The sequence below is a fragment of the Nocardia pneumoniae NBRC 100136 genome, from assembly GCF_000308755.1.
Taxonomy (GTDB): Bacteria; Actinomycetota; Actinomycetes; order Mycobacteriales; family Mycobacteriaceae; genus Nocardia; species Nocardia pneumoniae.
This window is the reverse complement of sequence record NZ_BAGF01000074.1, coordinates 1-44,725: the sequence shown is the minus strand read 5'-3', so window position 1 is coordinate 44,725 and position 44,725 is coordinate 1. Positions and strand designations below refer to the sequence as shown.

Annotated in this window: 11 protein-coding genes; 8 read left to right on the top strand and 3 right to left on the bottom strand. The window is 69.9% G+C overall.

Going from position 1 to position 44,725, the window contains the following annotated elements:
• Nucleotides 1-69 precede the first annotated feature (69 nt).
• Complete coding sequence (rpsQ, locus tag ON34_RS23495) at nt 70-342, top strand: 30S ribosomal protein S17 (RefSeq protein ID WP_040783096.1); 273 nt, start codon at nt 70-72, stop codon at nt 340-342.
• Nucleotides 343-579: 237 nt separating this feature from the next.
• Here the strand turns inward: rpsQ and ON34_RS23490 are convergent, their stop codons facing one another.
• On the bottom strand, nt 580-1,611 hold the full coding sequence (locus ON34_RS23490) for an NAD-dependent epimerase/dehydratase family protein (protein WP_083889692.1): 1,032 nt from the start codon (nt 1,609-1,611) through the stop codon (nt 580-582).
• Nucleotides 1,612-1,755: 144 nt separating this feature from the next.
• On the opposite strand from ON34_RS23490, the gene ON34_RS23485 reads away from it, so the two are divergent.
• Together ON34_RS23485 and ON34_RS23480 are read left to right on the top strand one after the other, a co-directional pair.
• The gene (locus ON34_RS23485) at nt 1,756-2,235 is read left to right on the top strand and encodes an EXLDI protein (protein ID WP_051023022.1); all 480 of its coding nucleotides are present in this window, start codon (nt 1,756-1,758) and stop codon (nt 2,233-2,235) included.
• A gap of 44 nt (nt 2,236-2,279) precedes the next feature.
• Nucleotides 2,280-4,502, top strand: a complete 2,223-nt coding sequence (locus ON34_RS23480; protein ID WP_083889688.1) for an MMPL family transporter — start codon at nt 2,280-2,282, stop codon at nt 4,500-4,502.
• 284 nt (nt 4,503-4,786) lie between these two features.
• On the opposite strand, the gene ON34_RS33775 is transcribed toward ON34_RS23480, so the two are convergent.
• Nucleotides 4,787-6,211 carry a helix-turn-helix domain-containing protein gene (locus tag ON34_RS33775; RefSeq protein ID WP_157172392.1) on the bottom strand — a complete coding sequence of 475 codons (1,425 nt, stop codon included), beginning with the start codon at nt 6,209-6,211 and terminating at the stop codon, nt 4,787-4,789.
• Nucleotides 6,212-6,469: 258 nt separating this feature from the next.
• Between ON34_RS33775 and ON34_RS36275 the strand changes: the two genes are divergently transcribed.
• Both ON34_RS36275 and ON34_RS23465 read left to right on the top strand, forming a co-directional pair.
• Nucleotides 6,470-6,787: a hypothetical protein gene (locus ON34_RS36275; RefSeq protein ID WP_040783090.1), complete on the top strand. Its 318-nt coding sequence runs from the start codon at nt 6,470-6,472 to the stop codon at nt 6,785-6,787.
• Between the two features lie 107 nt (nt 6,788-6,894).
• Complete coding sequence (locus tag ON34_RS23465) at nt 6,895-7,320, top strand: PPOX class F420-dependent oxidoreductase (RefSeq protein WP_040783087.1); 426 nt, start codon at nt 6,895-6,897, stop codon at nt 7,318-7,320.
• An 82-nt stretch (nt 7,321-7,402) separates the two neighbouring features.
• Here ON34_RS23465 and ON34_RS23460 read toward each other — a convergent pair whose 3' ends face one another.
• A complete protein-coding gene (locus tag ON34_RS23460; RefSeq protein ID WP_040783101.1) occupies nt 7,403-7,738 on the bottom strand; it encodes a cupin domain-containing protein in 336 nt (111 codons plus the stop codon).
• A gap of 71 nt (nt 7,739-7,809) precedes the next feature.
• Between ON34_RS23460 and ON34_RS23455 the strand changes: the two genes are divergently transcribed.
• From ON34_RS23455 to ON34_RS23445, 3 genes are all read left to right on the top strand, one after another.
• The gene (locus ON34_RS23455; protein WP_040783083.1) at nt 7,810-8,745 is read left to right on the top strand and encodes a GlxA family transcriptional regulator; all 936 of its coding nucleotides are present in this window, start codon (nt 7,810-7,812) and stop codon (nt 8,743-8,745) included.
• 463 nt (nt 8,746-9,208) lie between these two features.
• Complete coding sequence (gene cobM / locus ON34_RS23450; RefSeq protein ID WP_040783080.1) at nt 9,209-9,970, top strand: precorrin-4 C(11)-methyltransferase; 762 nt, start codon at nt 9,209-9,211, stop codon at nt 9,968-9,970.
• A gap of 391 nt (nt 9,971-10,361) precedes the next feature.
• A partial coding sequence (locus ON34_RS23445) for a non-ribosomal peptide synthase/polyketide synthase (protein ID WP_040783099.1) occupies nt 10,362-44,725 on the top strand: 34,364 nt, incomplete at its 3' end.

The following is a 44,725-nucleotide window of genomic DNA, read 5'->3' as shown; positions in this document are numbered from 1 at the left end:
CATCTACACGGTCATGCGTGAGCGTGAGCTCGGTCTGGCCACCGGACCCGCTGGCAAGGGAGATGCCGCATGAGCGATGCGAACAAGGAACAGCGTGGCCGCCGCAAGGTGCGGATCGGCTACGTCGTCTCGGACAAGATGAACAAGACGATCGTGGTCGAGCTGGAGGACCGGGTGAAGCACCCGCTCTACGGCAAGATCATCCGCACCACCTCCAAGGTGAAGGCGCACGACGAGAACGAGATCGCGGGTATCGGCGACCGCGTTCAGCTGATGGAGACCCGTCCGCTGTCGGCCACCAAGCGCTGGCGGCTGGTCGAGGTCCTGGAGAAGGCGAAGTAAGCCTGCTCCACGGCTGACAAGTCGGAACACGAAGGCCCGCTTCCTTTTTGGGAGGCGGGTCTTCGTCATTTCGCCATGTGGAGCATCGGCTCCTGGCATCATTCCGCTGTGCCTTGGACCATGCGATTGCCCAAGACCGAAGAGGCCGCGCTCGAGGCGCAAGCCCGTGCCGAGGGGCGCTCGAAGCGCGAAATCACTCGTGACGCCGTCCGGGCATATCTCGAGCGGAGTCGTAGGTCACGCCCGCTCAGTGCTCAGGAGACCGTGGACCCAGGTATCGCGAACGATGCCTTCGATATCGGAATGCATTGGGCGCCATGATAATTCGGCTATTGCCCTGAATGAGTCACTGATCAACGCGGCAGGCTCGGATACCGGCGGCCGGTGCACACGGTGAATGCGGCGGCCGGTCACCCGCTCGGCGGCGGCGGCGACGTCGAGAATGCTTGTGCCATGCCCGCTGCCGATGTTGTACCGGGTAGCCGCGCCCACGGGTGGCATGTTCTCGACACTTGCGACGAAAGCCGCGGCGGCGTCGGCGATGTGCAGGTAGTCCCGGACCGTACTGCCGTCGCCGTTGATTTCCAACGCGGATCCGTTTCTCGCGGCGGCCAGTACCCGAGGAACCAGACGTGTTGGATCAGGGTCTATGCCGCCCGCCAGGTTCATCAGGCGTAGCACGACAGCTGACAAGTTGCCAGCTTGCGCCTGGGCGTTGATCGCCAACTCGGCCGCCAGCTTGCTCGCCGCGTACGGATGAGGCGGCGCATCGGGCAGGTCCTCCGTCATCGGCTGACGCTCCGGCGTTCCGTAAATCGACCCGGTCGATGCGAAGAGGATCCGTGAAACTCCCATGGCGGCCATTGCGTCCAGTAGGGCGATGGTTCCAGCGGTATTCGTGCGAAAGTACGGGACGGGATCGACTGTCGACTCTCGTGCGCGAGTGAGTCCGGCGAGATGGCAGACCGCCTCGACTCCATCGAGCGCCGCTCGAAGCCTGACCTCATCGAGCAGGTCTGCCACCCGGGTCGCCACGTGGATGGATGAAGCGGCCTTCCGCACCATGGCGATCGGATCGTGCCCGGCTGCTTCCAGTGCCTCGATGACCGCTCGGCCGAGATAGCCGTTCGCCCCCGTGACGAGTACTCGCACGCTCTCATCTTCGCATCCGGGCGGCAGTCCGCGGCTTGGTCGATGTCGAACCGGAAGGACTGGCCAGCCGTCGCGCGCTGGGGGTGTCCGGCGCGCTCTTGCGTTATACGTATACATCTACTTATAGTGAGTCCGACGGGCGTTTCGAGTAGGGCGCCGCGGACAACATCAAATCGACACCGGCACAGCGGGATCCGAGATGGGGCCGCTGGCGGTAGACGCATGCTTACATGCGCACTAATCTATGAAATGGGGATGGTTATGACCACTGAGCCGAACGAGCTGACCAGCGCGGATGCTGTCGATGAGCCGACTGGCGGTGTGACCTTCGTGAAGGAGGATGCGAAGCGGGGCGGGGTGGAGGATCTCCACGAGATCGTGTTGAAAGTCGGGCCTGGTGGTGGGCGCAGGCAGCGGTTCTTCGGGAAGTTGCTCGGGGAATCCCGGGAGTACACCAAGGTTGGGGTGGAGGTGGTGCGGGTCTATCTGAGTCGCAAGGGGAAGTTCGTGGTGCATCGGCAGGAATCGAACTGGCGCGAGATGGCGGCGGCGACCGATTGGACCGATTGGAAGAGCTGGAGTGTCCTGCTCGGGTTCACCGGCCACGAGCGCGAGTGGGGTGATTACACGGTGGAGATCGTGGACACGCCCGCCGAACTGGCGGGCCGGATTCCGGAGCACATCTACCGGACGGTCGTCGACGTGGCGGAGAACCCGGCTACCCAAGACCTCGAGATCTGAAGTACTCCAGCCTCTTTACGAATCCGGAAAGGATTTCTTCGCAGATGTTCGCACGACTGGGGGCCTTGGTGGTCCACAATCCGTGGAAGGTGATCGGCCTGTGGGTGCTGCTCGCCATCGCGGTGGTGGCTTCGGCGCCGGAACTGAAATCGACGACCGATCAATCCGCCTTCCTGCCTTCGCATTACGAGTCCATCCAGGCGTTGGAGATGCAGCAGGAGGCATTTCCGCAGAGCTCGGCGCCCGCGGCGATCATCGTGTTCGCCCGGCAGGACGGGGCGCCGCTGACCAAGGGCGATTCGGCGTCGGTCGCGGCCATCGGCACGGAGCTGCTGGGCACGCGGGTCAAGGATGTCACCGCGATGCAGCCGGTGCCGCCGTCGGAGAACCGGTTGATCCAGATCATCGCGGTGCAGATGACCAAGGTGACCAATCCGAACGACACCACCCAGAGTGACGCGGTCAAGGCGTTGCGCGCGGAGCTGACCGAACGCGTGGCGGGTACCGACCTGAAGGCGGGCATCACCGGTCAGGCGGCTCAGGTGCTGGACCAGCAGCAATCCAGCGAAAAGGGGATGGCGATCATCGGTGTCGCCACCATCGTGCTGATTCTGGTGCTGCTGCTGGTCATCTTCCGCAGTCCGGTGATCGCCCTGCTGCCGATCGTGGTGATCGGCGCGATCTCCAGCATGGTGGGCGGGTTGATCGCCATGGTGGCCAAGGCATTCGACTTGCAGATCGATGCGTCGATCAACGCGATCCTGGTGGTCGTGCTGTTCGGCGTCGGCACCGACTACATCCTGTTCCTGATGTTCCGCTACCGGGAGCGGCTGCGTGCGGGCGAAGATCCGAAGACCGCCATGGTCAGTGCCGTCACCCGCGTGGGGGAGGCCATCACGTCCGCGGCGGGTGCGGTGATCATCGCGTTCATGGCGCTGGTGTTGTCGACGCTGGGCATGTTCCGTGCGCTCGGCCCGGCACTGGCGATCGCGGTGGCGGTGGCGCTGGCGGCCGGGCTGACGCTGGTGCCCGCGGTGGTTTCGCTGTTGGGCACCAAGGTGTTCTGGCCCTCCAAGGCGTGGAAGACCGAGCCGAAGGGCGCGCGGTTCGCCGCGGTCGGCAACGCGCTGGGTCGGCGGCCCGGTGCTTTCGCGGTGGCGTCCGGTGGTGTGCTGGTCGCGCTGGGGGTGTTCGCGTTCGGTTTCCACCCGACCTTCGACCTCAGTTCGGGCTCGACCTCGGAGGCGTCCGAATCCGTGGTCTACAGCAAGGAATTGGTGAAGGGCATGCCCGCTGGGACGACCCAGCCGTCGGATGTCCTGCTCCGCTCCGGCGGTGGCGAGTTGACCGACGAACAGCTCAGCGCTTATCGCGGCGCGCTGGCCGCGGTACCCGGCGTGGGAGCCGTGGCCGAACCGAAGCTCTCGGCGGACAAGACGATCGCCGATTTCGTGGTGACCCTCGCCGACGTGCCGGAGTCGGATGCCGCGCTGGACACCGTCGAGGGGCCGCTGAGGGATGTCGCGCACTCGGCCGCGCCCGCCGGTGCCACGGCGGCGGTCGGCGGGATGACCTCGGTGTTCGTCGACTTCCAGGACGCGATGGCGCGCGACTACGCGATCGTGTTCCCGGTGGCGGCGATCCTGATCATGATCGTGCTCGGGTTGCTGCTGCGCAGTCTGGTCGCGCCGTGGTACCTGATGGCGTCGGTGTTCCTCGGTTTCGCGGCCACTCTCGGTGCCGCGGTGCTGGTGTTCCAGCACGTCCAGGGCGAGTCCGGCCTGATCTTCACGCTGCCGGTGATCATGTATCTGTTCGTGGTCGCGCTCGGCACCGACTACAACATCCTCATGGTCGCCCGGCTGCGGGAGGAGGCACGCGAGGGCAACGAGCCGAAACAGGCTGCTGCCCTGGCGCTTCGGCACACTGGACCGACCATCGCCGCGGCCGGAGTCATCCTGGCGGGCACGTTCGCGTCGATGATGCTGGCAGGCAACAACGTGCTCGCACAGATGGGCTTCGCCATCTCGGTGGGTATCGCGATCGCCGCGTTCGTCATGGCGATGTTCTTCACCCCCGCGCTCACGGCCATGATCGGACACAAAGCATGGTGGCCCGGGCATGGTGATCGGACCACCACCGATGGTGCGGGAACAGACCAGCCGGGATCGGCCGACTACCTCGACCCCGGCTCCTACCAGGCTGCCGCGCAAACCGCAGCCGCCGAGAGTGCGCCCCGAGGGGTTTGGTCGAACACCAGCGACTGATACGGGCGAACACCAGGAGGGCTGTGCACTCGGGATTCATCGAGTGCACAGCCCTTTCCGGCAGTAAGCGGTGGCGTCGGCGGCTGGACGGACAGCATTCCAGCGAATGATGCCTCAGGAGGCTCCCCCTAGCCGAGCGAATCGTCTGGGATTGCGAGGTAGGCGTGTACGAACCGTACCGGTTTACGTATACCGGGTAGGCGCTGTTCCAGCGCCGATCTCGCGCATAGCCGGGTACCTGCGCGCGGATAACTCTGGCGATCCTGAATGGGTTGGCGTGATAGTCAGGCCGCGCGTGCCAAGGTGTCGAATCGGGTGCGGAAGTGTTCGGCGTCGTCGCCGCGGGTATGTGCGGCGGCGACGCGTACCGGGCGGAGTTCGGCGAGCAGGCGTGGGGAGTTGACCGGGCCTTCCAGGATCGATAAGGCGGCATGGGCTTCGGTGATGGCGGAGGTGATGTCACCGAGGCCCGCGAGGGCGGCGGCGAAGTATGCGCGGTAGGACGCCTCGTCGCGGGGCGGTTGGATACCGCGCTGTCCGATCGTTTCGCGGTAGATGCTGACCGCTCGGTCGTGTTGACCCAGGTAGACGTGGCCTCTGGCCTCGATCGACTTGATTTCGGTCGGTGTGACGTGGTGCAGCCAGACCGGTTCGTCGACGTCATCGAGTCCTCGGTCGACCTCGCGCCAGGCACGGGTGATCGCTTGCTCGAATTCCTGTCGTTCCCCGATCGCCGCGTGAGCCACCGCCTCGCGGGCGGAACGCACGGCATTCAGTCGGGCAGAGGGGATGCGGCGAGCAAGGTGGCTGGCGCGCTGCGCCAACCGGACCGGCTCCCGGCTGGTCGGCCGGTCGGTCGTGAGGAACGTCAGACTGGCAAGCGCATTGGCGAGCAGTTCGTCGTTTCCGGTCTGCTCTGCCAGTAGCATCGCGTCGACGTAGCACCGTCGCGCGACAACCGATCGTCCGCTGTCGAGGCAAAGCCAACCGGCGCAGCGGGCAAGCCGACTCGTCTCCGCCAACAGGCGGGCACCGGTTTGCCGTCCATAGAGGCCGTGATCGAGCAAGCGGCGAGCCAATCCATATTGGCGAAGAGCGAACTCGGCGATGTCTCCGCCACCGAAGTGATTGTCGTGACTCCACATGCGCTGCGTCAGCGTGTCGAAGTAACCGATATGGCCGGAGCCGACCTGGGTCGGCACCGAAGGTGCCGGTGCGCCAGCGGCCATCGTCGCGATCGTTGCTGCCAGGCCGAATTGTCTGCGGTCCATATCGTCGGCTCCTTTACCCCCATCTTCAATGGTCCTGGTATCAGAGTGCCCGAGCAAGATAGGAAGCAATGCCGTGCGGGGAACCCCCAATGCGTCGGCGGCGCGAATCAGTTCGCGAACGTCGAAGATGGTTCCCACTTCACCGCGTTCTACGCGGCCCGCGTGGGTGCGGTCCCAGTGCAGGAGCGCGCCGAAGTCGGCTTGGGATAAGCCCATTTCTTTGCGGACGAGGGCGAGCGCCTGCCCGGGCCGCCCGTCGGCGAGCAGCTTCCGGAATTGCGGCGACTTCCACGCACCGATGTCTTTGCCGATCACATTTTGTCCCCCTGCGCGAATGCGGCTGTTGTGCACGGACTTTAGGCGGAATCTCGCAGATTGCGGGGCGCTACGGCAGATATGGCACAACCGCTGTCGTGAGCTTGACAGCGCCGCTCCCATCGCACTGGCGGTGGGGATGCTCGAGGAGGGAGTGCGGCGAAGGTAATGGGCATGGCCGGACAGCGGTGTGGCGGATACCGCACACCCGATTGTGTGCTTTCGACAGCGTCGCCGCGCACCCGTTCGGTGCCAGAAGCTCTCGGTGCGCCCGGCGCCGGGGTGATGCCGTGTACCGCACGGCACGCCGACCGCGGCGGGGCCGCGAACCGGTGGCGAAAGCCCCCGTCGCCGGGCGCTTCCATCGAACGAGAGGTCACTGTGAAGCCGAAAGTGGTCGGGTATCTGCGCCGCGACATCTCCGGTCGCCGCGCGCGCCGACATGAACTCGAAATCCGCGCACTGGCAAGGTCATCCGGCTACGACCTGGCCCCGACGTTGGTCGTCGGCCCGACCGCACCCGCGTCCATCGCGGCGTTGTTGACGGTGGTCGCCCGCGTCGGCGCGGTGGCCGTGATCACCCCCGCACTGGACCATGTGGAATCCGGCGAAGACACGATCATGGCAGTGTGCGGACTGATCACCCTCCATTCCAGACATATCCCACCGCACGACCCCGGACGGCACCCAACCCCCTAGCCCCACAGCGCCGCGGCGTCCGCGAGTGGTACATGTCTGAGGCAAAGTGCGAGAACTGCCCTCGCTGGTGTGCCACTCGCGGGCATACGACCTATTAGGGTGAGCTGATGGCTTCGCTTTCCGATCCCGAAGTTCGCGAGTTCCTGTCCCATGGCACCCGGACGGGCAAGGTGGCGTTCGTGGCGGCCGACGGCAGGCCGATGGTCACGCCGGTCTGGTTCATCCTCGAGGGTGATGAACTGGTCTTCAACACCGGCAAGTCGAGCGTCAAGGGCAAGGCGTTGGCGCGGGACGGGCGCGTCGCGGTGTGCGTCGATCTGGAGGGGCCGCCGTACGCGTCGGTCCAGGTGCAGGGCATCGTGACCATGTCGGAGGACCCGGACGAACTGCTTCGCACCGCCACCGAGATCGGTGGCCGCTATATGGGGGCGGATCGGGCCGAGGAGTTCGGCCTGCGCAACGGGGTACCCGGCGAGCTGGTGGTCCGGGTGCGGCCCACCAAGGTCATCGCGCACTTCAACGTGACAGCCTGATTCTCGGCCGAGGAACGGTGACGAACCCGTGCCCGCGGCGGCCCGGCTCTCGGGTGATGGTGCTGGGCCGCCCGAAACGGCACTAGCCCGCCGGGTAGAAGACGAACAGCGTGCAGCCGGTGGTGGTCGCGGGCACGTGCCATGACCCGGCCGGGGCATGCAGGAACGTCCCGGCGGGGTAGTCGCGTGCGCCGTCGTTGAACGTGCCCGCGACCACGTAGACCTCCTCCGGGCCTGGCTCGTGGACGTCGCGGTGCGGCCATGCTGTGCCCGGGTCCATCTCCAGCACGTTCGCGTGCGCGCCGGTCGGTCCCGTCCACAGGTGACGTACCCGGATCCCGGGGAAGAGCTCGCGGACGGACGATTCCTCGACGGACACGGACGTGTAGCCCTCTTGGGCGAGGATCTCAGAATGCATGCCTCCCACGGTGCCGCGCGCGGCCGCGGCGGGACAGTGTCGACAAAGACACTGTGGGGTACTTTTCTGCCATGCATCGCGTGGTGGCCTTGGTGCGGCCGGTGCAGTCGACGTTCGAGCTCGGCTGCGCGGCCGAAGTTTTCGGTACCGAGCGGGGAGGGGTGCCGCAGTACTACGAGTTCGAGGTGTGCACGGAAACGCCCGGCCCGGTGCCCACGTCGGCCGGGTACACGATGTCTGTGTCACAGGGCCTTTCGGCGCTCGAGTCCGCGGACACCGTGATCATCCCGGGCTGGGCGCCGGTAGAGGCGCCGCTCTCCGCGCCCGTGCGCCGGTCGCTGCTGCGGGCGCACACCCGGGGGGCGCGGCTCGTCACGATCTGCTCCGGGGTGTTCGCGCTGGCCCGCACAGGACTGCTGGATGGTCGCACGGCCACCACCCACTGGGCGCGCGCCGACCAACTCCAGCGCGAGTTTCCTCAGGTGCGGGTGGAATCGGACGTGCTCTACGTGGACCACGGCGATGTCGCCACGAGCGCCGGGGCGGGCGCGGGTATCGACCTGTGCCTGCACCTGGTCCGACAGGACCACGGCGCCGCCCACGCCGCGCTCGTCGCGCGGCATATGGTGATGCCCCCGCACCGCGACGGCGGCCAAGCGCAGTACGCGCCACCCCCGCCGCCCGCCGACGCGCTGGACGGCCTGCTCGAGTGGGCCGGTGCGCGCCTGGGAACGCCGTTGTCGGTGGGCGACATGGCCGCGCACCTCAACGTCTCGCCCCGCACACTGGCCCGGCGCTTCGCCGAACAGCTCGGCACGAGCCCGGGCGCGTGGCTGCTGTCGCGCCGGGTGACCGAGGCGCGCACCCTGCTGGAGGAAACCGACCTGCCGGTGGAAGTGATCGCGGCCCGCGTCGGTCTCACCTCAGCGGTCAACCTGCGCCGCCGCTTCCGCGCCCAGGTGGGGACGACCCCGGGCGCCTACCGGCGGGCATTCCGCGTCGTTTGACGCACCCTCATCCCGGGGCGACAGGTCGCCCGCGCGGAAGTGCGTCCGGTGGGGTGCTCGGGTGGGAATGCGTCCGGTAGATGCTCGGGTCGGAGTGCGTCTGGTGGGGTGCTCGGGTGGGAGTGCGTCTGGTGGGGTGCTCGGGTGGGAGTGCGTCTGACGGGGTGCTCGCGCGGAAATCCGTCCGACAGGCTGTCCGCCCACACGCCCGCACGACAGCGGCTGGCCTCACTCTCCGTCCGCCATACTCGTCGGGCATGCGGCACCCAGTGTGAAGCGGCATGTCTCATCCGGCCCAAGATCCGCAGGCGGGATCCGCTATCCAACGTTGCGCGAGCTGCGCCAGCGCGTAGCAGAAACGTGCCTGCTTACCTACCAGGGGCGTCGGCGTAGGTTTGCCGAGCCGATCGCTTTTGTATTCGGTCGCCGAGGTGGTCGGCGCGGCGGTCAATACACTCGGCGCATGACCGTGCATTTCATCGGGGCCGGGCCGGGTGCGGCTGATCTGTTGACGGTGCGCGCGGTCGAACTCGTGCGGATGTCGCCGGTGTGCTTGTACGCGGGTACCTATCTGGATCCGGAGGTGCTGGCGTATTGCGCGCCGGATGCCGAGTTGATCGACACCCAGCATCTGGATCTCGACCAGATCACCGATCACCTGGTGCGGGCCGACCGCGCCGGTAAGGACGTGGCCCGGCTGTGTTCGGGTGACCCGTCGCTGTATTCCACGCTCACCGAGCAGACCCGCAGGCTGGACGCGCACGGTGTGCCGTGGGATGTCACGCCGGGCGTGCCCGCTTACGCCGCGGCCGCCGCGTTGCTCGGCGCCGAGTTGACGGTGCCGGAGCTGGTGCAGTCGATCGTGTTGACCCGCACCCACGCCCGCTCGACCACGATGCCCGAGTCGGAGGCGCTGGCGAACTTCGCGACCACCCGCGCCACCCTCGTGCTGCACTTGGCCATCACCCGCATCCGCACGCTGGCATCCGAGCTTGCCGCCGAGTACGGGCCGGACTGCCCGGTCGCCGTCGTCTATCGCGCCAGTCAACCCGAGCAGCTCGTCCTGCGCGGGACCCTGACCGACATCGCCGATCAGGTCGAGGCCGCTGGTCTCCGCCAGGCCGCGGTGATCTTGGTGGGCCGAGCGCTCGCACCTGCGGTCTCCTGCACGGAATCCCACCTCTACGACCCGGCGCGAGTGCGCGGGACCGCTGGGGACGCGTAGTGATCTTGGTCGCGCGGCACAGCTGCGCCGCGATGGCGCATCCGTGTCCGGTGTGACAACGGCAACAGCCCCCTTACGAACCCCTCACAATAGCGCTGCCTGTGGTGATGTTGTTCGGCTATGGAGGTTGGTTGGTCGGGTGCCGGAGGCGACGGTAGATTGATCCGGTGATTCGCAACGGCAGTCCCGGCGGAGCCGGTCGGTGGGCTTTGGGCACGGTCGCGCCCATGTAACAACGCCGGCCTGTTGGACAGATAGTTCAAATGAACATTTTTGCCTGATTGATATGAGAACTGAACCGGAGACTCGGGCGCCACGCTGGGACAGGTGAGCGCCTACTCCGGGTGTGGTCGGGGAGCGCTTGCGTGGTGTTCCGGAAGCGAGGTTACGGTTGGACCGGCTGGATTTCGGCGGAAACGGCGAAACTGGTGGCGAACGGGCACACGCGGGCTCTGGGGTAGCACCCGGGGAGTCCGGGGCCTTTCCGTTGTCGCCCGCCCAGCTGGGCATCTGGTACGCGCAGCATGTCGATCCGCAAGTGCCGATCACCATCGCGCAGTACGTCGACCTGCACGGTGAGCTGGACGTCGATGTGCTCGAGCAGGCCAGCATCGACGCCTCGCACGAGCTGGGCTCGGGGTTCCTGCGCATCATCGAGCGCGATGGCGAGCCGCTGCAGTTCGTCGACCACTCGATCGCCGACTACGACAAGGTCGTCTACGTCGATCTGCGCGGCGAGGCCGATCCGGAGGCTGCCGCCCACGCCTGGATGCGCGCCGAGTACAGCCGCCCGATGGACCTGGTCAACGACCGGCTGATCATGATCGCGGCGCTGCAACTGGCCGACGACCATTGGTACTGGTATTCCCGCGCCCACCACATCGCGCTCGACGGCTACGGCGCGATGACCAATCTCAACCGCATCGCGGAGCTCTACACCGCCTACGTCAACGGGGCCGAAGCCGCCCCGTCCAAGGCGACCGATCTGCACACGCTGTATGAGCAGGAGATCGCCTACCGCGGCAGCACCCGCTTCACCTCGGACAAGGAGTACTGGGCCGAGCGGGTGGCCGGGCTGGAGGAAGGCACCAGCCTGACCGGCCGTTCCGCGCCGCCCGCCGCGATCAACGGCGTCGTGAGCGCCGCGTTGTCCGACGAGCAGAACGCCCTGCTGGACGCGGCCGTCGCGCGGCACGACTCGTCGCCCGCCGGGCTGCTGCTGGCCGGTTTCGCGGCGTATCTGGCGCAGTGGAACGGCGTCGAGGACGTCATCCTGAGCCTGCCGGTGACCGCGCGCACCACCGCGGCGATGCGCCGCTCCGGTGGTGTGTCGTCGAACATCGTGCCGCTGCGGCTGCACGTGGGTCACGACACCACGGTGTCGGAGCTGCTGAAGCAGGTGCAGGTCGAGGTGTCCGGCGCGCTGCGCCACCAGCGCTACCGCCACGAGGACATCCGCCGCGACGCGGCCGGTGACGGCGTGGTGACCACCGAGTTCTTCGGGCCGTGGGTCAACATCATGCTGTTCCACGACGAGATCGTGTTCGGCTCGATGGTGGGTAATCTGCACGTGCTGTCCACCGGCAGCATCGAGGACCTGGGCGTCAACTTCTACCAGTCGGTGGCGGGCACCCGCTCGCACATCGACTTCGAGACCAACCCGAACCTCTACACCGAGGACGAGGCGCGCAGCCATCACGGCCGCTTCCTCGAGTTCTTCGATCGCTTCCTCGCCGCAGACGTCGACGAGACGGTGTGGGGCCTGGAGGTCACCACCGCCGACGAACGCGAGCGGACGCTGCTGGAGTGGAACGACTCCGAGCAGGAGGTCCCCGAGACCACGCTCGCGGCGCTGCTGGACGCGCAGATGCCGCTGACCCCGGACAACATCGCGCTCGATTTCGAGGGCGCGACCCTGACCTACGCGGAATTCGACGCCCAGGTCAACCGGCTGGCCCGCTTCCTGATCGCCGACGGCGTTGGCCCGGAATCGCTTGTCGCGCTGGGCATGCGCCGCTCGCTGGAGCTGGTCATCGGCATGCACGCGGTGCTGAAGGCCGGTGGCGCGTACGTGCCGATCGATCCGGATCATCCGGCCGAGCGCACCGCCTACATCCTCGACAGCGCCGCGCCGGTGTGCGTGCTCACGCTGTCGGCCGACGAGCTGGAGCTACCCGAGTCGGTGCGGCGGGTCGAGATCGACACCCTGGATGTGTCGGCGTACTCCGCGGACCCGGTCACCGACGCCGACCGGGTGGCGCCGCTGCGCCCGGACAACACCGCCTACGTCATCTACACCTCGGGTTCGACCGGTCGCCCGAAGGGCGTGGCGGTCACCCACCACGCGATCGTCAACCAGCAGCTGTGGATGCTGGACGAGTACCGGCTGACCGCCGATGACGTGTACCTGCAGAAGACCGCGACCACGTTCGACGTGTCGCTGTGGGGCTACTTCCTTCCGCTGCTGGTGGGCGCGAAGCTGGTCATCGCGTCGCCGGACGGGCATCGCGACCCGCTGTACGTGGCGGACATGATCGCCCGGCACGGGGTCACCGTGACCGACTTCGTCCCGTCCATGCTGACGGTGTTCGTCGCGCACGCCACCGCGGCGCAATGCGCCACGCTGCGCGCGGTGTTCGTGATCGGCGAGGCGCTGCCGCCGGAGACCGCCGCGAGTTTCCGCGCGCTCACCGACGCGGGACTGCACAACCTGTACGGCCCCACCGAGGCCGCGGTCTCGGTGACCTACTGGGAGGCGACGGCGGCCGACACGGTGACCGTGCCGATCGGTATCCCGGAGTGGAACGTCCAGGTGTACGTGCTGGATTCGCGGCTGCGTCCGGCCCCGATCGGCGCGCCGGGCGAGCTGTATCTGGGCGGGCGTCAGCTCGCCCGCGGCTACCGCGGTCGTCCCGACCTGACCTCGGACCGTTTCGTCGCCAATCCGCTGTCGACCACCGGCGAGCGGATGTACCGCACCGGCGACCTGGTGCGCTGGAACTCCGCGGGCACGCTGGAATACATCGGCCGCACCGACTTCCAGGTGAAGTTCCGCGGTCAGCGCATCGAGCTGGGGGAGATCGAAACCGATCTGCTCGCGCACCCCGCGGTCAGCCAGGCCGTGGTGCTGGTCGTGGACACGGCCACCGGTCAGCAACTCGTCGCCTACGTGGTGGCCGCGCCGGGCCAGAGCGTGGATCCGGCCGCGCTGACCAGGTTCGTCGCGGAGAAGCTGCCGAGCTACATGGTGCCCGCGTCGATCATGGTGCTGGACGCCTTCCCGCTCAACACCAGCGGCAAGCTGGATCGCAAAGCGCTGCCGGAGCCGGTGTTCAGCGCCGACGCGGGCGATTTCCGCGCCCCGCGCACCCAGGCCGAGCAGATCGTGGCGGGCATCTTCGCCGATGTGCTCAGCCAGGACCGGATCGGCATCGACGACAACTTCTTCGACCTGGGCGGCAACTCGCTGGTCGCCACGCAGGTGGTGGCGCGCATCGGCGCGGCCTTCGGCACCCAGATCGGGGTGCGCGCGCTGTTCGAGACCCCGACCGTCGCCGGAATCGCCGCCCGCGCGGAGAACGCCGCCCCCGCCGACGCGTCGCGTCCGCCCTTGGTGGCCCAGCAGCTGCCGGAACGGGTGCCGCTGTCGCTGGCGCAGCAGCGCATGTGGTTCATCAACCAGTTCGACCCGACCGTGCCGACCTACAACCTGCCGTTCGTGGTGCGGATGCGCGGCCAGGTGGATCTGGACGCGCTGGCCGCGGCGCTGCTGGATGTGATCGAACGCCAGCAGTCGCTGCGCACGATCTTCCCCGAGTCCGGCGACGGCGGCTACCAGCAGGTGCTTCCGGTCGACCAGGTCGATCTCGGCATCGCGGTGCAGCCGATCGACGAGGCCGAATTGCACGGCGCGCTGGCCGAATTCGCCGCGCGCGGCTTCGACGTGACCTCCGAACTGCCGATCCGGGTGCGGGTGTTCGCGGTCACCGGCGGGCGCGGCAACGGCACCGCCGACTACGCGCTGGCGTTCGTCGTGCATCACATCGCGGCCGACGGCTTCTCGTTCGGCCCCCTCGCCCGCGACGTGGCCGCCGCCTATCTGGCCCGCACCGCGGGCGAGGCGCCGGACTGGGCGCCGTTGCCGGTGCAGTACCAGGACTTCAGCGTGTGGCAGCGCGAGCTGCTCGGCGCCGAATCCGATCCCGGCTCGATGGCGGCGCGCGAAATCGCTTACTGGCGTAGGGCTTTGGCGGGTCTGCCGGATCAGCTCGACCTGCCCGCGGACCGTCCGCGTCCGCCGGTGCAGAGCTTCCGCGGCAGCCGGGTGACCTTCGAGATCGACGTCGAGTTGCATCAGCGCCTCGTCGCGCTGGCCCGCGCGCAGGGCGTCAGCCTGTTCATGGTGATGCACGCCTCGCTGGCCGTGCTGCTGGCCCGGCTGTCGGGCACCAGCGACATCGCCATCGGCACCCCGGTGGCCGGGCGCGGCGAGCAGGCGCTCGACGACCTGATCGGCATGTTCGTCAACACCCTCGTGCTGCGCTCGGAGGTGGACGGCGACGAGCCGTTCGCCGAATTCCTCGGCCGCACAAGGGAAACCGACCTCGCCGCGTTCGCGTTCGCGGACGTGCCGTTCGAGCGGCTGGTCGAGGTGCTCAACCCGACCCGCTCGCAGGCCAGGCACCCGCTGTTCCAGGTGATGCTGTCGTTCCAGGAGATGTCGCACGCGACGCTGGAACTGCCCGGCCTGTCGGTCACCGCCGACGAGCTCGAGGTCGACATCGCCAAGTTCGACCTGCAGTGGACGGTCACCGAGGAGCGCGGCGCGCACGGCGAGCCCGCGGGCATGGCCGCGGTGATCTCCTTCGCCACCGACCTGTTCGACGCCCCGACCGTCGCCGAGTTCGGCCGCCGCTACCTGCGCGTGCTCGAAGCCGCCGTCGCCGCGCCGGAGACGGCCGTGCGCGACATCGAGATTCTCGATGACGCCGAGCGCGCCCGGGTGCTCACCGAGTGGAACCGCACGCGGCACGATCTGCCCGCGGCCACCGTGCTCGAGCTGTTCGAGGAGCAGGTGCGGGCCAGGCCCGACGCCCCCGCCGTGGTGTTCGACGGCGGCGTCCGCGGCGAGGGCGAGTTCGGCCCGCCGGTCGAGCTGACGTATGCCCAGTTCGCCTCGCGCGTGAATCGCCTGGCGCGCAAGCTGATCGACGCGGGCGTGGGCCCGGAGTCGCTGGTCGCGGTCGGCATTCGCCGGTCGGTGGACATGCTGGTGGCGATCTACGCCACCATGACCGCGGGCGGCGGCTACGTGCCGATCGACCCCGACCACCCGGCCGAACGCACCGAATACGTGCTGGACAGCTCGGCGCCGGTGTGCGTGCTGACCACCACCGCCGACAACGTCACCGCCGCCGACCTCCCGGTGCTCACGCTGGACACCCTGGATCTGAGCGGGTTCGGGGACGGACCGATCACCGACGCCGAGCGGCGCGCGCCGCTGCGCGCGAGCAATACGGCCTACGTGCTGTACACCTCCGGTTCCACCGGCCGCCCCAAGGGCGTCGCGGTCAGCCACGCGTCGGTGGTCAACCAGATCGCCTGGATCACCGCCGAATACCGGATCGGCCCCGCCGATGTGATCCTGCAGAAGACGCCGGTCACCTTCGACGTGTCGGTGTGGGAGCTGTTCGGCACGCTGGCCGTCGGCGCCCGCATGCTGATCGCCGCGCCCGACGGCCACCGCGACCCGATGTACCTGTCGGAGATCATCGGACGGCACCGGGTCACCATGACCTCGTTCGTGCCGTCGATGCTGTCGGTGTTCGCCGGCGCCGCGTCCACCGCCGAATGCGCTTCGCTGCGTGCGGTTCTCGTCGCCGGTGAGGCGCTGCCGCCCGCGACCGTCACCGCGTTCCGGCAGTTCTCCACCGCCGCGGTGCACAACCTGTACGGCCCCACCGAGTTCACCGTGCACGCCACCGCGTGGCACCTCAACGAGGTCGCGCCCACGACGGTGCCGATCGGCCGCCCGGTGTGGAACGCGCAGACCTACGTGCTGGACGAGGGCCTGAACCCGGTTCCGGTCGGCGTGCCCGGCGAGCTGTACCTCGGCGGCGCGCAGACCGCCCGCGGCTACCACGGCCGCCCCGACCTGTCCGCCGAGCGCTTCGTCGCCGACCCGTTCGGCGCGCCCGGCTCCCGCCTGTACCGCACCGGCGACCTGGTGCGCTGGGTACAGCCGCGCGATCCGGAAGTCGGCAGTGCGGGCGTGCTGGAGTACATCGGCCGTACCGACTTCCAGGTGAAGTTCCGCGGCCAGCGCATCGAGCTCGGCGAGATCGAGAGCGCCCTGCTGGAGCATCCGGCCGTCACCCAGGCCGTGGTGCTGGTGCTGGACACCGTCGCGGGCGATCAACTGGTCGCCTACGTGGTCACCACCGGCGGCCCGGTCGACCTGGACAACATCAAGAACGCGCTGCACCGCACGCTGCCCGCGTACATGGTGCCCTCGGCGATCGTGGTGCTTGAGGCGTTCCCGCTCAACGCATCCGGCAAGCTGGACCGCAAGGCGCTGCCCGCCCCGGTGTTCGAGGTGCGCGAATTCCGTGCCCCGACCACGCCGATCGAGGAGATCGTCGCGCAGATCTTCGGCGAGGTGCTGGGCATCTCCCGCGTCGGCGTGGACGACGACTTCTTCGAACTGGGCGGCAACTCCCTGATCGCCACCCAGGTCGCCTCCCGCCTCGGCATCGCGCTGGACACCCGGGTGCCGGTGCGCATGCTGTTCGAGGCGTCCACGGTCGCGGCGCTGGCCGCGCGGGTGGAGTCGCACGCCGGTGACGGCGCGCGCAAGGCGCTGGTCGCCAGGCAGCGCCCGGAGCAGGTGCCGCTGTCGCTCGCGCAGCAGCGCATGTGGTTCCTCAACCGGTTCGACACCTCCTCGGCGGTGAACAACATCCCGGTCGCGATCCGGCTGTCCGGTGACCTGGACATCGCCGCGTTGCAGGTCGCGGTCATCGACGTGATCGACCGGCACGAGTCGCTGCGCACCGTCTTCCCGGAGACCAAGAGCGGCCCGGTGCAGGTGGTGCTGGACGCCGCGCAGATCGTGCCGGACCTGACGCCGGTGCCGGTGACCGAGCACAACCTCATCGATCACCTGGTCGAGCTGGCCTCGATGGCGTTCGACGTGACCAGCGAAGTGCCGCTGCACGCACGGCTGTTCGAGATCAGCGAGACCGAGTACGTGCTCGGCATGGTGGTGCACCACATCTCGGCCGACGGCTGGTCGATGGGTCCGCTGGCCCGCGACGTCATGGTGGCCTACGCCGCCCGCACGTCGTGGGAGGCCCCGGCCTGGTCGGCGCTGCCGGTGCAGTACGCCGACTACGCGCTGTGGCAGCGCGAGGTGCTCGGTTCCGAGGACGACCCGAGTTCGCTGATCTCCACCCAGATCCGCTACTGGACGCGCGAACTGGCCGATCTGCCGGACGAATTGGTGCTGCCGTCGGATCGGCCGCGCCCCGCCGTCGCCTCCTACCGCGGCGGCACCTACCCGTTCGTGATCTCCGGCGAGACCCAGCGCGCCCTGGTCGAGCTGGGCCGCAGGCACAACGCCTCGCTGTTCATGGTGCTGCACAGCGCGCTCGCGGTGCTGCTGGCCAGGGCCAGCGGCACCAGCGACATCGCCATCGGCACACCGGTCGCCGGTCGCGGTGAGGCCGCGCTCGACGACCTGATCGGCATGTTCGTCAACACCTTGGTGCTGCGAACCGAGGTGGACGGCGCGGCGAGCTTCGCCGACCTGCTGGCCCAGGCCCGCGAGACCGACCTGCACGCGTTCGCGCACGCGGACGTGCCGTTCGAGCGGTTGGTCGAGGTGCTCAACCCGGCCCGCTCGCAGGCGCGCCACCCGCTGTTCCAGGTGATGCTGACCTTCCAGAACACCAGGCAGGCCAGTCTGGAGCTGCCCGGCCTGTCGGTCAACGGCATCGACTACGACGCCCGCCTGGCCAAGTTCGACCTCCAGCTGACCCTCTCGGAGACCCAGGACGAACTGGGCGACTCGGCGGGCATGTCGGCCGAGTTCTCCTACGCCCTTGACCTGTTCGACGAGCCGACCATCGCCGCGTACGCCCAGCGCCTGGACCGCGTCCTCGCGGCCGTGACCGCCGACCCGGACGTGCCGATCGGCGACATCGATCTGCTCGCGTCCGAGGAACGCACGCGGGTACTCATCGATTGGAACGACACCGGGCACCCGGTGGATCAGCACGAGACGCTGGCCTCGCTGTTCGACGCGCAGGTGGCGGCGACGCCCGACGCGATCGCGCTGGAGTTCGAGGACGAGCGGCTGACCTACCGCGAGCTGTCCGAGCGCGCCAACCGCATCGCCCGGCAGCTGATCGGCGCGGGCGTCGGCCCGGAATCGCTGGTGGCGCTGGCGCTGCGGCGCTCGACCGAACTCGTCGTCGCGATGTACGCGGTGGTGCAGACCGGTGCGGCCTATGTCCCGCTGGACCCGGACCAGCCCGCCGAGCGCGTCAACTACATCATCGAGACCGCGCGGCCGCGGATGATCCTGTACCGCTCGGCGGACGGATTCGACTTCGACCCGCAGCCGCAGGTGACGGTGCTGTCGGTCGAGGGCGTCGAAGGGTTGCCCGGCTTCGCCGCGACCAGCGGCGCGCCGATCACCGACGCCGAGCGCACGCGGCCGTTGCGGCCGGAGAACACCGCGTACGTGATCTTCACCTCCGGCTCCACCGGACGCCCGAAGGGTGTGGCGGTCAGCCACGCCGCGATCGTCAACCGGCTGCTGTGGATGCAGCACGAGTACCCGATCGGCCCCGAGGACGCGGTGCTGCAGAAGACTCCCGCCACGTTCGACGTGTCGGTGTGGGAGTTCTTCTGGCCGTTGCAGACCGGCGCCAGGCTGGTCGTCGCGCGCCCGGACGGGCACCGCGACCCGGTGTACCTGTCCCAGGTCATCGCCGAGAAGCACATCACCACAGCGCATTTCGTGCCGTCGATGCTCTCGGTCTTCGTCGCGACGCTGGGCAACGAGAACGGCGACGGCTTCCCCGCGCCGCGGCTGCGGCAGGTCTTCGCCTCCGGTGAGGCGCTGCCCGCGCAAACGGCGCAACGTTTGCGTGAGCTGACCGGCGCGCGGTTGCACAACCTGTACGGACCCACCGAGGCCGCCGTCGACGTGACGTATCACGAAGCGACGCAAGCGGATACGGTGTCGGTGCCGATCGGACGCCCGGTGTGGAACACCCGCGTCTTCGTGCTGGACAGCCGCCTGCACCCGGTCGCACCGGGTGTCGCGGGCGAGCTGTATCTCGCGGGCGATCAGCTGGCCCTGGGCTACCTGAGCCGTCCGGACCTGACCGCGGACCGGTTCGTGGCCAACCCGTATGGCGCGCCGGGTGAGCGGATGTACCGCACCGGTGACCTGGTGGCCTGGACCGCCAAGGGTGAGCTGGAATACCTGGGCCGCACCGACTTCCAGGTGAAGCTGCGTGGTCTGCGCATCGAGCTGGGCGAGATCGAGTCCGCGCTGCTGGCGCAGCCGGGTATCGCCCAGTCGGTGGTCGTGCTGCGCTCCGACGCCCACGCGGGCGACCAGCTGGTGGGCTACCTGGTCACCGAGCCGTTCGCGACCGTCGACACCGACGAGGTGAAGGCGGCGCTGGCCACCGCGCTGCCGGGGTACATGATCCCGGCCGCGCTGGTCGTGCTGGACGCGTTCCCGGTCAACGCCTCCGGCAAGCTCGATCGCAAGGCGCTGCCCGCGCCGGTGTTCGAAGCCAAGGTGTTCCGCGCGCCGTCCACCCCGATCGAGGAGATCGTGGCGGAGGTCTTCGCCGATCTGCTCGGCGTGCCGCGTGTCGGCGTGGACGACGACTTCTTCGAGCTGGGCGGCAACTCGCTGGTCGCCACCCAGGTGACCGCCCGGCTGAGCGCGGCGCTGGACACCGAGATCGGCGTGCGCGTGCTGTTCGAGGCGCCGACCGTCGCCGCGCTGGCCGCGCGGGTCGAGTCGCACGCGGGAACCGGTGGGCGCCAAGCGCTGACGGCACAGGTCCGTCCCGAGTACCCGCCGCTGTCGCTGGCGCAGCAGCGGATGTGGTTCCTCAACCGCTTCGACGCCGATTCCGCCGCGAACAACATCCCCGCCGCGGTGCGGCTGGACGGCGCGCTGGATCTGGACGCGCTGCGCGGCGCGATCGCCGACGTGATCGCGCGGCACGAATCGCTGCGCACGGTCTACCCGTCGCGCGACGGCGTCGCCTACCAGCGGGTGCTGCCCGCGACCAGGGCGATCCCGGAGCTGGACGTGGTCGAGGTGGCCGAGGGGCAATTGCTCGGCGCCCTGTACGCCTTCGTCGAGCGCGGCTTCGACGTGACCACCGAACCGCCGGTGCGCCTGCGCGCCTACCGGCTCGCGCCGGACGACTACGTGCTGGTCGTGGTGGTGCACCACATCGCCGCCGACGGTTTCTCGATGCGTCCGCTGGTGCGCGACCTGATGACCGCCTACGTGGCGCGGACCTCCGCGGCGCAGCCGGGTTGGCCGCCGCTGGCGGTGCAGTACGTGGACTTCGCGCTGTGGCAGCGCGACACGCTCGGTTCCGAGGACGACCCGACCTCGCTGATCTCCGAGCAGCTCGACTACTGGCGCGGCGCGCTCGCCGGTCTGCCCGACGAGCTGCGCCTGCCCGGTCGGCCGCGTCCCGCCGTCGCGTCCTACCAGGCGGGCACCCATCGCTTCCGTGTGCCCGGTGAGCTGATGGACGAGCTGAACCGGGTCGCGCACGCGCACGGCACCACGCTGTTCATGGTGGTGCACAGCGCCTTCGCCGCGTTGCTGGCGCGGTTGAGCGGCTCCGACGACATCGCCATCGGCATCCCGGTCGCCGGTCGAGGCGAGCAGGCGCTCGACGATCTGGTCGGCATGTTCGTCAACACCCTGGTGCTGCGCTCGCAGGTGGACGCCGCCGAGTCGTTCACCGACCTGCTCGGCCAGGTCCGCGAGCGGGACCTGCAGGCGTTCGCGCACGCGGACGTGCCGTTCGAGCGGCTGGTCGAGGTGCTCAACCCGGCCCGCTCGCAGGCGCGGCACCCGCTGTTCCAGGTGATGCTGTCGTTCCAGAACCTCGGCCGCACCGCGCTGGAGCTGCCCGGCCTGACCGTCTCCGAGCTGGGCATCGACCAGCCGACGGCGAAGTTCGACTTGCAGCTGACGCTGAGCGAGGTGCCGGGCGCCGAGACGGCGATGGACGCCGAACTCGTCTACGCCACCGATCTTTTCGACGGCGTGTTCGCGGGCACGTTCGCGGAGCGTTTCGTGCGCGTGCTGCGGGCCGTGGCCGCCCAGCCGTCGGTGCCGGTCGGCGACATCGACCTGCTGGACGACGCCGAACGGTCGCTGGTGATCGAGCGGTGGAACGACACCGAGTTCCCGGTCGACGCCGCGCTCACCTCGCCGGTGGGCGATGCCGCCGCGACGCTGGTGTCGCTGTTCGAGGCGCAGGTCGCGCGCACGCCGGACAGTCCAGCCGTGACGTTCGAGGGGACGAGTCTGTCCTACGCCGAGTTCGCCCGGCGGGTGCATCAGCTGGCGCGTTGGCTCAAGGTCAATGGCGTGGGCCCGGAATCGTATGTGGCCCTCGGCATGCGCCGCTCCATCGACCTGGTGGTCGGCATGTACGCGGTGAACGCCGCGGGCGGCGCGTACGTGCCGCTGGACCCGGACCACCCGGCCGAGCGGATCGACTACATCCTCGAGACCGCGCGCCCGGTGTGCGTGCTGACCTCCGGCTCGGATCTGGAGACCACCGTCTCCCGGCAGGTGCGCATCGATCAGCTGGACCTGTCGGAGTTCTCCGACGAGCCGCTGACCGACGCCGATCGGCACAAGCCGCTGCGTCCGGCCAACACCGCGTACGTGATCTTCACCTCCGGTTCGACCGGCCGCCCGAAGGGTGTGGCGGTCTCGCACGCGGCGATCGTCAACCGTCTGGTGTGGATGCACGCCGAGTACGGCTTGGCCGCCTACGACGTGGTGTTGCAGAAGACCCCGGCGACGTTCGACGTGTCGGTGTGGGAGTTCTTCTGGCCGTTGCAGGTGGGTGCGCGGCTGGTGGTCGCGAAGCCGGACGGTCATCGCGATCCCGCGTACCTGGCCGGGCTGATCGTCGACGAGCAGGTCACCACGGTGCACTTCGTGCCGTCGATGCTGTCGGTGTTCGTCGCGGAGGAGCGCGCGGCCGAATGCACGAGTCTGCGTAATGTCTTCGCCTCCGGTGAGGCGCTGCCCGCGGTGACCGCGCAGAAGTTGCGCGAGCTGACCGGCGCGCGGTTGCACAACCTGTACGGCCCGACCGAGGCCGCGGTCGACGTCACTTTCCACGAGGTGACCGAGGACGACGTGGTGTCGGTGCCGATCGGCGCTCCGGTGTTCAACACGCAGGTGTACGTGCTGGATTCGCGGCTGCGGCCGGTGCCGGTCGGCGTGCCGGGCGAGCTGTATCTCGCGGGCGCGCAGCTGGCGCACGGCTATGTGGGTCGTCCCGACCTGACCACCGAGCGCTTCGTGGCCAACCCGTTCGGCGACGCCGAGCGCATGTACCGCACCGGTGACCTGGTCGCCTGGACCGAAGACGGTGAGCTGGAATACCTGGGCCGCACCGACTTCCAGGTGAAGGTGCGCGGTCTGCGCATCGAGCTGGGTGAGATCGAGTCGGCGCTCACGGCGCTGGAATCGGTGGCGCAGGCGGTCGTCGTGGTGCGCACCGATGAGCGGACCGGCGACCAGTTGGTGGCCTACCTGGTGGCGGACCCGGATCGGGTGGTGGACGTCGAGTCGGTCAAGGCCGAGCTCGGCGCCCGGCTGCCCGGGTACATGGTGCCCGCGGCCTATGTGGTGCTCGACGAATTCCCCCTGAACGCCTCGGGCAAGCTGGACCGCAGGGCGCTGCCGGAACCGGTTTTCGAGGCCAAGGTGTTCCGCGCGCCGGGGACGCCGGTGCAGGAGATCGTGGCCGACACCTTCGCCGAGGTGCTCGGCGTGGAGCGGGTCGGCCTGGACGACGACTTCTTCGAACTGGGCGGCAACTCGCTGGTCGCCACCCAGGTGGCCGCGCGGCTGGGCGAGGCGCTGGACACGCAGGTTCCGGTGCGCGTGCTGTTCGAGGCGTCCACGGTCGTGGCGTTGGCCACGAAGGTGGAATCGGCTGCCGGACAGGGCGGCCGGGCGCCGCTGGTGGCGCGGGAGCGGCCCGAACTGGTGCCGCTGTCGTTGGCGCAGCAGCGGATGTGGTTCCTCAACCGGTTCGACAACGCCACCGCGGTGAACAACATCCCGGTCGCGCTGCGGTTGACCGGTGAGCTCGACGTCGCCGCGCTCGGCGCGGCCATCCGCGACGTGCTCGCGCGGCACGAGGCGCTGCGCACCGTCTACCCCGAGGTGGAGGGCACCGGCTACCAGCGCGTGCTGCCGGTCGGCGAGGTCGCCTTCGACCTGGTCGCCGAACCGGTCGCCGCGCAGGAGCTGCCCGCGCGGATCGTGGAGCTGGCCAGCGTCGGGTTCGACGTGACCGCCGAGATCGGGTTCCGGGCGAGCCTGCTGGCGCTGTCGGAAACCGATCACGTCGCGGTGCTGGTCATGCACCACATCACCGCGGACGGTTTCTCGCTGCGTCCGCTGCTGCGTGACGTGGTGCTCGCCTACACCGAGCGCGCCCGCGGCGAGGTCCCGTCCTGGGCTCCGCTGGAGGCGCAGTACGCCGATTACGCGCTGTGGCAGCGCGAGGTGCTCGGCGCCGAGGACGACGCGGACTCCGTCGCCGCGCGCCAGATCGCCTACTGGACCGAGCAGCTGCGTGACCTGCCCGATCAGATCGAGCTGCCCGCCGATCGGCCGCGGCCCGAGATCGCTTCCAATGCCGGTGGCACGCACAACTTCTCGGTCGACGCCGAGGTGCACGAGGCGCTGGCCGAGCTGGCCCGCGCCCGCGGAGTGACGCTGTTCATGGTCGTGCACGCCGCGCTCGCCGCCTGGGCGGGCAGGCTGTCGAACAGCACCGACATCGCGATCGGCACGCCGATCGCCGGTCGCGGGGAACGCGCGCTCGACGACGTGGTCGGCATGTTCGTCAACACGCTGGTGCTGCGCAGCCAGGTCGATCCCGGCGCCCGCTTCGGTGAGCTGCTGGACCAGGTGCGCCGCACCGACCTGGCCGCCTTCGCCAACGCCGACGTGCCGTTCGAGCGGCTGGTGGACGTGATCAGCCCGGTGCGCTCGCAGGCGCACCACCCGCTGTTCCAGGTCGCGCTGACCTTCGAGGCCGCCTCGGCCGCCGACCTGGGCGCGGTCGCGCTGCCCGGGCTGGATGTCGCGGTGGTCGACTTCGACCCGGGCACGGCGAAATTCGACGTGCAGCTGACCGTCGGCGAGGCCGCCGACGGCGGGCTGACGCTGTCCTGGAACTACGCCACCGACCTGTTCGATCCGGAGACGGTGGCCGCCTTCGCCGATCGTTTCGTGCGCATCCTGCGCGGTGTCGCCGAGGACCCGGAGATCGCGGTCGGCGATATCGATCTGCTCGGTGAGAGCGAGCGTCTGGATGTGTCGCAGCGCTGGGTGTCCTCCGGCGCCGACGCCGCCGGTACGGGCGCGTTCGCGGCGGCTGAGGCGACCTTGGTCAGCCTGTTCGACGCCGCTGTGGCCGCGCACCCGAACCGCGTCGCGGCCCGCTTCGGCGTGGAGACGCTGACCTATGCCGAGCTGGACCGGCGCGCGAATGTGCTGGCGCGCAGGCTGATCGCCGATGGCGCGGGACCGGAGACGCTGGTCGCGGTGATCCTGCCGCGGTCGCTGGACCTGGTCGTCGCGCTGCTTGCCGTGGTGAAGACCGGCGCGGGCTACGTTCCGGTGGACCCGACCTACCCGGCCGACCGCATCGCCTTCGTGCTCGCCGATTCCCGGCCCACCAGCGTGGTGCTCGATTCCACGGTGCAGGTGGCGGTTCCGGACGGGCTGCCCGCCGTGGTGCTGGACGGCTTCGCGGTGGAGACCGGCAACATCGAGGACGCCGACGACGCGCCGATCACCAACGGCGACCGCAACGCCGCCCTCACGCCGGACAACGTCGCGTACGTGATCTACACCTCCGGCTCGACCGGCCGCCCGAAGGGCGTCGCGGTCGCGCACCGCAACGTGGTGCGCCTGTTCGCGAACACCGACCGCGACTTCGGTTTCGGCCCCGACGACGTGTGGACGCTGTTCCACAGCTACGCCTTCGACTTCTCGGTGTGGGAGCTGTGGGGTCCGCTGCTGTTCGGCGGCACCCTCGTGGTGGTCGACTACTACACCTCGCGCTCGCCGGAACAGTTCCTGGAACTGCTGCGCGCCGAACGCGTCACGGTGCTCAACCAGACCCCGTCCGCGTTCTACCAGCTGGCCGAGGCCGACCGGAACGCCGCGCCCGACGCCGCGCCGCTGGCGCTGCGTTACGTGGTGTTCGGCGGTGAGGCGCTGGAGCTGCGCAGGCTGGCGGATTGGGTGGCGCGCCACGGCGATGCGGCTCCGCTGCTGGTCAACATGTACGGCATCACCGAGACCACGGTGCACGTGTCCTACCGCGCGCTGGACGCCGCGACCATCGCCGCCGCCTCCGGCAGCGTGGTCGGCCGCGCCATCGCCGGACTGCGGGTGTACGTGCTCGACAACCGGTTGCGTCCGGTGCCGGTCGGCGTCGCGGGCGAAATGTATGTGGCGGGCCCGCAATTGGCTCGCGGCTACCTGGGCCGTCCCGACCTGTCGGCCACGCGTTTCGTCGCCAACCCGATGGGCGACGTGCCGGGCGAGCGGCTGTACCGCTCCGGTGACCTCGCGCGCTGGAACCGGCACGGCGAGCTGGAGTACCTGGGCCGCGCCGACGACCAGGTGAAGGTGCGCGGTTTCCGCATCGAGCTCGGCGAAATCGAATCGGCGATCCTGGCCCAGCCCGGCATCGCCCAGGCCGCGGTGATCGTGCGCGAGGACCAGCCCGGCGATCAGCGGATCGTCGCCTACGTGGTCGCCGAACCCGGCGTCGAGCCGGTGCTCGACGCGGTCCGCGACGGCGCCGCCGAGCAGCTGCCGTCCTACATGGTGCCCTCGGCCGTGGTGCGGCTGGAATGGATTCCGCTGACCGTCAACGGGAAGCTGGACCGTCGCGCGCTGCCCGCCCCGACGGCGCGGGCGCGTGCCTTCCGCGCGCCGGTCACCCCGGTGCAGGAGACCGTGGCGGCGGTGTTCGCCGACGTGCTCGGCGTGGAGCGCGTCGGCGTGGACGACGACTTCTTCGACCTCGGCGGCAACTCACTGGTCGCGACCAGGGTGGTCGCCCGCATCGGCGCCGCGCTCGGCACGACCGTCGCGGTGCGCACCCTGTTCGAGGCCTCCACCGTGGAAGCCCTTGCCGCACGGGTGGAATCGCACGCCGACGGCGCCGCCCGGGCGCGTTTGGTCGCCCGCGAGCGGTCCGCCGACGAACTGGTGCCGCTGTCGTTCGCGCAGCAGCGCATGTGGTTCCTGAACAAGTACGACACCGCGTCGGCGGCCTACAACCTGCCGATCGCCATCAGGCTCACCGGCGCCTTGGACGTCGAGGCGTTGCGGCTGGCGGTCGCCGACGTGGTGCGCAGACACGAGTCGCTGCGCACCCGCTACCCCGAGCACGGCGGCACCCCGGTCCAGGTGATCGTGCCCGCCGAGGACATCGCCCTGGACCTGCATCCGGTTCCGGTGGACCCGGCTGGGCTCACCGCGGCGGTGACCGAGTTCGTCACCACCGGATTCGATGTGGCCGAAGAGGTTCCGCTGCGCACCCGGCTGTACGCGGCGGGCCCGGACGAGCACGTGCTCGTCGTCGTGGTGCACCACATCGCGGCCGACGGTTTCTCCATGGGGCCGCTGACCCGCGACGTGATGACCGCCTACACCGCGCGCAGCACCGGCGCCGCTCCCGGTTGGTCGCCGCTGGCGGTGCAGTACGCCGACTTCGCGGTGTGGCAGCGCGAGATCCTGGGCTCCGAAGACGACCCCGACTCGCTGCTGTCCGAGCAGGTCGCGCACTGGCGGCGCACGCTCGACGGCATCCCCGACGAGCTGGCGCTGCCCACGGACCGCCCGCGTCCGGCCGTTGCCTCGCACCGCGGGGCGACGCTGCATCGCGAGCTGTCCGGCGAGCTGATCGCGGCGCTGGATGAGGTCGCGCGGCAGCGCGGGGCCTCGCTGTTCATGGTCATGCACGGCGCGCTGGCCGTCCTGCTGTCGCGTTTGTCGGGTGGGGACGACATCGCGGTCGGCACCCCGATCGCGGGCCGAGGCGAGGCCGCGCTCGACGACCTGGTCGGCATGTTCGTCAACACCCTGGTGCTGCGTACTGCGATCGTGCCGGGTGAATCGTTCGCCGATCTGCTCGACCGGGTGCGCCGCACCGACCTGGACGCGTACGGCAACGCCGACGTGCCGTTCGAGCGGCTGGTGGAACTGCTCGCGCCGGAGCGCTCGCAGGCGCGCAATCCGCTGTTCCAGGTGATGCTGGCGTTCCAGAACCTGGACCGCACCACCCTGGAGCTGCCGGGTCTTTCGGTGTCCGCGTTGGACCTGGAAGAGAACGTCGCACGCTTCGACCTGCAGTTCACCCTCGCCGAGCACGGCGAAACCGGTTCCGCCGGCATGGCTTTGGCGCTCACCTACGCCACCGAACTGTTCGACGAGGCGACCGCGGCGGGCATCGTGGACCGCTGGCAGCGGGTGTTGGAGGCCGTCGCGGCCGATCCGGCGATCACCGTCGGCGCCATCGATGTGCTCGACGCCGCCGAACGGTCCGATCTCGTCGCCCGCACGGGTGCGGCGGCGACCCCGGCGCGGACGCTGCCGGACCTGATCGCCGAAGCCGTGAGCATCGACCCGCAAGCGCCCGCGGTGGTGTTCCAGGGAAGGAGTCTGTCTTACGGCGAGCTGGACACGCGGTCGAACCGCTTGGCCCGCCTGCTGATTCAGCGTGGCATCGGCACCGAGGATCTGGTGGCCGTCGCCGTGCCGCGGTCGGACCTGTCGTACTTCGCCGAATGGGCGGTGGCCAAGTCCGGTGGCGCGTTCGTGCCGATCGACCCGACCTACCCGGCCGACCGCATCGCGCACATGGTCACCGACTCCGGTTCGCCGATCGGCCTGACCGTCGCGTCGGTGCGCGCCGACCTGCCCGATTCGGTCGAGTGGCTGGTGCTGGACGAGCTGGAGCTCACCGAGTTCGACGATGCCGCGGTCACCGACGCCGATCGGGTGCGTCCGGTGCGGCCGGAGCATCCGGCCTACGTCATCTACACCTCCGGTTCCACCGGTGTGCCCAAGGGCGTCGTGGTCACCCACGCGGGCCTGGCCAACTTCCGGGACGAGCAGAACGCCCGCTACGACGTCGACTCCGACACTCGCGCCCTGCATTTCGCCTCGCCCAGCTTCGACGCCTCGATCCTCGAGTTCCTGCTCGCGATCGGCCGCGGCGGCGCCTTGGTGGTCTGCCCGCCCGGCGTGTACGGCGGCGAGGAGCTGTCCGAGCTGATCCGCACCGAGCGGGTCACGCACGCCTTCATCACCCCGTCGGTGCTCGCGTCGCTGGATTCGGCCGCGCTGGCCGGTATGCGGGTGATCGTGGCGGGCGGTGAAGCCGTGCCCGCCGATCTGGTCAGCAAGTGGGGTGGCTCGCCGGACGGTTCGGGCCGCCGCTTCCACAACGGCTACGGCCCCACCGAGACCACGATCATGACCAACATCTCCGACGCGCTCGCGCCCGGTGATCTGGTCACCATCGGCGGCCCGATCCGCGGCATGCAGTCGCTGATCCTGGATGCCCAGCTGCGGCCCGTTCCGGTGGGTGTCGCGGGTGAGCTGTATCTGTCGGGCGTCCAGCTGGCGCGCGGCTACCACGCGCGGCCGGGTCTGTCGGCCGAGCGGTTCGTCGCCAATCCGTACGTCCCCGGTGCGCGGATGTACCGCACCGGCGACGTGGTGCGCTGGACGCGCACCGGTGAGGTGGAATACGTCGGCCGCTCCGACTTCCAGGTGAAGGTGCGCGGTTTCCGCATCGAGCTGGGCGAGATCGACGCCGCGCTCGCTTCGCACGAGACCGTCGACTTCGCGGTCACCCTCGGGCTCGAGAACGCCGCGGGCGCGGTGTCGCTGGTGTCGTATGTCGTTGCGGCGCAGGGGAATTCGATCGACGTCTCGGCGCTGACCGGGCACGTCGAGGAGCGCCTGCCCGCCTACATGGTGCCCTCGTCGATCATGGTGATCGACCACGTCCCGCTCACCCCGGTGGGCAAGCTGGACCGCAAGGCGCTGCCGGAGCCGGTGTTCGCGACCGAGGTCGTGTTCCGCGCGCCGCGCACCCCGGTCGAGCAGACCATCGCCGAGGTATTCGCCGAAGTGCTCGGCGTGGAGCGGGTCGGCGTGGACGACTCGTTCTTCGCGCTCGGCGGCGACAGCATCGTCTCCATCCAGCTGGTGTCGCGGGCCAAGGCGCGCGGTGTGGTGTTCACGCCGCGGCACGTCTTCGAGCAGCGCACCGTGGCCGGACTGGCCGCGGTGGCGGAAACCGCCGAGGCGGCCGAGGCGTCGGCCGTGACGCTCGCCGAGCCGCCGGGCGGCGGCATCGGCACCATGCCGTTGACGCCGGTGGTCCGGTTCATGGCCGAGCGGCGCGGCTCGTTCGGCCGGTTCAACCAGACGCTGGCGTTGGAACTGCCGGTCGGCATCGATCACGCGGGCATCGCCGCGACGGTCGGCGCTGTCATCGATCGGCACGACATGCTGCGGGCGAGCCTGCGCCGCGAGGGCGACGACTGGGTCGTCGAGACCGCCGCGCCGGGCACGGTCGAGGTGGACGCGCTGATCGACCACGCCGAGTTCGACGCCGACGCCAGCGATGCCGAACTGGTCGAGATCGCCTCGGCCGCGCTGGACGAGTCGCTGGACCGGCTCGATCCCGCGGCTGGCGTGGTCATCCGGTTCGTGTGGCTGGAACCCTCGTCCGCCGATCGCGCCGGACGACTGATCGTCGTCGCGCATCACCTGGTGGTGGACGGTGTTTCGTGGCGCATCCTGGTGCCGGACTTCGTCACCGCGTGGGGTCAGCGCACCGCGGGGCGGACGCCCGAGCTGGTCGCGCCCGCGACCTCGATGCGCGCTTGGGCGCACGCCTTGGAGCGCGAGGCCGCCAGCCCGGAGCGGGTGGCCGAACTGGACTACTGGCGTTCGGTGGTCGGCACGCCCGATCCGCTGCTGACCGAGCGTCCGATGGACCCGGAAGTGGACACCTCGGGCGTCATCGAGAAGCTGCCGGTCGAGGTGTCCGCTGAGGTCACCAAGGCCCTGCTGACCACGGTTCCGGCGCTGTTCCACGGCGGCGTGAACGATGGCCTGCTCACCGCGCTGGCGCTGGCCACCGCGAAGTGGCGGGCGCGCCGGGTGGCCGCTCGGGGCGAGGACTCGCTGCTGATCCGCCTGGAGGGTCACGGCCGCGAAGAAGACGTGGTGGCGGGTGCGGACCTGTCGCGCACCGTCGGCTGGTTCACCGCGATCTACCCGGTCGCCTTCGACCTGTCCGGCATCGACGTCGACGCGGCGTTCACCGGTGGGCCCGCGCTGGGAGCGGCCGTCAAGGCGGTCAAGGAGCAGCTGCTCGCCGTGCCGGACAAGGGCATCGGCTACGGCCTGCTGCGCTACCTGAACGCGGAAACCGCCTCCGAGCTGCCGCACGAACTGCCCGGCCAGGTGAGCTTCAACTACCTGGGCCGCGTCTCCGCGGGTGACGTGCCCGAGTCGCTGCGCGGCTTCGGCTGGGTCCCTGCGCCGGAACTCGGTTCACTGGGCGGCGCGTACGACGCGGACATGCCCGCGATGGCGCCGCTGGACGTGAACGCGATCGTGGTCGGCGACAAGCTGACCGCCACCATCGGCTACCCGTCCACCCTGTTGACCGCCGCCGACGTGCGCGAGTTCGGCGAGTTGTGGACCGCCGCGCTGGAAGCCGTGGCGCGCCATGCCAATTCGACCGGCGCGGGTGGGCACACCCCGTCCGACTTCGCGCTGGTGCGCAGTACCCAGCGGGATATCGACGGCTGGGAGCAGCGCTTCGGAGCGCTGGCCGACGTCTGGCCGCTGTCGGCGCTGCAAGCCGGTCTGCTGTTCCACGCCCGCCTGGCCGCGAGCTCGGTGGACGTCTACACCGCGCAGGCGGTGCTGACCCTCACCGGGCGGGTGGACGCCGCCCGGTTGCGTTCGGCCGCACAGGCTTTGGTGGACCGGTACGAGAACCTGCGCACCGCGTTCGTCACCGACCGCGACGGCAACCCGGTGCAGATCGTGCTGGAGGGCGTCCGGGTGGCGTGGGCCGAGCACGACCGCACCGAATCCGGTTCGGCGACCGACCTCATCGAGACCGACCGCATGCGGCGGTTCGACCTCACCGCGCCGCCGCTGATCCGCTTCACGCTGATCCAGGTCGCGTCCGACCGTTGGCAGTTCGTGGTGTCCAACCACCACATCCTGCTCGACGGCTGGTCCATGCCGCTGCTCATGCGCGACCTGCTGGTGCTCTACGCCGCGCACGCGGACAGCTCCGCGCTGCCCGCCGCCCGGTCCTACCGCCACTTCCTGGAATGGACCCGGCAGCAGGATCACGCGGCATCGCTGGCCGCGTGGGCGCAAGCCCTGCGCGGCGTCGGCGAGCCGACCCTGCTGGCCCGCCCCGACGCCGGTCGCGAGATCACCTCGCTGTCCGGTGAGTACTTCTTCGACCTGGACGAGGCGGCCACCGCGCGGCTGACCGCGCTGGCCGGTTCGCTCGGCGTCACGCCGAACACCGTCCTGCAGACCGCGTGGGGCATCGTGATCGGCCGGATGACCAGCCGCGACGATGTGCTGTTCGGCACCACCGTCTCCGGGCGTCCCCCGCAGCTGACCGGCGTGGAATCGATGGTCGGCCTGTTCATCAACACCGTTCCGGTGCGGGTGCGGTTCGATCCGTCGGAGTCCGCGCGCGAGTTGCTGACCCGGACGCAGGGCGAGCAGGCCGACCTGCTCGACCACCACTACGTCGGATTGGCCGACATCCAGTCCGCCGCGGGCGTCGGCGGCCTGTTCGACACCCTCGTGGTGTTCGAGTCCTACCCGGTGGACGCGGCCGGTCTGCAAGCCCAAGCCGCGGACATCGACGGCATGGCGGTGGTCGGCCTGGACGCGGCCGACGCCACGCACTACCCGCTGACCCTGATCGCGCAGCTGGATTCGCGGCTGCGGGTGCGCGCGGGCTACCTGCGCGACCTGTTCGACGAGCAGACGGTGCGCCGCATCGCCGACCGCCTGATCCGGGTGCTCACCGCGATCACCGCCGAGCCCGACGTCTCGGTGGGCGACATCGAGCTGCTCGACGCCGCCGAGCGCGACCTGGTGGTGTCGGGCTGGAACGACACGGAATACGACGTGGACTCGGCTGTGTTGTCGGGCCGTTCCGCAAGCTCCACGGCCTTGACGCTGGTCTCGATGTTCTACGACCAGGTCGAACGCACCCCCGAGGCGACCGCGATCACGTTCGAGGGGACGAGTCTGTCCTACGCCGAGTTCTCCTGGCGGGTGAACCAGCTGGCGCGCTGGCTGATCGCCCGCGGGGTCGGCGCGGAATCGTATGTGGCGCTGGGCATGCGCCGCTCGATCGATCTGGTTGTCGGCATGTACGCCGTCGCCGTGGCCGGTGGCGCGTACGTGCCGCTGGACCCGGATCACCCGGCCGAGCGCACGGAATACATTCTCGCCACCGCTGATCCGGTGTGCGTGCTGACCTCCGGCAGCGATCTGGACATCGACACCGCGCAGGTGCGCATCGACCTGCTCGACCTGAAGGGGCTGTCGGAGGCGCCGATCACCGACGCCGACCGTCGCGCCCCGTTGCGTCCGTCGAACACCGCGTACGTGATCTTCACCTCCGGTTCGACCGGCCGCCCGAAGGGTGTGGCGGTGTCGCACGCCGCGATCGTCAACCGCCTGGTGTGGATGCAGACCGCCTACCAGCTGCGTGCGGACGACGTGGTGTTGCAGAAGACGCCCGCGACATTCGACGTGTCGGTGTGGGAGTTCTTCTGGCCCTTGCAGATCGGCGCTCGCCTTGTGGTCGCGAAGCCGGACGGGCATCGCGATCCGGCCTACCTCGCCGAGGTGATCAGCGCCGAGCGGGTGAGCGTCACCCACTTCGTGCCGTCCATGCTCGCGGTGTTCGTCGCCGATGCCGCCGCCGCGCGGTGCACATCGCTGCGGTTGGTGTTCGCCTCCGGTGAGGCGCTGCCGCCCAAGCCCGCGCACCGGTTGCGTGAGCTGACCGGCGCCGCGCTGCACAACCTGTACGGTCCGACCGAGGCCGCGGTCGACGTCACCTTCCACGAGGTCGTCGACGCCGACACCGAGACGGTGCCGATCGGCGCCCCGGTGTTCAACACCCAGGTCTACGTTTTGGACGCGCGCCTGCGTCCGGTTCCGGTGGGTGTCGCGGGTGAGCTGTATCTCGCGGGCGCCCAGCTCGCGCGCGGTTACGTCGCGCGTCCGGACCTGACCGGCGACCGGTTCGTCGCCAACCCGTACGGACAGCCCGGCGCGCGGATGTACCGCACCGGCGACCTGGTGGCCTGGACCGAGCACGGTGAGCTGGAGTACCTGGGCCGCACCGACTTCCAGGTGAAGCTGCGCGGTCTGCGCATCGAGCTCGGCGAGATCGAGTCCGCGCTGACCGCGCTGGACGAGGTCGCCCAGGCGGTCGTGGTGGTGCGCTCGGACGCGCACGCCGGCGATCAGCTCGTCGCCTACGTCATCGCGGCGGCGGACGGTGTGCTCGACACGGATCTGGTCCGCGAGGACCTGGCCCGCCAGCTGCCCGCGTACATGGTGCCGTCGGTGGTGATCGTGCTCGACGAGTTCCCGCTCAACGCGTCCGGCAAGCTGGACCGCAAGGCGCTGCCCGCGCCGGTGTTCGAGGCCGCGGTGTTCCGCGCCCCGACCACGCCGGTGGAGGAGATCGTCGCCGCCACCTTCGCCGAGGTGCTCGGCCTGGAGCGGGTCGGCCTGGACGACGACTTCTTCGCCCTCGGCGGCAACTCGCTGTCCGCCACCCAGGTCGCGGCGCGGCTGTCCGCCGCGCTGGACACCGACCTCGGTGTGCGCGAACTGTTCGAAGCCTCCACGGTGGTCGCGCTCGCGGCCCGCGCGGAGACCAAGGCCGGTGCGGGCGCACGCGCGGCGCTGGCGCCGCAGCAGCGGCCCGAGCTGGTCCCGCTGTCGCTGGCGCAGCAGCGCATGTGGTTCCTCAACCGCTTCGACCCCGACTCGGCGGTGGACAACATCCCCGCCGCCGTGCGGCTGTCGGGTCTGCTCGACCGGCAGGCGTTGCAGATCGCGGTCGCCGACGTGCTGGCCCGCCACGAGTCGCTGCGCACGTTCTACCCCGAGGTGGACGGCGCCGCGCACCAGCAGACCGTGCCGACCGCCAAGGTCATCCCGGATCTCACCCCGATCGACGTCACCGAAGCCGAACTCCCCGAGGCGCTGTCGCGGCTGATCGGCACCGCCTTCGACGTCACCGCCGAGGTGCCGTTCCGCGCCAGGCTGTTCGAGATCAGCCCGACCGAACACGTGCTCGCCCTCGTCGTGCACCACATCTCGGCCGACGGCTTCTCCATGGGGCCGCTGACCCGCGACGTGATGACCGCCTACGGCGCCCGCGTCGACGGCGGCGAACCCGCCTGGCGTCCGCTGGAGGTGCAGTACGCGGACTTCGCGCTGTGGCAGCGCCAGGTGCTCGGCGCCGAGGACGATCCGAATTCGGTGATCTCCGAACAGATCTCGTTCTGGTCGGACACCCTGCGCGGGCTGCCCGAGCAGCTGGATCTGCCCGCCGACCGGCCGCGCCCCGCGGTCGCCTCCGGCCGCGGCGCCACCCACACCTTCGAGATCGACGCCGACACCCACGCCCACCTCGCCGAACTGGCCCGCACCAAGGGCGCGACGCTGTTCATGGTCGCGCACACCGCGCTCGCGGTACTGCTGTCGCGGCTGTCGGGCGAGGACGACATCGCCATCGGCACCCCGGTCGCCGGTCGCGGTGAGCGCGCGCTCGACGACCTGATCGGCATGTTCGTCAACACCCTGGTGCTGCGGACCCCGATCGAGCCCGGCGCGACGTTCACCGAGCTGCTGCGCTCGGTGCGCGCCACCGACATCGCGGCCTTCGGGCACGCGGACCTGCCGTTCGAGCGGCTGGTGGAGATCCTGAACCCGGCGCGCTCGCAAGCGCGGCACCCGCTGTTCCAGGTGATGCTGTCGTTCCAGAACACCGGCCAGACCTCCCTGGAGCTGCCCGGTCTGACGGTGAGCGGTGTCGATCTGCCCATCGACGTCGCCAAGTTCGACCTGCAACTGGTGCTCTCCGAGCGCGCGGCCGCGCCCGCCGGAACGACCAACGGCACCGGTCCGGCCCCGGCGGGCATCACCGCCGAGCTGATCTACGCCACCGACCTGTTCGACCCGGACACCATGACGGAGTTCGGGCGGCGCTTCGACCGGCTGCTGAAAACCATTGCGGCCGAACCGGATCTGCCGATCGGTGATATCGCGCTGCTGGACGAGCAGGAGACCGAGCAGGCGCTGCGCGGCTGGAACGACACCGCACGCGACCTCGGCCCGGCGAGCACGCTCGTCGAGGAATTCGCCGCGCAGGCAGCGGCCACACCGGACGCCATCGCCGTTGTCGACCCGGCCACCGGAACGTCGCTGGCCCACCCGTCGCCCGACCACCACCCTTCATCGAGTCGCTCCGCGACGCTGACGTATGCCGAATTCGCCGCCCGCGTGCGGCGGTTGGCGCGCCGTCTCATCGAGGCGGGCGTCGGCCCGGAGACGCTGGTCGCGCTGGGTATGCGCCGGTCGGTGGATCTGGTCGTCGCGGCTTACGCGGTGCACGCCGCCGGTGGCGGCTACGTGCCGCTGGATCTGGACCAGCCCGCCGAGCGCGTGCACTACGTGCTGGATTCGGCCGACCCGGTCTGCGTGCTCACCACCGCGCGGGACGCGTTCGACGGCGCGGGCCGCGCCACGCTGCGCGTCGACGAACTGGAGCTGTCCGGGTACTCCGACGCGCCGATCACCGACGCCGAGCGCATCGCGCCGCTGCGTCCGCAGCACCCGGCGTACGTGATCTTCACCTCCGGCTCCACCGGCCGCCCGAAGGGCGTCGCGGTGCCGCACGCCGCCGTGGTCAACCAGATCCGCTGGATCACCGGCGAATACGGCATCGGCGCGGACGACGTCGTGCTGTTCAAGACGCCCGCCACCTTCGACGTGTCGGTCTGGGAGCTGTTCGGCCCGTTGAGCACCGGCGGCCGCATCGTCGTGGCGAGCCCCGACGGGCACCGCGACCCGCAGTACCTCGCCGAGGTGATCGCGGCCGAGCGGGTCACCATGACTTCGTTCGTGCCGTCCATGCTGACCGTCTTCGCCGGTGGCATCGACCCGGCCGAGTCGGAAGCGCTCGCCTCGCTGCGGACGCTGTTCGTCGCCGGTGAGGCGTTCACAGCCGAAGCGGTCGTGGCGATTCGCCGCGTGAGCGACGCCGCGCTGTACAACCTGTACGGCCCCACCGAGTTCACCGTGCACGCCACGCACGGCCAGGTCGCCGACCAGGTGGACGGCGCCGTGCCGATCGGCCTGCCGGTGTGGAACGCGCAGGCATACGTGCTGGACGCGCGCCTGCACCCGGTGCCGCCGAACGTCGCGGGCGAGCTGTACCTCGCCGGTGACCAGCTGGCCCGCGGCTACGTCGGCCGCGCCGACCTGACCGCGGACCGCTTCGTGGCCAACCCGTTCGGCGCGCCGGGCGCACGGATGTACCGCACCGGTGACCTGGTCACCCGGGACGCCACCGGGGCCATCGAGTACCTGGGCCGCACCGACTTCCAGGTGAAGCTGCGCGGTCTGCGCATCGAGCTCGGCGAGATCGAGACCGCCCTGACGGCACACGAATCGGTCGCGCAGTCGGTCGCGCTGGTGCGATCGGACGCCCGCACCGGCGATCAGCTGGTGGGCTACGTGGTGCCCGCGAACGGCGCGACCGTGGACGTCGAGCAGTTGCGTGCGCACCTGTCCGCGCAGCTGCCGTCCTACATGGTGCCCGCCGCGATCGTCGTGCTCGACGCCATGCCGCTGAACCCCAACGGCAAACTGGACCGGCGCGCGCTGCCGGAACCGGCCTTCGAGGCACGGGAATTCCGCGCGCCGTCCACCCCGGTCGAGGAGATCGTGGCCGACACCTTCGCCGAGGTGCTCGGACTGGCGGAGGCGGAACGCGCCGTCGGCGTGGACGACGACTTCTTCGACCTGGGCGGCAACTCGCTGATCGCCACCCAGGTGGTCGCCAGGCTCGGCGCGGCGCTGGACACCAGGATCCCGGTGCGGGTGCTGTTCGAGGCGCCCACCGTGGCCGCGCTGGCCGCGCGGGTGGAGGCGCATCAGGGCAGCGGGCGTCGCCGCGAACTCGTCGCGGGTCCGCGTCCGCCCCGGATTCCGCTGTCGCTGGCGCAGCAGCGGATGTGGTTCCTGAACCGGTTCGACAACCAGACCGCGGTGAACAACATCCCGCTCGCGGTCCGGCTCACCGGAACCCTGGACGCCGACGCCCTGCGTCAGGCCGTCGCCGACGTGGTCGACCGGCACGAGGTGCTGCGCACCGTCTACCCGGAGACCGCCGACGGTCAAGGCGTGCAGGTCGTGCTGCCCGCCGGGCAGAGCACGCTCGATCTCACCCCGATCGAGGTCGCCGAGGACGAGATCCAGGAGCGGATCAGCGAACTGGTGCTGACCGGCTTCGACGTCACCACCGAGGTGCCGGTGCGGGCGCGGTTGTTCCGCATCGCGGGCTCGATGGACGGCTCGCAGCCCGACACGCACGTGCTGGTGTTCGTGGTGCACCACATCTCCGGTGACGGTTGGTCGGTGCGGCCGCTGGCCCGCGACGTGATGGTGGCCTACTCGGCGCGCTCGCGCGGCGAGGCGCCCGCCTGGGCTCCGCTGCCGGTGCAGTACGCCGACTACGCGCTGTGGCAGCGTGAGACGCTCGGCTCGGAGAGCGATCCCGGCTCGCTGATCGCCCAGCAGGTCGCGTTCTGGTCGCAGCATCTGGCCGGTCTGCCCGAGCAGCTGGATCTGCCGTCGGACCGCTCGCGTCCGGCCGTGGCGTCCAACCGCGGTGGCGTGTACGAGTTCTCCCTCGACGCGTGGCTGTTGCGCGAGTTGAACGCGCTGGCCCGCGCGAACGGCGCCAGCCTGTTCATGGTGGTGCACGCGACGTTCGCCGCCCTGCTGTCGCGGTTGTCCGGCAGCGACGACATCGCCATCGGCACCGCGGTCGCAGGCCGTGGCGAGGCGGTGCTCGACGACGCCATCGGCATGTTCGTCAACACGCTGGTGCTGCGCAGCGCGGTCGACCCGGCGATTCCGTTCACCGAGCTGCTCGCGCGCACCAAGGACACCGATCTCGCGGCGTTCGCGCACGCCGACCTGCCGTTCGAGCGGTTGGTGGAGATCCTGAACCCGGCCCGCTCGCAGGCGCGGCATCCGCTGTTCCAGGTGATGCTGTCGTTCCAGAACACCGGCGAGGCCGCGTTCGAGCTGCCCGGGCTGGACGTGGCCGGTGTGCCGCTGGACGTGGTGACCGCCAAGTTCGATCTGCACCTCAACCTCGCCGACCGGTTCGCCGCCGACGGGGGCGTGGACGGCATGACCGCCGAATTCGCTTACGCCACCGACATGTTCGACGTCGACACGATCGCGAGCATCGCGCAGCGCTTCGTGCGCATGCTGACCGCGGTCGCCGCGGATTCGTCCGTGGTGATCGGGGACGTGGAGCTGCTCGACAGCGTCGAGCGCGCCGACGTCGTCGAGCGGTGGAACGCCACCGCGCACGCGGTCGACCCGGACGCCACGCTGGTCTCGATGTTCGCCGTGCAGGTCGAACGGACTCCCGACGCGCCCGCGGTGACGTTCGAGGGGACAACTCTGTCCTACGCCGAGTTCTCTGCCCGAGTGAACCGCCTGGCCCGCCATCTGATCTCGCTGGGCGTCGGACCGGACGCGATGGTCGCGCTCGGCATGCGCCGCTCGATCGATCTGGTGGTCGGCATGTACGCGGTGAGCGTCGCCGGTGGCGCGTATGTGCCGCTGGATCCGGATCATCCGGCCGATCGCACCCGGTACGTGCTCGACACCGCCCGCCCGGTGTGTGTCCTGACCACCTCGCGCGACGAGTTCGACGCAGGCGTGACGCACGCGATCGAGATCGACGTCGTGCCGCTGGCGGACTACTCGGACGCGCCGGTCACCGACGCGGACCGCCGTGCGCCGCTGCGTCCGTCGAACACCGCGTACGTGATCTTCACTTCCGGTTCGACCGGCCGCCCGAAGGGTGTGGCGGTCTCGCACGTGGCGATCGTCAACCGTCTGGTGTGGATGCAGGACGAATACAGCCTGGACGGCACCGACGTGGTTTTGCAGAAGACCCCGGCCACGTTCGACGTGTCGGTGTGGGAGTTCTTCTGGCCCTTGCAGATCGGGGCGCGACTGGTCGTCGCCAAGCCCGACGGTCATCGCGACCCGGCCTACCTCGTGCAGGTCATCACCGACGAGCAGGTCACCACCGCGCACTTCGTGCCGTCGATGCTGTCGGTGTTCGTCGCTGTGCTGGATGCGGCGGCCGCGGGGCCCTCCGTGGTCACGCGAGCTACCGCCTCCAGGCCTGACGCGGCCGCCGAGGAGCGCGCCGACGAGTGCACCAGCCTGCGCAACGTCTTCGCCTCCGGTGAGGCGCTGCCCGCCGCCACCGCGCAGAAGTTGCGCGAGCTGACCGGCGCCCGGCTGCACAACCTGTACGGCCCGACCGAGGCCGCGGTCGACGTCACCTTCCACGAGGTGACCGAGGACGACGTGGTGTCGGTGCCGATCGGCGCCCCGGTGTTCAACACGCAGGTGTACGTGCTGGATTCGCGGTTGCATCCGGTGCCGGTCGGTGTCGCGGGAGAGCTGTATCTCGCAGGCGTGCAGTTGGCGCGTGGTTACGTCGCGCGTCCGGATCTGACCGCGGATCGTTTCGTTGCCAACCCCTTCGGCGCGCCGGGCGAGCGGATGTACCGCACCGGTGACCTGGTGACCTGGACGGCCAAGGGTGAGCTGGAATACCTGGGCCGCACCGACTTCCAGGTGAAGCTGCGCGGTCTGCGCATCGAGCTGGGCGAGATCGAGTCGGCGCTCACGGCGCTGGAATCGATCGCGCAAGCGGTGGTCGTGGTGCGCTCGGACGAGCGGCTCGGCGACCAGCTGGTGGCCTACGTCATCGCGACCGCGGGCCGTTCGGTGGACATCGATGCCGTGCGCGCGGAACTCGGCGGCGAGCTGCCCCCCTACATGGTTCCCTCGGCGTTCGTGGTGCTGGAGGCGTTCCCGCTGAACGCTTCCGGCAAGCTCGATCGCAAGGCGCTGCCCGCGCCGGTGTTCGAGACCAAGGTGTTCCGCGCACCGGGCACTCCGATCGAGGAGATCGTCGCTGGCACCTTCGGCGACGTGCTCGGCGTGACCCGGGTCGGCCTGGACGACGACTTCTTCGAGCTCGGCGGCAACTCGCTGCTGGCCACCCAGGTGACCGCGCGGCTGGGCGCCGCGCTGGACACCCGCCTGGCGGTGCGTGACCTGTTCGAGGCGTCCACCGTGGTGGCGCTGGCCGCCCGGGTCGAGCGCAACGCCGGGTCCGGCCGCAACCGGCCGCGGCTGGAGGCGACGCAGCGTCCGGCGCGTATCCCGCTCTCGCCCGCGCAGCAGCGGTACTGGTTCCTCAACCAGTTCGACACGGCCGCCTCGGCGGTGGACAACATTCCGCTGGCCGTCCGGCTGTCGGGCACGCTGGATGTGACCGCGCTGGAGCAGGCGATCAGCGACGTGTTCGCCCGCCACGAGGTGCTGCGCACCACCTATCCGCGCTCGGCGGACGGGCCGCATCAGGTGATCCGGCCCGCGGCGCAGTCCGCGGTGTCGCTCACCCCGGTCGAGGTGGCCGAAGAGGATCTGCTCGGCACCGTCATCGCCTTCGCGCTGACCACCTTCGACGTCACCGTGGAGGTGCCGTTGGCGGTCGCGCTGTTCCGTATCGCCGACAACGACCACGTGCTGGCGTTCACGGTGCATCACGTCGCGGCCGACGGTTCGTCGATGGGTCCGCTGGCGCGGGACGTGATGGCCGCCTATGTGGCCCGTGTGCAGGGTGAGGCCCCGCAGTGGCAGCCGCTGCCGGTGCAGTACGCCGACTACGCGCTGTGGCAGCGCGCGGTGCTGGGGTCCGAGGACGATCCGGAATCGCTGGCCGCGCAGCAGGTGGCGTACTGGAAGACGGCGCTGGCCGAGCTGCCCGATCAGCTGGAGTTGCCCGCCGACCGTCCGCGGCCGCCCGCGCAGTCGTTCCAGGGCAAGGCGATCCGCTTCGAGATCGACCCGCAGCGGCACGCCCGCCTGCACGAGCTGGCGCGCGCGCACAACGCGTCGCTGTTCATGGTGGTGCACGCGGCATTGGCCGTCTTGCTGTCTCGTTTGTCCTGCACCGATGACATCGCGGTCGGCACGCCGATCGCGGGTCGCGGCGAACGTGAACTCGACGACCTGATCGGCATGTTCGTCAACACCCTGGTGTTCCGCACTCGGGTGCAGCCCGCCGACCGCTTCGCCGACCTGCTCGGCGACGTCAAGGAACGCGACCTGGAGGCGTTCGCCAACGCCGACGTGCCGTTCGAGCGCCTGGTCGAGGTGCTCAACCCGGTGCGCTCGACCGCGCGCAACCCGCTGTTCCAGGTGGGTCTGTCGTTCCAGAACCTGGCCGAGACCACCTTCGAGCTGCCCGGACTCACGGTGAGCCCGGTCAACTTCGACTCGCAGCTGGCCAAGACCGACCTGCACGTCACGCTGTACGACCGGTACGCCGAGGACGGCACCCCGGCCGAGATCATCACCGAATTCGGTTACGCCATCGACCTGTTCGACGAGGACACCGTCCAGGGCTTCGCCGACCGGTTCCTGCGGGTGCTCGACGCCGTGCTGGCCGACGCCACGGTGCGGGTGGGCGAGATCGACCTGCTCGCGCCGCAGGAGAGCGAGCGCATCCTCACCACGTGGAACGAGACCGAGCACGCGGTCGACACGACCGCGACGCTGGTGTCGTTGCTGGATGCCACGGTGGCCGCGACGCCGGAGGCGGTGGCGCTGGTCGCCGACGAGCCCACCGGTCGGCGCCAGCTGACCTATGCTGAACTGGACGCTCGGGTGAACCGCCTGGCGCGGTACCTGATCGGCCGCGGCGTCGGCCCCGAGGACCGGGTCGCGCTGGCGATCCGCCGCAGCAGCGATCTGGTGGTCGCCATGTACGCGGTCGCGAAATCCGGTGCGGCGTATGTGCCGATCGACCCCGATCAGCCTGCCGAGCGGACCGACTACATCCTCGCCACCGCCGCACCGGTGTGCGTGCTCACCACCGGACGCGACGGCTTCCGCAGCTCCGCGGCCGACATCGTGCAGATCGACGCCCTGGACCTCGCCGAGTACGCCGACACCCCGGTGACCGCGCCGGAGCGGCGCGGCGCGCTCACCCCGGCGAACACCGCCTACGTGATCTTCACGTCCGGTTCGACCGGTCAGCCGAAGGGCGTCGCGGTGCCGCACGCGGCGATCGCCAACCAGTTGCAATGGAAGACCAGCGTTTTCGGTCTCGGCGCGGACGACGCGGTGCTGCTGAAGACCGCGGCGACGTTCGACCTGTCGGTGTGGGAGTTCTGGTCGGCCGCGGTATCCGGTGGCCGCCTGGTGATCTCGTCCGCCGACGGGCACCGCGACCCGGCGTACCTGAACGAGCTGATGCGTGCCACCGGCGTCACCACCCTGCATGTGGTGCCGTCCATGCTGGACGCGTTGCTCACCGAATCCGGTGGCCGCCTGGCCACCTCGCTGCGGCGGGTGCTGGCCATCGGTGAGGCGCTGCCCGCCGCGACCGCCCAGCGGTTGCGCCGCGACAACGCCGCCGAGCTGCACAACCTCTACGGTCCGACCGAGGCGGCGGTGTCGATCACCAGCCACCTGGTCACCGACGCCGACCAAGCGGCCGTGTCGATCGGTTCGCCTGAGTGGAACAGCCGGGTCTACGTGCTCGACTCCCGCCTGCGGCCGGTGCCGGTCGGCGTCTCGGGTGAGCTGTACTTGGCGGGCGCGCAGCTGGCGCGCGGCTACTTCGGCCGCCCCGAGCTGACCGCCGACCGGTTCGTCGCCGATCCGTTCGGCGCGCCCGGCACGCGGATGTACCGCACCGGCGACCTGGTGGCGTGGAACGCCAGCGGCGAGCTGGATTACCGGGGCCGCACCGACTTCCAGGTGAAGATTCGCGGCTTCCGCATCGAGCTCGGCGAGATCGAGGCCGCGCTGCTGCGGCAGGCCACGGTGAGCGCCGCCGCCGTCGTCGCGCACCACGACCCGAACATCGGCGACCGCCTCGTCGCCTACGTGGTGACCCGGACGGCGGACGCGCTGGACAAGCGCGCACTGCAATCCGCCCTGTCGGCGGAGCTGCCGTCGTACATGGTGCCGTCGGTGCTGATCGAACTGGACGCGTTGCCGCTGAACGCGAACGGCAAGCTGGACCGCAAGGCGCTGCCGCTGCCCACCTTCGAGAAGGCGGTGTTCCGCGCGCCGGTCACGCCGATCGAGCAGATCGTGGCGAACACCTTCGCCGAGGTGCTGCGCATCTCCGATCGCGAAGGCGCCGAGTCGAAACGCCTCGGTCTGGACGACGACTTCTTCGCCTGGGGCGGCAACTCGCTGCTGGCCACGCAGGTCGCCGCCCGCCTCGGCGAGGCGCTCGACACCCGCGTGCCGGTGCGCCTGCTGTTCGAGGCCTCCACCGTCGCCGCGCTGGCCGTGCGGGTGGAACAGCACGCCGACCTGGGCGGTCGCCGAGCGCTGACGGCCGGACCGCGGCCGCAGCACATCCCGCTGTCGCTCGCGCAGCAGCGCATGTGGTTCCTCAACCGGTTCGACACCCAGTCGGCGGCCTACAACGTGCCGATCGCGGTGCGGCTGTCCGGCGCGCTGGACGTGGCCGCGCTGCGTGCCGCCATCGCCGACCTGGTGAGCAGGCACGAGATCCTGCGCACCGTCTACCCGCAGACCGAGTCGGGTCCGGTGCAGGTCATCCTGCCGCCCGCGCAAGCGGTGCCGCGGCTGGAGGTGCGGGTGGTCGCGCCCGAGGACATCGAATCCGCCGTGGTGGCGCTGACCTCGACGATCTTCGACGTCACCACCGAGGTGCCGGTGCGGGTCGCGCTGTTCCAGATCGCCGACGGCGCGCAGACCGCGCCGGACGGCTCGGTGGACTACGTGCTGGCCATGGTCGTGCACCACATCTCCGGTGACGGCTCCTCCGTCGGCCCGCTGACGCGGGACCTGATGATCGCCTACGCCGCGCGGTCGGCGGGCGAGGCGCCGAACTGGGCGCCGCTGGCGGTGCAGTACGCGGATTACAGCATTTGGCAGCGCGAATTGCTGGGCAGCGAGGATGATCCGGAGTCGCTGGCCGCTAA

Bases quoted from the DNA above. Each gene is read 5' to 3' on its own strand.
- ON34_RS23490 (WP_083889692.1), bottom strand. From the start codon at position 1,611: ATGTATACGTATAACGCAAGAGCGCGCCGGACACCCCCAGCGCGCGAC.
- ON34_RS23460 (WP_040783101.1), bottom strand. From the start codon at position 7,738: ATGCATTCTGAGATCCTCGCCCAAGAGGGCTACACGTCCGTGTCCGTC.
- rpsQ (WP_040783096.1), top strand. From the start codon at position 70: ATGAGCGATGCGAACAAGGAACAGCGTGGCCGCCGCAAGGTGCGGATC.
- ON34_RS23480 (WP_083889688.1), top strand. From the start codon at position 2,280: ATGTTCGCACGACTGGGGGCCTTGGTGGTCCACAATCCGTGGAAGGTG.
- cobM (WP_040783080.1), top strand. From the start codon at position 9,209: ATGACCGTGCATTTCATCGGGGCCGGGCCGGGTGCGGCTGATCTGTTG.
- ON34_RS23455 (WP_040783083.1), top strand. From the start codon at position 7,810: ATGCATCGCGTGGTGGCCTTGGTGCGGCCGGTGCAGTCGACGTTCGAG.
- ON34_RS23465 (WP_040783087.1), top strand. From the start codon at position 6,895: ATGGCTTCGCTTTCCGATCCCGAAGTTCGCGAGTTCCTGTCCCATGGC.
- ON34_RS23485 (WP_051023022.1), top strand. From the start codon at position 1,756: ATGACCACTGAGCCGAACGAGCTGACCAGCGCGGATGCTGTCGATGAG.
- ON34_RS33775 (WP_157172392.1), bottom strand. From the start codon at position 6,211: ATGGGAGCGGCGCTGTCAAGCTCACGACAGCGGTTGTGCCATATCTGC.